General features: G+C 55.4%; 43 protein-coding genes, 2 tRNA genes and 2 pseudogenes. 20 read left to right on the top strand and 27 right to left on the bottom strand.

The genetic code is table 11. The annotated features are described in order from the left end of the window. Nucleotides 1-291 precede the first annotated feature (291 nt). Nucleotides 292-1,293 (top strand): annotated as a pseudogene (gene hemB / locus A7P97_RS01770) (porphobilinogen synthase). A 408-nt stretch (nt 1,294-1,701) separates the two neighbouring features. Here the strand turns inward: hemB and prfB are convergent. From prfB to A7P97_RS01750, 4 genes are all read right to left on the bottom strand, one after another. After that, nucleotides 1,702-2,805: a peptide chain release factor 2 gene (gene prfB, locus A7P97_RS01765; RefSeq protein ID WP_067530069.1), complete on the bottom strand. Its 1,104-nt coding sequence runs from the start codon at nt 2,803-2,805 to the stop codon at nt 1,702-1,704. A gap of 215 nt (nt 2,806-3,020) precedes the next feature. Then, nucleotides 3,021-4,337 (bottom strand): putrescine-ornithine antiporter, encoded by a 1,317-nt coding sequence (gene potE, locus A7P97_RS01760; RefSeq protein ID WP_067448633.1) that lies wholly within the window; start codon nt 4,335-4,337, stop codon nt 3,021-3,023. 127 nt (nt 4,338-4,464) lie between these two features. Further along, the gene (locus A7P97_RS01755; protein ID WP_067530068.1) at nt 4,465-6,627 is read right to left on the bottom strand and encodes an ornithine decarboxylase; all 2,163 of its coding nucleotides are present in this window, start codon (nt 6,625-6,627) and stop codon (nt 4,465-4,467) included. 523 nt (nt 6,628-7,150) lie between these two features. Beyond that, a complete protein-coding gene (locus tag A7P97_RS01750; protein ID WP_067530067.1) occupies nt 7,151-8,947 on the bottom strand; it encodes an aminopeptidase P family protein in 1,797 nt (598 codons plus the stop codon). A gap of 30 nt (nt 8,948-8,977) precedes the next feature. On the opposite strand from A7P97_RS01750, the gene A7P97_RS09945 reads away from it, so the two are divergent. Further along, nucleotides 8,978-9,226 carry a hypothetical protein gene (locus tag A7P97_RS09945; protein ID WP_156497461.1) on the top strand — a complete coding sequence of 83 codons (249 nt, stop codon included), beginning with the start codon at nt 8,978-8,980 and terminating at the stop codon, nt 9,224-9,226. A 22-nt stretch (nt 9,227-9,248) separates the two neighbouring features. On the opposite strand, the gene A7P97_RS01745 is transcribed toward A7P97_RS09945, so the two are convergent. The 13 genes from A7P97_RS01745 to yjgA form a co-directional block, all read right to left on the bottom strand. After that, nucleotides 9,249-10,736: a peptide MFS transporter gene (locus A7P97_RS01745; RefSeq protein ID WP_067530066.1), complete on the bottom strand. Its 1,488-nt coding sequence runs from the start codon at nt 10,734-10,736 to the stop codon at nt 9,249-9,251. 629 nt (nt 10,737-11,365) lie between these two features. After that, complete coding sequence (locus A7P97_RS01740; protein ID WP_067448643.1) at nt 11,366-12,058, bottom strand: epoxyqueuosine reductase QueH; 693 nt, start codon at nt 12,056-12,058, stop codon at nt 11,366-11,368. 212 nt (nt 12,059-12,270) lie between these two features. Next, nucleotides 12,271-12,843 carry a 50S ribosomal protein L25/general stress protein Ctc gene (locus tag A7P97_RS01735; protein WP_003824618.1) on the bottom strand — a complete coding sequence of 191 codons (573 nt, stop codon included), beginning with the start codon at nt 12,841-12,843 and terminating at the stop codon, nt 12,271-12,273. Nucleotides 12,844-12,909: 66 nt separating this feature from the next. Continuing rightward, entirely contained in the window at nt 12,910-13,893 is a 984-nt protein-coding gene (locus A7P97_RS01730; RefSeq protein WP_156497463.1) for a ribose-phosphate pyrophosphokinase, read from the bottom strand. A 389-nt stretch (nt 13,894-14,282) separates the two neighbouring features. Continuing rightward, nucleotides 14,283-14,359: transfer RNA gene (locus A7P97_RS01725), tRNA-Gln, on the bottom strand. 19 nt (nt 14,360-14,378) lie between these two features. Next, nucleotides 14,379-14,455, bottom strand: a tRNA-Gln gene (locus A7P97_RS01720). A 186-nt stretch (nt 14,456-14,641) separates the two neighbouring features. Beyond that, complete coding sequence (ispE, locus tag A7P97_RS01715; RefSeq protein ID WP_067530064.1) at nt 14,642-15,499, bottom strand: 4-(cytidine 5'-diphospho)-2-C-methyl-D-erythritol kinase; 858 nt, start codon at nt 15,497-15,499, stop codon at nt 14,642-14,644. Then, nucleotides 15,496-16,089 (bottom strand): outer membrane lipoprotein LolB, encoded by a 594-nt coding sequence (locus A7P97_RS01710; RefSeq protein WP_067530063.1) that lies wholly within the window; start codon nt 16,087-16,089, stop codon nt 15,496-15,498. Before A7P97_RS01710 ends, ispE begins: the two co-directional genes overlap by 4 nt. A gap of 526 nt (nt 16,090-16,615) precedes the next feature. Beyond that, complete coding sequence (gene lpdA / locus A7P97_RS01705; RefSeq protein WP_067530062.1) at nt 16,616-18,046, bottom strand: dihydrolipoyl dehydrogenase; 1,431 nt, start codon at nt 18,044-18,046, stop codon at nt 16,616-16,618. 105 nt (nt 18,047-18,151) lie between these two features. Then, the gene (locus tag A7P97_RS01700) at nt 18,152-19,021 is read right to left on the bottom strand and encodes a hypothetical protein (RefSeq protein ID WP_067530061.1); all 870 of its coding nucleotides are present in this window, start codon (nt 19,019-19,021) and stop codon (nt 18,152-18,154) included. A 159-nt stretch (nt 19,022-19,180) separates the two neighbouring features. Beyond that, nucleotides 19,181-19,942, bottom strand: coding sequence for a hypothetical protein (locus tag A7P97_RS01695; protein WP_067530060.1), 762 nt, complete (start codon nt 19,940-19,942; stop codon nt 19,181-19,183). A 182-nt stretch (nt 19,943-20,124) separates the two neighbouring features. Beyond that, nucleotides 20,125-21,630, bottom strand: coding sequence for an MFS transporter (locus tag A7P97_RS01690; RefSeq protein ID WP_067530089.1), 1,506 nt, complete (start codon nt 21,628-21,630; stop codon nt 20,125-20,127). A 393-nt stretch (nt 21,631-22,023) separates the two neighbouring features. Further along, nucleotides 22,024-22,581, bottom strand: coding sequence for a ribosome biogenesis factor YjgA (gene yjgA, locus A7P97_RS01685; protein ID WP_067530059.1), 558 nt, complete (start codon nt 22,579-22,581; stop codon nt 22,024-22,026). 204 nt (nt 22,582-22,785) lie between these two features. Between yjgA and A7P97_RS10860 the strand changes: the two genes are divergently transcribed. The 7 genes from A7P97_RS10860 to A7P97_RS01655 all read left to right on the top strand — a co-directional run bounded on the left by A7P97_RS10860 (nt 22,786) and on the right by A7P97_RS01655 (nt 32,682). Next, a complete protein-coding gene (locus tag A7P97_RS10860) occupies nt 22,786-22,908 on the top strand; it encodes a DNA-binding protein (RefSeq protein ID WP_125080580.1) in 123 nt (40 codons plus the stop codon). A gap of 163 nt (nt 22,909-23,071) precedes the next feature. Further along, on the top strand, nt 23,072-25,915 hold the full coding sequence (locus A7P97_RS01680) for a DNA methyltransferase (protein ID WP_067530058.1): 2,844 nt from the start codon (nt 23,072-23,074) through the stop codon (nt 25,913-25,915). 96 nt (nt 25,916-26,011) lie between these two features. Further along, entirely contained in the window at nt 26,012-28,285 is a 2,274-nt protein-coding gene (locus A7P97_RS01675; protein ID WP_067530057.1) for a Tex family protein, read from the top strand. 224 nt (nt 28,286-28,509) lie between these two features. Next, nucleotides 28,510-29,304 carry a 3'-5' exonuclease gene (locus tag A7P97_RS01670; protein ID WP_067530056.1) on the top strand — a complete coding sequence of 265 codons (795 nt, stop codon included), beginning with the start codon at nt 28,510-28,512 and terminating at the stop codon, nt 29,302-29,304. Between the two features lie 181 nt (nt 29,305-29,485). Continuing rightward, nucleotides 29,486-30,370 (top strand): UTP--glucose-1-phosphate uridylyltransferase GalU, encoded by an 885-nt coding sequence (gene galU / locus A7P97_RS01665; RefSeq protein ID WP_067530055.1) that lies wholly within the window; start codon nt 29,486-29,488, stop codon nt 30,368-30,370. Between the two features lie 164 nt (nt 30,371-30,534). Then, nucleotides 30,535-32,115 carry an inorganic phosphate transporter gene (locus tag A7P97_RS01660; RefSeq protein ID WP_067530054.1) on the top strand — a complete coding sequence of 527 codons (1,581 nt, stop codon included), beginning with the start codon at nt 30,535-30,537 and terminating at the stop codon, nt 32,113-32,115. 195 nt (nt 32,116-32,310) lie between these two features. Beyond that, the gene (locus A7P97_RS01655; protein ID WP_067530053.1) at nt 32,311-32,682 is read left to right on the top strand and encodes a hypothetical protein; all 372 of its coding nucleotides are present in this window, start codon (nt 32,311-32,313) and stop codon (nt 32,680-32,682) included. A gap of 165 nt (nt 32,683-32,847) precedes the next feature. Here the strand turns inward: A7P97_RS01655 and secB are convergent, their stop codons facing one another. The 3 genes from secB to A7P97_RS01640 all read right to left on the bottom strand — a co-directional run bounded on the left by secB (nt 32,848) and on the right by A7P97_RS01640 (nt 35,759). Beyond that, on the bottom strand, nt 32,848-33,309 hold the full coding sequence (gene secB / locus A7P97_RS01650; RefSeq protein ID WP_003823659.1) for a protein-export chaperone SecB: 462 nt from the start codon (nt 33,307-33,309) through the stop codon (nt 32,848-32,850). Nucleotides 33,310-33,462: 153 nt separating this feature from the next. After that, a complete protein-coding gene (gene dacB, locus A7P97_RS01645; RefSeq protein WP_185737542.1) occupies nt 33,463-34,890 on the bottom strand; it encodes a D-alanyl-D-alanine carboxypeptidase/D-alanyl-D-alanine-endopeptidase in 1,428 nt (475 codons plus the stop codon). 179 nt (nt 34,891-35,069) lie between these two features. Then, nucleotides 35,070-35,759 carry an OmpA family protein gene (locus A7P97_RS01640; RefSeq protein ID WP_067530052.1) on the bottom strand — a complete coding sequence of 230 codons (690 nt, stop codon included), beginning with the start codon at nt 35,757-35,759 and terminating at the stop codon, nt 35,070-35,072. A 483-nt stretch (nt 35,760-36,242) separates the two neighbouring features. Between A7P97_RS01640 and A7P97_RS10980 the strand changes: the two are divergent. The 5 genes and pseudogenes from A7P97_RS10980 to A7P97_RS01625 all read left to right on the top strand — a co-directional run. After that, nucleotides 36,243-36,329, top strand: a pseudogene (locus tag A7P97_RS10980) (hypothetical protein); the annotation flags it as partial. Nucleotides 36,330-36,347: 18 nt separating this feature from the next. Beyond that, the gene (locus A7P97_RS10855) at nt 36,348-36,482 is read left to right on the top strand and encodes a hypothetical protein (RefSeq protein ID WP_255361163.1); all 135 of its coding nucleotides are present in this window, start codon (nt 36,348-36,350) and stop codon (nt 36,480-36,482) included. Nucleotides 36,483-37,442: 960 nt separating this feature from the next. After that, nucleotides 37,443-38,213 carry a monofunctional biosynthetic peptidoglycan transglycosylase gene (gene mtgA / locus A7P97_RS01635; RefSeq protein WP_197474156.1) on the top strand — a complete coding sequence of 257 codons (771 nt, stop codon included), beginning with the start codon at nt 37,443-37,445 and terminating at the stop codon, nt 38,211-38,213. A gap of 258 nt (nt 38,214-38,471) precedes the next feature. Continuing rightward, nucleotides 38,472-38,915 carry a universal stress protein gene (locus A7P97_RS01630; protein WP_067530051.1) on the top strand — a complete coding sequence of 148 codons (444 nt, stop codon included), beginning with the start codon at nt 38,472-38,474 and terminating at the stop codon, nt 38,913-38,915. Nucleotides 38,916-39,013: 98 nt separating this feature from the next. After that, nucleotides 39,014-40,183: a PilT/PilU family type 4a pilus ATPase gene (locus tag A7P97_RS01625; RefSeq protein WP_067530050.1), complete on the top strand. Its 1,170-nt coding sequence runs from the start codon at nt 39,014-39,016 to the stop codon at nt 40,181-40,183. Nucleotides 40,184-40,350: 167 nt separating this feature from the next. Here the strand turns inward: A7P97_RS01625 and A7P97_RS10975 are convergent, their stop codons facing one another. Both A7P97_RS10975 and A7P97_RS10970 read right to left on the bottom strand, forming a co-directional pair. Further along, the gene (locus A7P97_RS10975) at nt 40,351-40,521 is read right to left on the bottom strand and encodes a hypothetical protein (RefSeq protein ID WP_369799511.1); all 171 of its coding nucleotides are present in this window, start codon (nt 40,519-40,521) and stop codon (nt 40,351-40,353) included. A 7-nt stretch (nt 40,522-40,528) separates the two neighbouring features. Next, complete coding sequence (locus A7P97_RS10970; RefSeq protein WP_369799510.1) at nt 40,529-40,651, bottom strand: hypothetical protein; 123 nt, start codon at nt 40,649-40,651, stop codon at nt 40,529-40,531. Nucleotides 40,652-40,778: 127 nt separating this feature from the next. Between A7P97_RS10970 and pdxH the strand changes: the two genes are divergently transcribed. After that, a complete protein-coding gene (gene pdxH, locus A7P97_RS01615; protein ID WP_067440200.1) occupies nt 40,779-41,411 on the top strand; it encodes a pyridoxamine 5'-phosphate oxidase in 633 nt (210 codons plus the stop codon). Nucleotides 41,412-41,645: 234 nt separating this feature from the next. Here the strand turns inward: pdxH and A7P97_RS01610 are convergent, their stop codons facing one another. The 5 genes from A7P97_RS01610 to A7P97_RS01590 all read right to left on the bottom strand — a co-directional run bounded on the left by A7P97_RS01610 (nt 41,646) and on the right by A7P97_RS01590 (nt 49,626). Further along, on the bottom strand, nt 41,646-44,948 hold the full coding sequence (locus tag A7P97_RS01610) for a DUF3418 domain-containing protein (RefSeq protein ID WP_067530048.1): 3,303 nt from the start codon (nt 44,946-44,948) through the stop codon (nt 41,646-41,648). 121 nt (nt 44,949-45,069) lie between these two features. After that, nucleotides 45,070-46,329: a DNA (cytosine-5-)-methyltransferase gene (gene dcm, locus A7P97_RS01605; RefSeq protein WP_067530047.1), complete on the bottom strand. Its 1,260-nt coding sequence runs from the start codon at nt 46,327-46,329 to the stop codon at nt 45,070-45,072. A gap of 72 nt (nt 46,330-46,401) precedes the next feature. Then, the gene (locus A7P97_RS01600; RefSeq protein ID WP_067530046.1) at nt 46,402-47,130 is read right to left on the bottom strand and encodes a PmeII family type II restriction endonuclease; all 729 of its coding nucleotides are present in this window, start codon (nt 47,128-47,130) and stop codon (nt 46,402-46,404) included. Nucleotides 47,131-47,198: 68 nt separating this feature from the next. After that, nucleotides 47,199-48,596, bottom strand: a complete 1,398-nt coding sequence (gene hrpA, locus A7P97_RS01595) for an ATP-dependent RNA helicase HrpA (RefSeq protein ID WP_082887559.1) — start codon at nt 48,594-48,596, stop codon at nt 47,199-47,201. Between the two features lie 157 nt (nt 48,597-48,753). Then, nucleotides 48,754-49,626, bottom strand: a complete 873-nt coding sequence (locus tag A7P97_RS01590) for a lysophospholipid acyltransferase family protein (protein WP_067530045.1) — start codon at nt 49,624-49,626, stop codon at nt 48,754-48,756. A gap of 264 nt (nt 49,627-49,890) precedes the next feature. On the opposite strand from A7P97_RS01590, the gene A7P97_RS01585 reads away from it, so the two are divergent. From A7P97_RS01585 to A7P97_RS01565, 5 genes are all read left to right on the top strand, one after another. Then, nucleotides 49,891-51,339: an aminoacyl-histidine dipeptidase gene (locus A7P97_RS01585; RefSeq protein ID WP_067530044.1), complete on the top strand. Its 1,449-nt coding sequence runs from the start codon at nt 49,891-49,893 to the stop codon at nt 51,337-51,339. 278 nt (nt 51,340-51,617) lie between these two features. Next, complete coding sequence (locus tag A7P97_RS01580; RefSeq protein ID WP_067596296.1) at nt 51,618-53,027, top strand: amino acid permease; 1,410 nt, start codon at nt 51,618-51,620, stop codon at nt 53,025-53,027. A 216-nt stretch (nt 53,028-53,243) separates the two neighbouring features. Beyond that, complete coding sequence (locus A7P97_RS01575; protein WP_067530042.1) at nt 53,244-53,666, top strand: hypothetical protein; 423 nt, start codon at nt 53,244-53,246, stop codon at nt 53,664-53,666. Further along, nucleotides 53,659-54,885 (top strand): beta-ketoacyl-ACP synthase, encoded by a 1,227-nt coding sequence (locus A7P97_RS01570; RefSeq protein WP_067530041.1) that lies wholly within the window; start codon nt 53,659-53,661, stop codon nt 54,883-54,885. The genes A7P97_RS01575 and A7P97_RS01570 overlap by 8 nt, the downstream gene beginning before the upstream one ends. Continuing rightward, complete coding sequence (locus A7P97_RS01565; RefSeq protein ID WP_067530040.1) at nt 54,866-55,369, top strand: thioester dehydrase; 504 nt, start codon at nt 54,866-54,868, stop codon at nt 55,367-55,369. The genes A7P97_RS01570 and A7P97_RS01565 overlap by 20 nt, the downstream gene beginning before the upstream one ends. Nucleotides 55,370-55,512: the final 143 nt, after the last annotated feature.

Here is a 55,512-nt window from a genome sequence, read left to right as displayed (position 1 = left end):
AAAACACCCACACTTATCGGTAATCTGATTGTTAAAGAGCTGCTGAACCGTAAAACCGACAACAAAACCGTGCCGTAAGGAACAGCGAAGATGCGGACTATACGCCTACCAAAATATTTTGTCAAATACCGGAAAACAAAATATCCACAAACAAAAACTAAATCACTAAGACGGAAGAAGTTTCATTAGCGGAAAATTGCGTACCACATCTGCCACCATTCTCATCCATCCCCTTTTCTAGTTAAACGACATAGAATATACGCCGTTAAAAACATCCCATAGGTTTCCAGTATGAATTTCCCGCCCTGCCAAGTTCCCTTCATCCGCCCACGCCGGATGCGTAGAGATGATTTTTCTCGTTGCCCGATGCGTAAGCATCCCCTCACTTAATCTACCCTGCATTCGTGCTGGAGCAATGCTCTGGCAACGAGCCCATTCCTTCCATGCCCGACATTGAGCGGCAAACCTTGGATAACCTGCTGCACCAAGCTGAGCAAGCTTGCGAACTAGGCATTCCCATGCTGACCTTATTTCCTGCTTCAGTACCGCATAAAGACCTAACTGCCAGCGAAGCCTACAACCCAGAAGCATCGTACCGCACACCGTGCGCGCCTTGCGCGACCGCTCTCCCGAGTTGGGCATGATGACTGATGTAGCACTCGACCCCTACACCAGTCACGGCCAAGACAGCTTGATTGATGAAAATGGCTACGTATGTATTATAATGATGAAACCGTAGAAGTGCTGATTAAATAAACATATGCCACGCTGAAGCCGGCGTACAAGTGGTTGCCCCTCCGATATGATGGACGGTCGTATTGGCTCCATCCACGCGCCATCCACGAAGCCTTGGAAGATGCCGGCCACATCCATACCCGACTGATGGCCTATTCTGCTAAATTATGCTTCCGCCTTCTACGTCCGTTCCGCGATGCAGTGGGCAGTTCCGCCAACTTAGGCAAGGCTGACAAACGCACTTATCAAATGGGTCCCGCCAACAGCAACAAAGCCTTGCACGAAATCGCGCTCGACTTACAAGAAGGTACAGACATGGTGATGGTGAAGCCCAGCCTGCCCTATTTCGATGTCATCCGCTGCGTGAAAGACCAGTTCGGCGTGCCCACCTATACCTACCAAGTATCCAGCGAATACGCCATGCTCCAAGCCGCCATCAAAAACGGCTGGCTTGACGGCAATAAAGTTATCCTCGAAAGCCTGCTCGCCTTTAAACGCACCGGCGCAGACGGCATTCTCACCTATTACGCCATCGAAGCGGCCAAACAGCTAAGCTAACCGCCCAAGCCGGGCTCACCTGCATCCCCTGCGCCCCAAAGCCCGCACATTACAGGCCGCCCGGTACAGCCAGCACAAAAACACCAAACCCGAACACAGCAGCAAACCAACCAACACCCAAGTTCCAGACACTGCCACCCTGCCAAGTTGCCGGGTTCCCCTACCGACAATTCCAGCCAACCCAACGCCTTCAACAAAGCTGTTCCCACCAGCCAACTCAATAATTGGCTCAGGCACACCAATACCACTAAAAGTTGCACCCGCTGAGTAAGGCTGGCTTAGGCGAAATGTGTATTCACGCTGTCGTTTAGTCATCATATTGCCCCTTGAGTTAAACGTTTGAGGCTACCTGAAACCCTCATCACACTTTCAGGTAGCCTTTCTGCATTCAAATCACTTAGGCGGCAATCACATGCCCTGTTTCAAGCTGGTTTCGATGAAGTCGTCCAAATCGCCGTCGAGCACAGCTTTGGTGTTACCGGTTTCGTAGCTGGTGCGCAAGTCTTTGATGCGAGAGGAATCGAGCACATAAGAGCGGATTTGGCTGCCCCAGCCCACGTCTGATTTACCTTCTTCCAGCGCCTGTTTTTCTTCGTTGCGTTTGCGCATTTCCAGCTCAAACAGCTTGGCGCGTAGCATTTCTTCACACACGCGGCGGTTATCGTGCTGCGAGCGGCTGTTTTGCGACTGCACCACGATGCCGGTGGGGATATGCGTCATGCGCACGGCGGAATCGGTTTTGTTGATGTGCTGGCCACCGGCACCAGATGCGCGGAAGGTATCGGTGCGCACGTCTGCCGGGTTGATTTCCACTTCAAAGCTATCGTCCACTTCAGGGTAGACGAACACAGAGGCAAAGGAAGTATGGCGTTTGTTGTTGGAATCGAATGGGGAGTGGCGCACGAGACGATGCACGCCGGTTTCGGTGCGCAATAGGCCGTAGGCGTATTCGCCTTCCAAGCGGATGGTGGCGCGATTGATACCGGCAATTTCGCCGTCGTCCTGCTCCATGATTTCCACTTTGAAGCCTTTGCGCTCGCCATAGCGCACATACATGCGCAGCAGCATGCCGGCCCAGTCTTCGGCTTCAGTACCGCCGGCGCCGGCAGTGATATCGATAAAGCAGTTGTTCACGTCGGCAGGCTGGTTGAACATGCGCTTGAATTCAAGCTCGGCCATTTGTTTTTCCAGCTCGGCTACATCTTCCTCAATCGCGGCAAAGCTGTCTTCATCGCCCTCTTCCAGCGCCATATCGATAAGCAGGCGGTTGTCGTCGATGCCGCCAGCGATGTTGTCGAGCGTGAGCACGATGCCTTCGAGCACTTTGCGCTCTTTGCCGATTTCTTGGGCGCGTTTGGGATCGTTCCAAAGCTCAGGATCTTCGGATAGGCCGACCACTTCTTCCAGCCGGTCTTTTTTGCCGTCGTAATCGAGATACACGCGAATTTCGACACTGCGTTTTTCCAAGTCGGCGAGGGTGTTGTTGAGTAGGTTGATGCGTTCGGCTTCCATAATTATTGTCTTGGTGTTTAATGCGTTAAATTTAAGGGGCGTATTGTAACAGATTCGGGAAGGCCGCCCGAAAGCCGGAGCGTATTTTTCAGGTAGCCTTCAATCCATGAGGCTACCTGAAAAAGCGCAGCCCCCGAATTCTCCTCTATTAGAATTCGGGGGCTGCTTTTAGCAGGTTTGTCTAAACTGTATTCAGACCGGCTTGCTGCAACCGATTAGTACGGCTCTTTCAGGTCGAATTTTTTGCCTGCAACCTGGCCGTAGATCAGCCAGCCGAAGAAGGTTACCAAACCGCCGCCGAGCATGGCGTCTGCGCCTGAACCATACAGGGCGTAGAAGCTGTAGATATTACCAATCAGGGCAACGATGGTGGTTACTTTCAACTCGCCAGCCGGCACGTTGCTGACTTTCTGCATGACATACAGGGCAGACATAGACAGTACGTAGGGCACGAGGTTGGTTACTACAGCCAAGTTCACCAATACGTCGAACTGCTCACTCAAGCTCGGGCTTATGGTCATCAGGGAAAGCAGGGTTTGAACCACGCACAGGATGATCATACCTACCAACGGAGTGTTAGATTTGGTAACAGAGCTGAACGCTTTGGGGAAGTAACCTTGGTCAGCACTGGATTTGAACACTTGGGCCACAGTGAACTGCCAACCCAACAGGGAACCAGTACAAGCCAGCACCATCAAACCCATTACCACTTTGCCGATAGTCGGGTTAAAGATTTGGGCAAACACCAAACCAAACGGGCCATCGGAAGCAGCCAAAGCAGCATTATCGACAATACCGGCTACTACGTTGGTAGAAACGATATAAATTACCGCAGTCATCAGGGTACCGCCCAATACAGCGATCGGCACGTTTTTCTCAGGGTTTTCTACGGCATCAGAGTTTGCACAGGCAGATTCCAAGCCAAGGAATGACCACAAGGTGATTGAGATGGATTTCGGCAGTGCTTCAAACACACCGTAGTTATGCGGGTTCCAAGCGGCAGCATATTTAGCGCCATCAAACCAGAACCAGCCGATAATGGAAATACCAACCACCGGAATCACCACGCCCCACACGGTGAAGCTGCCGATGCGGCCGGTGATGGATGCGCCGCCGAAGTTGGCAACCGTGGTTACCCATACGAAGATAATGGTCCACATGGCTACTTGCTGCGGAGAAAGCTGCCATTCCATCAACTGGGCAAGGTAGCCTACTGCGGTAATAGCAATAGCGATGTTGGCAATTACAAGAGAAACGGCGTAGGTGTAGTTGGCAATAAAGTTACCGGATCTACCGAAGGCATACTCGGCATAACCACCCATACCACCAGCATTTTTACTGAAGCGGCCACACTTGGCGAACGCGTAAGCCAAGGCCAGAGAGCCACCAGCGGTAACCAGCCATGACAAAATAGAAATCGTACCAACCTGAGCCAATTTGGCTGGCAACAGGATGATGCCTGAGCCCATCATATTTACCATGGTGAGAATGGTCAGTTGCACCACGCCCATCTTGTTTTGAGAGGTTGACATATACTTAATCCTTCTTAATGCAGCAGGCGGGTTTAACCAATATTCCGGCGAAGCCTGCGCTGCCGCGCAATCAAATTTATCTAACAAAGGCTACCTGAAACCGTTTCAGGTAGCCTGATACGGCTTATTAGCCTTTAACCACTACATGACCGAAAGCACGGCGGCTGCCGTCTTCCACGGTCTGCAGATATACACCTTGCAGCTCAGGTTCGAAACCAGGCAAGCAGTTGATGCCTTCTTCGAGAGCCAGGAAGTATTTCTGCACTGCACCACCCCAAACTTCGCCCGGGATAGTACACAGTACGCCCGGAGGATAAGGCAGAGCACCTTCAGCAGCGATTTGACCAGCGATTTCGCTCAAGCGAACCAGTTTCACTTCGTTACGGATGAAGGCTTGCTGTGCGTCGTAGGGCAGCATAGCTTGTTTCGGCCAGCCATCGGCACGGAACATCTCGCTCTGCAACTGTTTCATGTTGTTGCGTTTGTAGAAGTCGTGCATTTCTTGGCACAGGCGACGGATGGTGTAGCCTTTGTAGTACTCAGCATTGCGGCCGTATACAGTGGGCACCACTTCGCTCATCGGGCTGTCAGCTTCGATGTGTTTTTCGAAGCGAGAGATCAGAGCAACCAAGTGTTCCATCTTAGCCAGATCTTCGGCTGGAGTCATCAGGAACAGAATGGAGTTCAAGTCGCATTTTTCCGGAACGATACCGTTGTCGCGCAGGAAGTTAGCCAAAATGGTAGCTGGTACACCGAAGTCTTCGTATTCACCGGTTTCCACGTTGATACCAGGAGTGGTCAACAGGAATTTGCACGGGTCAACAAAGTATTGGCCTTTACCGTAGCCAGGGAAGGAGTGCCATTTAGCGCCCGGCTCAAATTCGAAGAAGCGCAGATCTTGAGCAATCTTCTCGGTCGGGTAAGATTCCCACGGTTTGCCGTCGATGGTTTCCGGAATAAACGGTTTGATCAGCTTGCAGCTTGCACGCAGCATCTTACGAGCTTCAATACCTACGGTTACGCAGTCGCGCCACAGGTTGCGGCCTACTTCACCATCCAAAACCCGAGCGTTCACGTCCAGAGAAGCGAACATCGGGTAGAACGGGCTGGTAGAAGCATGAATCATGAACGCATTGTTGAAGCGTTTGTGGCTGCAATAGCGTTTCTGGCCTTTAATGTGGCTGTCTTTTTTGTGAATCTGAGAAGCTTGAGAGAAGCCAGCCAGTTGTTTGTGTACGGATTGGGTAACGAAGATGCCAGGATCGTTTTCGTTCAGTTCCAGCAACATCGGTGAGCAATCGCGCATCATCGGGATGAATTGCTCGTAACCTACCCAAGCAGAGTCAAACAGGATGTAGTCGCACAAGTGACCAATGCGGTCTACTACTTGGCGAGCATTGTAGATGGTACCGTCGTAAGTACCCAACTGAATAATAGCCAAGCGGAACGGACGTTCTTCTTTAGCACGCTCCGGAGCAACTTTAGCCAGTTGTTCGCGGATGTAAGCTTCTTCGAAGCAGGTGTTGTCGATACCGCCGATGAAGCCGTAGGGGTTACGAGTGGTTTGTAGATAAACCGGAATAGCGCCGCCAGTAATCAGCGCGCCGATGGTGTTAGATTTGTGGTTATTGCGGTCGAACAATACCAGGTCTCCTTTAGCCAAGAGAGCATTGGCCACCACTTTATTGGAAGAAGAAGTACCGTTCAGAACGAAATAGGTCTTGTCGGCATTGAACACTTTGGCAGCGTGTTGCTGGGCTGCACAAGCAGGTCCTTCGTGGATCAGCAAATCACCCAAGCGAACGTCGGCATTGCACAAGTCGGCGCGGAATACGTTTTCACCGAAGAATTCGTAAAATTCGCGGCCGGCAGGGTGTTTGCGGTAGAACTGTCCACCTTGGTGTCCGGGGCAGTCGAACTGGGCGTTACCGATATTTACATACTGCTTCAGCGTACCGAAAAAAGGAGGGGCAAGTTTGGAACCATATTGATTTACGGCAGTATCCACTTGGCGGCCATAGTATTCTTCATTGCCGCGACCTAATTGAATCACGCCGTTCACACGGGTCAACAGGCTTTCGGGCACGCTCTCGCCGGGCTGCAGAGCAACAAATACCGGAATACCGAAGCCGGTGGCTTCAACCTGCTCTACAGCCTTGGCTGCATCAGCAGTAGAAGCAACAACGGCACCAATACCTGCGAGGTCGGCACCTTGCACGTCCACCACATCTAACTCAGTGGTGAAGCCCTGTTGAACAGACGGGCTGGCTGCTACTTTCAAAAACGTCATATCAAACTCCTATGTGTTTAAAAACACCGCCGCCAAACCACAGCGGCAGCAATGGGAAAACTCTTTATTGGAGTGATGAGTGTATGTTATGTTTTGTGTTTTTGTGTAGTTTTGTGAATCAGTCATCTTGCTCCGCATTCCACCTAAACAAAATTTAGCATTTTGCTTTATTATTAACCAAACAATAAGTGCTAAATTCTCCGTGCGCTTAAATGAAAACGGTTCACATCTCTATTTCTTTAATATGCCAACACAGCGCAATTCTTAAAATTTTTCCCTTGCTGCGCAGTGAAATATTAGCATAACTGCCAAACAACTGCCAAATATTTTTCACTTGAAAAGCAACAAAAAACAACCCTACTGACCGTAAGTCTATTATTTGTAAAAACAAGTTATGTAAAAATTTCTTTACACGAAACGGAAATTGCCCCTTTCCAGGCAGAAAATATGGCCTGAAAGGCAAAAAACTACCTGAAATCCAGGTAGTCTTTTGTCAGCACGTTATTGAACCACATCATCAAAATCAAATGGGCTGGGTATTCTTTTCCAGCCATGCTTTAGCTGCACCTTCGGTATGCGGGGCCAGTTTTTCGCGCACGAGAGAGTGGTAGTCGTTTAGCCAAGCGGCTTCGTCGTCGCTCAACATACTGCGTTCGATAAGCTGCGTATCAATTGGGCACAGGGTAAGCTGCTCGAAGCACAGGTATTGACCAAATTCGGTTTCCTTCGGCTGTTTCACGCGACGGTGCACTACCAGGTTTTCAATGCGGATACCCCATTTGCCCGAACGGTATAAACCAGGCTCATTGGAGGTAATCATGTTTTCTTTCATATTGTTGCACTTGAGACCAGAAGTGTTGTAGGCAATTTTCTGCGGACCTTGGTGCACGTTGAGGAAATAACCTACACCGTGACCGGTACCGTGACCGTAGTCGCACTGCTCTTTCCACAGCGGTGCACGGCAGATGGCATCCAGTACTTGACCGGAGAGATTTTCCGGGAACACTGCTTCGGCTAGGGCAATGTGTGCTTTTAGCACGCGGGTGTAGTCACGTTTCTGCTCGGCAGTAGGCGAACCAATAGGGATAACGCGGGTGATATCAGTGGTACCGTCCAGATAGTGTGCCCCGGAGTCGATCAGCAGGATGCCCTGCCCTGTGATGGTGCTATAGTGCTCGGGTGTAGCGGCATAGTGCGGCAAAGCGGCATTCTCGTTGAAGCCGGCAATAGTATCAAAGCTGAGCGAAATGTAATCGGCCTGACGGCTGCGGTGGTCGATTAACATGGTATCGATATCCAGCTCAGTAACGATTTCGCCGGCAGCCAGTTTCTGCTCTAGCTCGGCAAAGAAGCCGCACAAAGCCACGCCGTCACGCACCATGGCATGTTTGGCGTGTTCGATTTCGGCTTCAGACTTGCAGGCTTTAAATAGGGTGCTGGGGTTGATGTCTTTAATTACACGCACGCTGTCGGGCAACTTGCCCAAGGTGTAAACGGCGGTGCGGTCGGGATCGACTAGGAGGCTGCCACTGAGTTTGCCCACGGCATCCACCACGCTGCGGTATTCAGCTACGTCGATTTTGGCTTCGTTCAGCACTTTGCGGCAGGCATCAGTGAGCTTGGTGGGATTCACAAACAGGGTAGCCCGTTCGGCATCAATCAGCAGATAGGAGATAAACAGGGGGTTGAACGGCACGTCATTGCAGCGCAGATTGGTAATCCAAGCGATGTCGTCGAGCGAGGAAACCAAATGACGGTCGGCACCAAACTCTTTCATTGCGGCACGCACACGGGCAAGTTTTTCCGGCACGCTTTCTGGCGAGAATCGGGCTTCGTGTACGAAAATAGGACTTTCCGGCAAGCCGGGGCGGTCGTGCCAGAAGTTATTGAGCAGGTCGGTATCAAGCCGCAGGTAGATGTTTTTCGCAGCAAAATCAGCCTGCATTTCGTGCTTGAGTGAGAGCGACAAACCATCTGCCGGAATGCCGACTACGGAGTTTTCAGGTAGCCTCTCAGCCAACGATTCAACCATGGTGGGGTAGCTCTGGCCGAGTTTCTGCAATACGAAACCGCTGCCTTCGAGCTGGCGTTTGGCCTGTTCCCAATAACGGCTGTCCACCCACAATTCGGCGAAATCAGCGCTCACGGCCAGCGTGCCGACCGAGCCATCAAAGCCGGACAACCAAGCACGGCCGCACCAATGTTCGGGCAAGTATTCGGAAATATGTGGGTCGGCGGAGGGCACAATCCAAACGTCAATTTTCTGTTCTTGCATGGTTTGCCGCAGGGCGGCGAGACGTTGTGCGTGAATATTACTCATAGCTGACTCCTTTGGCAGTTACTGGTAAAGATGCTGCTGATGCAAGGTGTTGCTGCTTTAACTTGTCTGATTGTAAAGTACGCATTTATTGCCGCTTATCGTTGCTATATTAAATATCGCCGGCAGCTGCAAGCCTACCTGAAAACAATCCGCTTACAAAGCGGCAAATATGATTTTTCAAATGCAAAGTTAACGCAATCATATTGCCTAGTTAGAGAAGTATGGAAAACCACCACGACAGCATTTCCCGGCAGGGGTTTTAGTGAGTGGGTAACTTGAGGCTACCTGAAAATCATGCAATTTAGTCTATATCGCTCAACAGACGGTTCAACATAGGCAGCATCACCAGCAACACCACGCCTGCACTGATGCCGAGGATGCCCAACAGTTGGTAGAATTCAATTACCTTGGTAGCATTATACAACTGGTCGAACAGTACCCCACCCAGTGTGAACCCCAACGAAATGGTAAGGAAATTGAACGATACCATCTGTGTTTTGAATACTTCGGGCGCAATTTTGGTGGCAAACGACAAAGAAATCGGCGAGAGCAGCAGCTCAGCAATGGTAATCGTGAGAATCAGTAGCGCCATTACCACCAGCGGCATAACCTGACCGGAGGAAAGGAAAGGGATGAAGCACAGGTAGGATGCACCCATAATCACCATCGACAAAGTAAATTTCATGGGTGTTTTCGGCTGGCGGGTGCCCATTTTGGTCCACAGCGCAGCCATCAGGCCGGCAAATACGATAACCCACAGACTCTGTAAAGCGGCCAGCCACGCCACGGGGATTTCAAAGCCCCACAACACGCGGTTAGACGTTTCGTCAAAGTAAATGGTTACCACAGTGTAAATCTGAAACCACACCGCCCAAAACAGGCACATTACCGCAAACATCGGTACATAGGCCAGAATATGGCGTTTTTCCGCATAAGAAACCTGCTCACTGGTAAACATGCGCACGAAATAAGTAAGGCTGGTAATAATTACCACGATCAAGAGTACACGTGAAAAATTTTCCAGATGCAACAGCTTACCCGCAATACTGCCACCTAGCACCATCGAAGCGATTACCGCAATGGATACAGCCAGTTTGCGCCGCTCGGGCGGCAACGGATTGGCAGGCGGAGAGGGCGGCAATTGGCTACGGCCGCGCCAGTATTGCCACAGGCCGAAAGCCATGCCTATGGCTGCCGCGCCGAAACCGTAGTGGAAGCCGTATTTCAACTGCAGCCAACCGGTGAGCAACGGGCCGATAAAGCCGCCGATGTTGATGGCAGTGTAAAAAATTGAGAATCCCGCATCGCGCAGGTGCCGCCGCGACGGATCTTCATATAGCGATCCCACCATGGCGCCGGCAGAAGACTTCACCCCACCGCTTCCCAAGGCAATCAGCACCAGGCCAACAATCAGCCCACCCAAACCCGGCAGCACAGCCAGGGCAATATGGCCGAGCATTACCACCACGCCCGACCAAAACAGGGTTTTTTCCGCTCCCAATACGCGGTCGGCCAACCAGCCGCTCAGAATGGTGGCCAAATAGATACTGCCGCTGTATGCGCCTACCACACCGCCGGCCAGATTTTTATCGATGCCCAGGCCGCCGTCTTTAGTGGCGTAGTAGAGGTAAATCAGCAGGATGGCCTGCATGCCGTAAAAAGAGAAACGTTCCCACAGCTCAATATGGAACATGGTACCCAATTGACGTGGATGGCCGAAAAAATCACCTTTGGATGAGCCGCCTTCGGTGACGGGAGTGGTAAAGCGTTCATTGGTTGGCGTAGTCATAAAGGATTCCTTGCTAATGGTCTGTTTTTCTATGCCTGCGTACAGACTACCTGAAAAATGCTGCGTTGCGCCTCATCCAACCATGGCAAGCCTGCTTCCGGCCAAGCGGCGCTGTTGTAACAAAAAATAATTCCTCCTTTGGCAGAAGAATACGGACGGTATCCAAATGAAAGCCGCATCCGCTTTTCCTGCACAAAGGGGGACTTGGTGTGGCACATATTAGTATGCACTGCGCCTGCGTGCAAGCATAAATTTGCATTTCCCAACATTTATTTTCCTAATCAGCAAACCAAAGTGCTTTACAAACGCCGAATACAGTGCCTTTCAGCGATTTTCTCTTTCTTAATAGAAGTGGAAGCTACCTGAAAAATGTGCGCCGGGATTTTCAGATAGCCTCATGTAGCGGTATAACGATCCGCCCTACTCTGTTGGAAAACTGTAGCGCAGTGTTGCTACGCAAACATCGATTTGGGCAGCCCCTCCCAATTTTCAGGTAGTCTACGCCTATATCGGTTTTGCTCGCTGCAAGCTATGTAGCAGCTTGTTTCGTACCCGCTCGCTGCAATTAAAGTTGCAATAAAAAGGCTACCTGAAAATTCCAGGTAGCTTTTCCATGTAATCAGCAGCATTCAACCTGCATCCTCTTCATCACCATAATACTTCACCCCGATTCTAATCGGCGGCCGCCCTTGCGATTTACGGTGGGCGTTAGAATCACGCAGTGAGTAGGCACAGCCGCAATATTCCTGCTGGTAGAAGTGCTCGCGCTTACTAATTTCTATCATGCGCGAGCTGCCACCACCTTTGCGCCAATTATAGTCCCAATACACCAAACCAGGGTGTTTTCTGGCGGCGCTGTGGCCGCAATCATTGATTTGGCTCATATTTTTCCAACGGGAAATGCCGAGACTGCTGGTGAACACAGGAAAGTCGTTTTCATAGGCATATTGGGCGGCTTTTTCAAAGCGCATATCGAAACACATGGTACAACGGACTCCGCGCTCGGGCTCGAATTCCATGCCCCTGGCTTTCTCAAACCATTCTTTACGGTCGTTTTCGTAGTCGTCGTCTTTGTCGATGAAAGGAATGCCGAATTTGTCGGCAAAATGCATGTTTTCTTCTTTGCGCAACAGGTATTCTTTGAGCGGATGAATATTGGGGTTGTAGAAATAGATGGTGTAGTCGATGCCGGAAGCAAGCAGGGCTTCCATCACTTCGCCGCTGCACGGGGCGCAGCAGGAGTGGAGCAAGACTTTGTTTTGCCCTCCCGGCGGAACAAGCACGGGGCGGCTGATGGGGCTGACTTCAAGAGTGTGGTTCATGGTTTTTCCGTAATTTGGTTTGGGCAGGATTTTAACACCAACCGCAGCAGGGCTGTGGGCTGAAGAAGACGGTGAAGCTTTTTCAGGTAGCCTTTCAAATACGAAGAGGCTGCCCGAAACTGCCAGCTATAACTTTTCAGGTAGCCTTTACACCGCAACACCGGCCAAACAAAACCCCGCTTTGCAGCGGGGTTTGTTATCAAAGCTATGGCTTATTTGCCTGCGGCGGTTACGGTGGCTACGGCCAAGTTGGCGCCACGGCGCAGGGAGGTGCTTTCCACGCCTTCCGGATATTGGATGTCGGACAGGTGCAATACGTCGCCGGCCACAACTTTTTCGCAATCCAAAACCAGTTCGGACGGGATGTGTTTTGGATCCAGCAGCACTTCCACGCTGGTGCTCAGCAGAGCCACGCGGCTGTTTTGCAGTTTAACAGCCTGAGATTTCTCGGCATTAACCACGTGCAGCGGCAGGCGGATTTTGATCGGTTTGCCGGCTTCTACGATTTGGAAGTCGATGTGGCGCACTTCGCGGCGAACGGGGTGCATCTGGAAGTCGCGCACAATCACGTCATGCTCTTTGCCGTTCAGCGCCAGTTTGATGATGGCGGTGTGAAACTCTTCTTTCTGCAGGGCAAAGAATACGGTTTTGTGGTCAACGGAAACAGCAGTGGCGTCAGAGCCGGCGCCGTAAACTACGGCAGGCACACGGCCTTCGCGGCGCAGGCGGCGGCTCGCACCAGTACCTTGCTCTTCGCGCACTTGGGCTTCAATTTTGAAAGACATAGTAAAACTCCATTTAAGTTAAATAAAGCCGTCTGCCGGGCTGCGACCAACCCTGACGGCAAGGGATTACGGGAGGAATAATGCTCCCGGGGATGCCACATCCTCGTTGAAGAGGTATGAGACAGATTCTTCGTTGCTGATGCGGCGCATGGTTTCGGCCAGCAACCCGGCAATCGTAACCTGGCGGATACGGTCGCAGTTGCGGGCGGCATCAGACAGGGCGATGGTGTCGGTGATCACCACTTGGTCGATATCAGATGATGCAATGCGGTTCACGGCTTCGCCGGAGAACACGGGGTGGGTGGCATAAGCCAACACGCGTTCCGCACCGCGCTCTTTTAGAGCAGAAGCAGCTTTGCACAGAGTGTTGGCGGTATCGATCATGTCGTCCACAATCAGACAAGTACGGCCTTGAACATCGCCGATGATATTCATCACTTCGGCCACGTTGGCTTTGGGGCGGCGTTTGTCGATAATCGCCAAATCGGTGTTCAGCACCTTAGCCACGGCACGAGCACGCACCACGCCGCCGATGTCGGGGCTGACTACGGTGAGGTTTTCGATGCGCTGTTGCAGGATGTCGTGAACCAAAATCGGGGTGGCATAGATGTTGTCCACCGGGATATCGAAAAAGCCTTGGATTTGGTCGGCATGCAAATCCACAGTCAGTACACGATCGATGCCGGCGGTGGCGAGCATATTGGCCACCAGTTTGGCGGAAATCGGCACGCGCACGGAACGCGGGCGGCGGTCTTGGCGGGCATAGCCGAAATAGGGTATGGCGGCGGTAATACGGCCAGCGGAAGCGCGCTTGAGCGCGTCGGCCATGGTGAGCAGCTCCATCAGATTATCGTTGGTGGGTGCGCAGGTGGACTGCAAGATAAACACATCGCGGCCACGCACGTTTTCCAAGAGTTCCACGGCGACTTCGCCGTCGGAAAACTTGCCAACGGAAGCACTCCCCAATGAAATACCGAGGTGTTTCACCACATTTTCAGCCAAGCCGGCGCTAGCGTTGCCGGCGAATACCATTAAACTTTCGTATGCCATTTCTTCATTACCTGTGTTGTTTGCGGTCTCGCCGCCGACTGTGGGAAACATTGCCGCTCCCTCGCGCTTGGGTTTGACTGGCTTGCAAATGGTAGATTATACGCCGAGCGCAGGCAAAACCAAAGTGCTGTTTGTGCGGAATATCCACCATTTGTACCTGCTTGATATCGGGGGCGGGCAACGAATGCCTGAGCATGGTTTGCTTTCGCCCTTAATTGAGCAATCAAAACCGAATAAACGGGTTTCCACGGCAAGAAAATTCTTACCACTCCGGTTTTCGAACCGATTTTGTTTTGGCGAAACTCGCTACGCTCGTTTTCAGGTAGCCTTTTAGTGTATGGTGCATACAATAAAAATAAAAGCATGTACGCGTACATGCTTTTGTAAGGTGGCTGGGGATGTAGGATTCGAACCTACGCATGCCGGAATCAAAATCCGGTGCCTTAACCAGCTTGGCGAATCCCCAAATGTATTGTTGACGAATCTGGCTGGGGATGTAGGATTCGAACCTACGTATGTCGGATTCAGAATCCGATGCCTTAACCAACTTGGCGAATCCCCAGTACAATCCTGCTATTGCGGCAGGCGATTCAAGAAAGAGATGAATTATGCGTTTTTTTCGGTATATTGTCAAGCGTGCCTGATGTTTTTGTCATAGTGGGTAAAATTGAGACAAGGCGGCGAGCCGCAGACAGCACAAGTAGTATGGCAAGGCGGGCCAACGCCGTAGCTTTCTTTTTTTAATCCACTATATTTTCAGGATGCCTTGCAAGGGATGCCTATCCAAACCGCGCACGCACCAGGCAGCCAGATTTTCAGGTAGCCTACTATAGATATACTCGGCTTCGCCTTGCGTGGCGCAGGCGATAAACAGGCAGGCGCCGGAGCCGGTCAGCTGCGGCGTGCCGTGGTCTTGCAGTAGGCGGAAGGCGGCGGCTACGGGCGGGTATTCGGCCAGCACCACGGTCTGCATATCGTTGCGGAAAGGTTGCAGTTGCGCGAAACCGGGTTGCGTGCAGGGCGGGCTGTTGCGGGTGAGCTCGGGGTGGGCGAAGATTTTCGGGGTAGCCACATGCACATCGGGGCGCACCACTACATACCACTGTTCCGGCACGGCCAGCGGGCTCAGGATTTCGCCGATGCCTTGCACAAAAGCGCTTTGTCCGAACAGGAAAAACGGCACGTCCGCACCCAGCTTCAGGCCGAGCGCCCGCAGCGTTTCGGGCGGCACGGCGGTGTGCCACAAATGATTGAGGGCAAGCAGCACGGTAGCGGCATCCGAGCTGCCGCCGCCCAGCCCGCCGCCGCTGGGAATATGTTTATCCAGCCAGATTTCCACGCCGTTGGGGCTACCGGAAAACTGTTGCAGCAGGCGGGCGGCGCGGTGGCTCAAATCTTGTTCGGGCGGGATGCTGCCGGCGGGGTTGTGCAGGATGATTTTCCCGTCTTCGCGCGGCAGCAGCCACACCGTATCGCATAGATCGATCAGGCAGAAGATGCTTTCGAGCAGGTGGTAGCCGTCAGCCCGGCGGCCGATGATGCGCAGGTCGAGATTGAGCTTGGCCGGGGCGGGAAAAGCTCGGGCGGCGGGGTGCGGCTGCATCATACGGCCTGCCCGGCATTATCTGCGCAGCTGCCGGGGCGCTGCTCCGGTTGGCCGAAGCGGTCGAACACCAGGCGCAGGCTCAGACCGGTGCGTTCCAGCAGCAGCATGCGCACTTGGCCGTCTTCGCCCAAATTGCGTTGGATCTTCCAGCCCATTTGCTGCAGGCGGCCGTCGGGCAGCACGCTGTAGGGCTCGCCGGGCACGCGTAGGCCGTTGGCCCAGCGGTCGATATAGGCCACGGGCAGGTCGTAGCCGAGCAGCTGTCGGCTGAGTTCGGCGGTGGTGGCGGCGCGGAAAACCCGGCCGTCGGACGCTACCGCCTGCACCCCGCCGCTGTCTTGGCACAAACGCCCCACGCTGTTGCCAAGCGGGGTTTTCACTTCAAACAGCTGCACGGCGGCAGTACGCAGCCAATCGAAATTGGCATAACTGCCGCGTTCGTTTTCCTTTACGCCCATGCGGCCGGAGGCTTCAAACTCGGGCGTGACGGCATCGTCGCGCCAGCTTTCGGCAGACATTTGCGTGCCAAGACCGGTACAGGCAGCGAGCAGGAGGGCGGCGGAGATTGGGAGGAGGCGGTGTCGGATCATGGGCTTTCGTATTCTGAATGGATAGTAAGAGCGGCCGGATAGATATGAAAATTTTCAGGTAGCCTCAAGCCGAGGAGAGGCTACCTGAAAATCAATCGGCCAACGGAATGGCCGTTATCCATATCTGGCAACGGGCGGATTTTAGCACGGCATCAGCAGCTTGGGCGGGCGTATTATCAACCCCGCCCCACGAAATCGGCTACCGTCGGCAACGTTGCAGGCTACCTGAAAGCAAAGCATCAACGAAGCCGGAAATACGTTCGCCCTATTTTCAGGTAGCCTTAGCTGTGGCAGCAGGGCGGATATATAACGGATGGGAAAAAAGCAGACCGAGCGGCACAACACCGTTGATTCCCACATCATCAAACCCGCCTCCCCGGCATTTCAAATAGCCCCAACCAAGCCCGCTCCATAATCGGCAGGCACACAAAAGGCTACCTGAAATCTGCAAACCATTTCAGGTAGCCTTCATCACGCCATGCCTGCCCTGCGCGCAATTTCGCACAAGGCAGGTAGGGGAGCAGGATTAGCTGTGCAGGGCGCGCTTGTCGGCGGCCAGGGCGGCTTCGTGCACCACTTCCGACAGGGTCGGGTGGGCGTGGACGATTCGGGCGATGTCTTCGCTGCTGGCGCAGAATTCCATGCCCACCACGCCTTCGCTAATCAGCTCGCTCACCATCGGGCCGATCATGTGCACGCCCAAGATGCGGTCGGTTTTGGCATCGGCCAGGATTTTCACTGTGCCTTTGGCCTTGCCCAAACCCAGGGCGCGGCCGTTGGCTGCAAAGCCGGACGTGCCTTTTTTGTAGTCCACGCCTTCAGCTTTGAGCTGCTCTTCGGTTTTGCCCACCCAGGCGATTTCCGGGTCGGTGTAGATGACCCACGGGATGGTGTTGAAATCGAGGTGCGGCTTCTGCCCGGCGATGCGTTCGGCCACGGCCACGCCTTCGTCGCTGGCTTTGTGCGCCAGCATCGGGCCGCGCACCACGTCGCCGATGGCCCATACGTTGGGCAGGTTGGTGCGGCATTCGCCGTCTACCACGATGAAGCCGCGCTCGTCTTTCTGCAGGCCGACCGCTTCGGCATTCAGGCCGTGGGTGTTGGGCACACGGCCGATGGCCACGATGAGCTTGTCGAACTCGGCAGTTTGCGCCTCGCCTTTGGCGTTGCTGTATTCCACCACCACTTTGCTGCCGCTGGTGATTTTGTTCAGTTTCACGCCCAGCTGGATATCAAGCCCCTGCTCGCGGGTGAAGTATTTGAACGCTTCTTTGGCAATTTGCTGGTCGGCAGCGCCGAGGAACACGGATGAGGCTTCCAAAATGGTGACTTCCGCGCCCACGCGTTTCCACACCGAGCCCATTTCCAAACCGATGACGCCGGCGCCGATAACGCCGAGCTTGGCCGGCACTTGGGTCAGATTCAACGCGCCTTCGTTATCCAGCACGTTCACGTTGTCGATGTCCACCAAGGGCAGCGCGCGCGGGGTAGAGCCGGTGGCCACGATGATGTGCTTGCCTTCAACCGTGGTTTTTGTGCCTTTGTCGTCCACTTCCAGCTGCCAGAAGTCGCCGTTTTTGCCCACGAAGGAGGCCGTGCCGAACAGGCTGGTTACTTTGTTTTTCTGAAACAGGAATTTAATCCCGCCGGTGAGCTTGGTGACGATAGCATCTTTGCGCTCGATCATCTTGGCGGCGTCAAACTGCACATTGCCCACGGTGATGCCATGTTCGGCAAAATCGTGCTGCGTGGCATGGAAATGCTCGGATGATTGCAACAGGGCTTTGGAAGGAATACAGCCCACGTTCAGGCAGGTGCCGCCCAAAGCGGGGGCATCACCAGCCTTATTCACGCCGGCATCGATACAGGCAGTTTTGAACCCCAGCTGTGCGGCGCGGATGGCGGCAACATAACCGCCGGGGCCGGCGCCGATTACCACTACGTCGAATTGAGACATATTGAAGCTCCTTTTGTGTGAAAAGCGGGGTGGAGAAAGAATCAGCCGCTTAGCATAGGAAAGTGTTGGCATCACTCTGCGTTAAGCGGCTGTAAGGTCATTGCGTTACTTAGGCTCGGAAGCAGACTGTCCGTCGCCTATCACAGTTTTGAGCTGCTCCATATATTCTTGCAGCTCAACCAAGGAAGATCGAATGGGTTCCAAATCTTCTTTGATGGCATCCACGGAGGTGGGTTTGCCTTGTTTGTCCCAAGCGGAGAGAACGGGTTGCTCTGTCCCGTTGATGTTGACAATGGAGTGAAGCATGATGCCGCCGCCTGGATAATAGTGGTTTAAGATGAGACGTTGCTTGTCTGCAACGGAACGACCCCACACCATCGGTTTGCCATCGTTATAGAAGAACACCACTTCGTCATCCGACTCAGACCCACTATCACGAACTTGGAGAACCTGGCGGCCGTTGCGGTACATACCGTACCAGCCGTCAAGTTTTCCTTGGATAAATTTGCCGGCGGCAAATACCGTGCCGTCCTCCTCTTTCCACACCACCAGGCTATCGTTCACATCGGTGGAGAAATTTTTCGGATCGCCGTCTTTGGAGATGATGGCGGGCAGAATCTGCGGTTTACCGCTGTCTTGGTAGAAATCCTGCACCACTAGGCGGCCGTCGGGCATGGTGCCCAACACTTCGCGGTAATAGCCGCCGACGCTGGGTTTATCGGTGGGTTTGGAATCTTTGTCGAAATAAATCACCTGCTTCTCAGCAGCAGGCTGATAACCTTCCACGGCTTTGGCAGCCGCCGCTTCAAGTTCTGTTGCATCGGCAGGCAAGGCCATAGCAGGCGCCTGCTGGCCTTCGGCAGTGTTGGAAGCAGCCGGCGATGCAAATGCTGCGTTGTTTTGGCTATTGTCTTGATTGGGATTACAGGCGGCCAGCAACAGGGCCGCAGCCACAGTGGCGAAGAGTTTATTCATAGATTTCCCTATTGGAATTGGTGAGTATCTGCGCGATTGGCAGATTGATGCAATTCTATAGCCAAACTCATTATTTTTCCATACAGGATGCTACCCACACCGCCATAGCAAAAGGCTACCTGAAGGTTTTCAGGTAGCCTTTGATGGTTTATACCAGCTTTAGCGCAGGTGTTTGCTCATCAGATAATTCACGCGCTGGAGGCTCTCGCGCAGCTGAGTCTGCACCTCGTCTGCCGTGGCGCTGCTGCCGTCTTCTTTCCAGAATTCGGTTTTAGCGGCATCTTCTTTGCCTACGCTCTGCATCAGCTTGTTGCCGTTGGCGTAATAGTAGGTGCGCACCAGGCCGTTTTCGGTGTGGTTGTCGATAAGCTCGAACATCGGTTTGCCGTTTTCATAGTAGCCTTTCATTTCGAAAGGCGTGTTTTTCACATCCGGCTCGCCCGCAATGCTCAGCACCAGCTGGCCATTCTCGGCATACATGCCGGCACGTTGCGATTTGCCGTCATGGATTTCGGCAAAATTAGTGAGGCGGCCTTCGGGGGTGTACCACACCACCAAGCCTTCAATCACGTCGGAACTGAAGTTTTTCAGCTCGCTGTCTTTACCGATAACCACGGGGTTGATTTGCTTGGTGCGGCTGTCTTGGTAGAAATCTTGCACCACGGCGCGGCCTTCGGCGGTGCGGCCGAGCAGCACGCGGTAGTAGCCGCCTTTCATCGGGCGTTCGGCGGCATCGCCGTCAGCATCGTAGTAGGCGATGATGTTTTCCTTGGCTTCGCGCTGACGCACGGCGGCTGCGGCCTGCTCGGTGCGGGCGGACAGCTGGTCGGCACGGGCGGGGAAGGCTTCGCCGCTGCCGGTGGCGGCACAGGCGCCGAGCAGGGCGGACAATACGGCGGCGGTAAGAATATTTTTCAGCATAATGGTTTGACTCCTAAAAATAACGCTGGGTGGCGTGCAGTCTACACCAAAAGGCGGGCGGCGTGTCTACGCGGGAAGATTACAGCTTGTTTTGTATCAATATTTTTAGTCAATCAAGATTGGGGCGTTGGGATTTCGATTTTCAGGTAGCCTTTTTGCCCTGCTTGAGGCTACCTGAAAACCTACCCCTGCAGCGGCAGCTTGCGCCCCACCAGCCACACCAGGCCGAACACCGGCAGGCCCAAGAGTGCGGTGAAGAGGAAGAAGCCGTCGTAGCCGATTTGGTTCACGATGCTGCCGGAGTAGCCGCCCAGCGTTTTGGGCAGGAGCGTCATCAGCGAGCTGAACAGGGCGTATTGCACGGCGGTAAACCGGATGCTGGTGAGCGAGGAGAGGAAGGCCACAAACACGGCGCTGGCCAGCCCGCCGGCGAGGTTGTCGAAGGCCACGGCCAAATAGAGGAAGGGCAGGTTGTGCCCCTGCCAAAACAGCAGGATAAACAGTAAATTGGTGGCCGAAGCCAGCACGGCGCCGAGCATCATCATGCGCATTACGGCAAACCGCTGCGCCAAAAGGCCGCCGAAGAAGCCGCCGGCAATCGACATCAGCACGCCGAAGGTTTTCACCGCGCCGGCAATCTCGTCTTTGCTGAAGCCCATATCGGCATAAAACACATTGGCGATCACCCCGGCCACAATATCCGAAATGCGGTATAGCCCGATTAAGGCCAACAGCAGCGCGGCATGGCGGCCGTAGCGTTGGAAAAAGTCGGCCAGTGGCAACACCCAGGTTTGCCGCACCACTTCGCCGCGCACCAGCCCCAGCAACACCAGCAGCCGCCCCGTCAGCACCGCCGCCATCAGCGCCGCCGAAAGCCGCGCGCCCTCCCACAACAGGGAAAGCAGCGGCTCTTGGTTTTCAGGTAGCCACCCGCCAGCCCAGCGGAACACCAGCACAAAGGCCGCCACCGCGCACAAAAACAAGCCCACCAGCCGCGCATTGTCGCCCAGCGCCAAGCCGGCCGGCTGTTCGCGTTTTACCGCAGGCTCGGCCACCCACAGCGTGGTGAGCACACCGGCGCCCATGGTGGCCGCCATCAGCCAATAAGTGTTGCGCCAGGCGGCATACAGATAATGCCCCTTTTCCGAGCCGAAGCCGCTGGCCAGCCACAATGCGCCCGCCCCGGCCACAATCATGCCCACGCGGTAGCCCGCCGTATAGGTGGCCGACATCACCGACTGCATCGCCGCATCGCCCGGCGCACTTTCGATGCGGTAGGCATCAATCACCACGTCCTGCGTGGCCGAAGAAAAGCCGAGCAACACCGCCGCCGCCGCCATCCACGGCAACACCGCCGCATTGGCCGGATTGAGCGCGGCCATCGCCAAAATCGCGGCGATAATCAGCCCCTGCGCCAGCAGCAGCCAGCCGCGCCGCTGCCCGAAACGGCACGTGAGCCACGGCAGCGGCAGCGCATCGATTAAGGGCGCCCAGATGAATTTGAAGGAATAGCCCAATGCCGCCCAGCTGAACATGGTCACCGTGGCGCGGTCGACGCCGGCTTCGGTGAGCCACAGCGAGAGGCTGGAGAAAATCAGCAAAATCGGAATCCCCGCCGCAAAACCGAGCAACAGCATGGCGATGGCGCGGCGGTCGGTATAGCCTGCCCACGCGCGCCGCCTCGGCATTTGGCCGTCGGCATGGGAAGAATCGGCTGGGCGTTGACTGGATGAAGTCATGGTGCTGCTCCGCTGCGGGGTAAAACTGGAAAACGCGGCATTATAGCGCGTTTGCCGAAACGGCAAGGTTAAGCCACATTCGGGACGAATGCCCTCTCCCTGTTCAGCATATCCCAAACAGCGAAATCAAAAGGATGGAACCGCAATGCCCAACCAAACCCGGCTGGCCGCGGCATAGCGGATTCAATACGGCGTTGGCTCGCCCTGCCCTATTTTGATTTTCATCCGCTATCCGCACCAAGCCCCGACACCACGGCAAACAAAATAAAGGCTACCTGAAAACTGGAAAACCGTTTTCCAGGTAGCCTTTTCTGGCTTTCTTGCCAGCTAGGGCCAAACCGCTTATTCCTGCTCCCCGCCCTGCCCGCCTTCCTCCTCCGGCGCGTCTGCGGCGGGATTATCCGCCTCCATCGCTTCTTTCAGGTAGCGGTAGAGAGCGCGGAAGTGTTTGGGCGGCTTGGCCTGCTCGCGTTCCTTGCGCGTGTTGCGGATCAGGGTGCGCAACTGGCCGGCTTCGGCGGCGGGGTAGTCGCGCAGGAAGGCGGTGAGCGCATCGTCGTTTTCCAACAGGGTTTCGCGCATCTGCTCTACACGCTGCAAGAAGGCGTTGTAGGCAGCGTGGCTGCCCTGCAGTTTGTCGAGAAACTCGCGGATCGGCTCGGGATCGAGATCGCGCATCAGGCGGCCGATGTATTGCGTTTGCCGCTTGAGCGCGCCGTTGCTATTGATTTTCTTATACATGGCAATGGCTTCGCGCAATTCCTCAGGCAATTCGATTTTCTTCAAGGTATCGCCGGACAGGCGGGCAAGCTGCATGCCTAAATCCTGCAAATCGTGCATTTCTTTTTTGCGGCGGGTTTTGCTCACCCATTCCTGCTGGTCGTCTGGCTGCTGTTGCATAACGGTTTCCATAGAAAAAGTTGGCGGCATTTTAGCAAAGTTTGCGCACGGCGGCTTTCAGGTAGCCTGAGTTTAGGTAGGAAGGCTACCTGAAAACTAAAGTTACCATAAGGAGACTGACTTTCTGCAAGGCTAAAACTGATTGGTGGATATGGCATAATCCGATTCTCAGGTAGCCTGCCGCCCTGTAAACAAGGAAAACCCATGTCCGACATCCTGATTTACCAAACCGAAGACGGCCGCACCCGCGTAAACCTGCTGGTGCAGGAACACACCGTTTGGCTCAACCAAAGCCAACTGGCCGAACTTTTTGACACCTCCGTGTAAAATATCGGCCTACACATAAAAAATATATTCGAAGACAATGAATTATATAGAAATTCAGTTATAAAGAAATTCTTTATAACTGCCGCAGACGACACAATTACCGCGAACGCCCATCTGCCAAAATAAACAACCAACCGCACCCCCAACTCGAAAGCTCCTCCCCATGACCGCCCACACCTACGAACACAAATACCGCCTTGCCGCCCAATTTGCCCGCCGCTTCCAAAACGAAAAGCGCGAGCGTGCCGAAAAAGACACCTTTTGGAACGAATTTTTCGCCATTTTCGGGCTGGACCGCTTCCGCACCGCCACCACCGAATATGCCGTCAAACACCGCAGCGGGCACACCAAATTTGCCGACGTATTCTGGGCGGGCAGGCTGCTTTGCGAGCACAAATCCGCCGGCAAAGACCTCGATGCCGCGTTCGAACAGGCGATGGGCTATGTGGAAGAAATCCGCCGGCACAATCCCAACGACGTGCCCCGCCACATCATCGTGTCCGATTTCGCCACCATGAGACTCTACGATTTGAAAGACGATACCAACGTTTTCTTCCCGCTGTCCGAACTGCCCGAACACATCAAACTGCGCCATTTCGACTTTATGGACGGCATCACCCACGAACTGCGCCAAGCCCAAGAGCAGGCCAACATCGAAGCCGCCGCCGCAGTGGGCAGCCTTTATCAGGCCTTCCGCTCCGACGGCAGCTACAACGAACACAGCCTGAAACAATTCCTCATCCGCCTGCTGTTCTGCTTTTTTGCCGACGACACCCTGATTTTCGAGCCCGGCCAATTTGAAGGCTACCTGAAAAAATACACCCGCGAAGACGGCGAAGACATCGGCGGCACGCTCAACCGCCTGTTTGCCGTGCTCAACACCCCGCCCGAACGCCGCGCGCAAAACATGAACACCGAACTGCGCGCCTTCCCCTATGTGAACGGCAAACTGTTTGAAGAACAGCTCGGCGAATTTTATTTCAACGCCGAACTGCGCGAACTGCTGCTGCAATGCTCCGAACGCGACTGGGCAAAAATCAGCCCCGAAATCTTCGGCAACCTGTTCCAAAGCGTGATGGACAACGTGGAACGCCGCAAGCTCGGCGCACACTACACCGAAGAAGGCAACATCCTCAAAGTCATCGACGGCCTGTTTATGGACAACCTGCGCCAACGCTTTCAGGCAGCCTGCAAAGTATCGGGCAAAGCCAAACGCACCGCCGCCATCTACGCGCTGCACCAAGAAATCGGCCGCCTGCAGTTCCTCGACCCCGCCTGCGGCTGCGGCAACTTCCTCGTCGTCGCCTACCGCGAACTGCGGCGGCTGGAAGACGACATCATCGGCGAACTGTTTGCCGCAGGCCAGCTGCTCGACATCTCCACCATGCTGCAAACCCACATCGGCCAGTTCCACGGCATCGAAATCGACGAATACCCCGCCCAAATCGCCAAAGTCGCCATGTGGCTCACCGACCACCAATGCAACCTGCGCACCGCCGAACGCTTCGGCGAAACCCGCCCCTCCATCCCCCTCACCGACAGCGCGGAAATCATCAACGCCAACAGCCTGCACACCGACTGGCCGCAGGCCGACTATATTTTCGGCAACCCGCCGTTTGTCGGCTCCAATAAGCAAACCGCCGAACAAAAAGCCGACACCCAAGCCGTTTCAGGCAGCCTGAAAAACGCGGGCATCTTGGATTACGTGGCCAATTGGTACGTCAAAGCCGCCCGCATCATCGTCCAGAACCCCAACGTGCAGGCTGCCTTCGTGTCCACCAACTCCATCACCCAAGGGCAGCAGGTGGAAGCCCTGTGGGGCGGGCTGTTGCCGCAGGGCATAGAAATCCACTTCGCCCACCGTACCTTCCAATGGACCAGCCAGGCCAGCGGCAAAGCCGCCGTGCATTGCGTCATCGTCGGATTCAGGCAGCCTGCACGGCACACGGGCGCAAAATACCTGTTCGACTATCCCGACATCAAAGGGCTACCTGAAAAACACAGCGTGCAAAACATCAGCCCCTATCTGCTGGACGCGCCCGATATCATCATCGGCAACCGCAGCAAACCCATTTCGGGCGAAGCGGAAATGGTTAAAGGCAACCAGCCGACCGACGGCGGCAACCTGCTTTTGAGCACCGTCGAAAAACAAGCCCTGATTGCCGCTGAACCCTTGGCCGCGCAATACATCCGCCCGTTTTTGGGTTCGGAAGAATTTCTCAACAACAAAGAACGCTGGTGCTTATGGTTTCACGGCATCAGCGAAACGCGATTGCACCAAGATTTGAAACACATGCCGCAAACGGCGCAGCGTATCGCAAACGTAAAGGAATACTACAATGAAGACACAAAAGAATGGGAAGGGCGTTTACACAGCAAAAAAGCCGCCACCAAGAAAAAAGCCGCCACGCCCCACCTGTTTGACGAAATCAGGCAGCCTGCAAGCGGCAACTATCTGCTTATCCCAAGCACTTCATCGGAAACCCGCGAATTTATCCCCATCGGTTATGTAGATTGCAACACCATTAACAGCAATGCCAACTTTATGCTGCCCAACGCCACACTGTACCATTTCGGCATCTTGTGCAGCACCATGCACAACGCCTTTATGCGCGCCGTGGCCGGCCGTTTGGAAAGCCGATACCGATATTCCAACACCATCGTGTACAACAACTTCCCCTTCCCCTTCGCCCCGCAAAGCGAAGGCCGCCCCGCCCCCGCCGCCGAACAAAAACACCGCGCCGCCATCGAAGCCGCCGCCCAAGCCGTACTCGACGCCCGCGCGTTTTACCGCCAAGAAGCCGCGCAGGAAGGCCTGCCCCCGCCCAGCCTTGCCGACCTGTACCGCCCCGACGCCCCCTTCACCCGCCTGCACCAAGCCCACCGCACCTTGGACAAAGCCGTCGATGCGGCATACGGCTACAAAGGCGGCCATGACGACGGCAGCCGCACCGCCTTCCTCTTCGCCCTGTACCAAAAAGCCGCGGCGGAGGCAGGCAAACCGTAAAGCCGTCTGAAACCCGAACCCAAAAAGCAGCCTGCACTTTTCAACTTCATTAAAGCCGACGCTTTCAGGCAGCCTGCACCCATCCAAAGGACCCCCATGAACATCACCCAAATCCTCTCCCAAGAACTCTCCGCCACTGCCGCGCAAATCACCGCCGCCGTCGGGCTTTTGGATGACGGCGCGACCGTGCCGTTTATCGCCCGCTACCGCAAGGAAGCTACAGGCGGGCTGGACGATACGCAGTTGCGACAGCTTGCCGAGCGGCTGCAATACCTGCGCGAGTTGGAAGAGCGCAAAGCCGTTGTTTTAAAAAGCATTGAAGAGCAAGGCAAACTCACGCCCGAATTGCAGGCTGCCATCGAAGCCGCCGACAACAAAACCGCGTTGGAAGACCTGTATCTGCCCTACAAGCCCAAACGCCGCACCAAGGCGCAAATCGCGCGCGAACACGGTTTGCAGCCGCTGGCGGACGTGTTGCTTGCCGGGCAGCCGCAAGACGTGGAAGCCGCCGCGCAAGGCTACCTGAACGAAAACGTTCCCGATGCCAAAGCCGCACTGGACGGCGCGCGCGCGATTCTGATGGAGCAGTTTGCCGAAGACGCGGAACTCATCGGCACGCTGCGCGACAAACTGTGGAATGAAGCCGAAATCCACGCGCAAGTCGTTGAAGGCAAAGAAACCGAAGGCGAAAAATTCAGCGATTATTTCGACCACCGCGAACCCGTCCGCGCCATGCCCAGCCACCGCGCGCTGGCGGTCTTGCGCGGCCGCAACGAAGGCGTGTTGAACATCGCGCTCAAATACCAGCCCGACGACACGCCGATTACCCAGCAAAGCGAATACGAACAAATCATCGCCCGTCGTTTCAAGGTTTCAGACGGCTGCAAATGGCTGCGCGACACCGTGCGCCTGACTTGGCGCGCGAAAATCTTTTTGTCGCTGGAACTTGAAGCCTTAGGCCGTCTGAAAGAAGCCGCCGACACCGACGCGATTACCGTGTTTGCCCGCAATCTCAAAGACTTGCTGCTTGCCGCGCCCGCCGGACGGCTGACCACTTTGGGTCTCGACCCTGGCTACCGCAACGGCGTGAAATGCGCCGTGGTGGACGACACGGGCAAGCTGCTGGATACGGTAATCGTCTATTTGCATCAAGAAAACAATATGTTGGCAACGCTGTCGCGCCTGATTAAGCAGCACGGCGTGAAGCTCATCGCCATCGGCAACGGCACCGCCAGCCGCGAAACCGACAAAATCGCGGGCGAACTGGTACGCGGGCTACCTGAAAGCAGCCTGCACAAAATCGTCGTTTCCGAAGCCGGCGCGTCAATTTATTCCGCGTCCGAATTGGCGGCGCGCGAGTTCCCCGACTTGGACGTTTCCCTGCGCGGCGCGGTGTCCATCGCCCGCAGGCTGCAAGACCCGCTCGCCGAGCTGGTGAAAATCGACCCCAAATCCATCGGCGTGGGGCAGTATCAGCACGACGTGAACCAAAGCCAACTCGCCAAATCGCTGGACGCGGTGGTCGAAGACTGCGTGAACGCCGTCGGCGTGGATGTGAACACCGCCTCCGCCCCGCTCTTGGCGCGGATTTCCGGTTTAAATCAAACCCTTGCCCAAAACATCGTTGCCTACCGCGATGAAAACGGCGCGTTCGACAGCCGCAAAAAACTGCTGAAAGTACCGCGTTTGGGCGAAAAAACCTTCGAGCAGGCGGCGGGCTTTTTGCGGATTAACGGCGGCAAAGAGCCGCTGGACGCAAGCGCCGTCCACCCCGAAGCCTATCCCGTCGTCGCCAAAATGCTGGCGCAACAAGGCATTACCGCCGCCGAACTCATCGGCAACCGCGAGCACGTGAAGCAAATCAAAGCATCCGATTTCACCGACGAACGCTTCGGCCTGCCGACCATTCTGGACATCCTGTCCGAGCTGGAAAAACCCGGCCGCGACCCGCGCGGCGAGTTTCAGACGGCCTCATTCGCCGAAGGCATCCACGAAATCAGCGACTTGCAGGTCGGCATGATACTCGAGGGCGTGGTCTCCAACGTCGCCAACTTCGGCGCGTTCGTGGACATCGGCGTCCATCAGGACGGCTTGGTGCACATCTCCGCCCTGTCCAATAAATTCGTCCAAGACCCGCGCGAAGTGGTGAAAGCCGGCGACGTGGTGAAAGTGAAAGTGCTGGAAGTCGATGCCGCCAGAAAACGCATTGCGCTGACCATGCGTTTGGATGACGAAGCGGGCGGCGCAGCCAAAGGCAACAGGCCGTCTGAAAGCAAACACTCCGAACGCCGCGACCGCAAACCCCAACGCAACGACCGCGCCCCGACCAATTCGGCGATGGCGGATGCGTTTGCGAAGTTGAAGCGGTAAGGCGGATATCAAAAAGAGCTGCAGAGCAATTTGCGGCTCTTTTTTCACAGCTGATTCAGGATGTGCAAATAAAAGGTTCCATTAGGAATTGAGGCCGTGCCTGCAATTTTATTGCAGTGATTTGGCCAAGCAGCCGCAGGCTACCTGAAACCTATAAGCCAGCCTTGGCGAAACCCCAGCTTCGTGCCACAATCCATGCCGTCCCCACTCAAAGCCGCCCCATCATGACTCCGATCCTCGCCTTCGATATCGAAACCGTTCCCGATGCCAACGGTATCCGCCTGCTGCACGGCCTGCCCGCCGACACGCCCGCTGCCGACGTGGTCGCCTGGGCGCAGCAGCAGCGCCGCGCCACGCACAACGGCAGCGATTTCATGCCCTATCATTTGCAGCAGGTGGTGGCCATTTCCTGCTGCATGCGCTGGGGCGGCGACAAAATCCACGTCGGCACCATCGGCGAAATCGGCGACAGCGAAGAAACCATCATTGCCAAATTTTTCGAGCTGATCGAAAACCACACCCCGCAGCTGGTGAGCTGGAACGGTGGCGGCTTCGACCTGCCCGTGCTGCACTACCGCGCCCTGATTCACGGCCTCTCCGCCGCCCGCTATTGGGACACCGGCGAGGGCGATTTCGGCGACAGCCGCGACTTCAAGTGGAACAACTACATCAACCGCTACCACAACCGCCATTGCGACCTGATGGACCTGCTCGCCCTCTACCAGCCCCGCGCCAGCGTGCCCTTAGACGACATGGCCAAGCTGTGCGGCTTCCCCGGCAAGCTGGGCATGGACGGCAGCAAGGTATGGCAGGCCTTCCACGAAGGCCGCCTGCGCGAAATCCGCGACTACTGCGAAACCGACGCCGCCAACACCTACCTCATGTTCCAACGCTTCCGCCTGATGAGCGGCGCGGCCGATGCCGACGAATACGAAATGGAAATCCGGCGGCTTAAAGGCTACCTGAAAACTCAAGAAGACAAAGTGCATTGGCAGGAATTCCTAGCCGCATGGCGTTGAAATGCAGCCGAAAAGGCTACCTGAAAATTTCAGGTAGCCTTTAAACATCCATTGTAAGCCGTGGCTGTGGCTATAGCTAAAGTACTTATTTCTTCCTACCACGTTGGCTCGTCTTGTATGAAAAAATAATTGCTTTAGCTATATAATGCGCCATCTTTTGAACTGACACCGAAGCAAAACCATGCAAAACCCCGTTCCAATCAAAAAAGCTGTCTTCCCCGTAGCCGGGATGGGCACGCGCTTTCTGCCCGCCACCAAGGCCAGCCCCAAAGAAATGCTGCCGATTGTAGATAAGCCGCTGATTCAATACGCAGTGGAAGAGGCTGTGGCCGCCGGCTGCACCGAATTGGTGTTCGTTACTGGCCGCAACAAACGCAGCATTGAAGACCATTTCGACAAGGCCTACGAGCTGGAAACCGAACTGGAACAGCGCCACAAAACTTCGCTGCTCTCGCATGTGCGCGATATTTTGCCGCCTGATGTTACCTGCCTGTATATCCGCCAGGCCGAGGCCTTGGGCTTGGGGCATGCCGTGCTGTGTGCCCGCGCGGCGGTGGGCAACGAGCCCTTTGCCGTGATTCTGGCCGACGATTTAATCGACGCGCCGCAGGGCGCGATTGCGCAGATGTCCGAGGTGTACCGCCAAACCGGCAACAGCGTGCTGGGTGTGGAAACCGTAGCGCCTTCGCAAACCGGCTCCTACGGCATCGTGGAAGTGTCGCCGTGGCAGCAATATCAGCGCATTCAAAGCATTGTGGAAAAACCCAAGCCAGAAGAAGCACCATCCAACCTAGCCGTGGTGGGGCGCTACATTCTCACGCCACGCATTTTCTCTCTGCTGCAAACCGTAGGTCACGGCGCGGGCGGCGAAATCCAGCTCACCGACGGCATCGCCAAGCTGCTGGAATACGAACCGGTGCTGGCGCACGCCTTTGCGGGCAAACGCTACGACTGCGGCAGCAAGCTGGGCTACCTGGAAGCCACGCTGGCCTACGGGCTGAAACACCCGGAAACGGCGGAAGCGTTCCGCACGTTATTGCAGGAATACAGTCAGGCAAAAGTGTAACAATCCTCCCATTCTGCATCTCAGGCTACCTGAAGCGCTGCTTTCAGGTAGCCTGTTTTTGCATGCAGCACAAATTGGTTTGGTATAATTGCGCCGTTTGTTCGGCTGCAGCATGAATTGCTGCGGCTGCCGTATTCAACATTTTGTTTGTAAAGATTTTCATCATGGCCGGTTCTTCTGCCTCGCTGCGTTTGAAAAGCGTCAACTTCCTCGGTATGGCCTTGTTGTTCGGCGTGTCCTGCTATTTCATCTATTGGGGGCTGGGCTATATACAACATAACCATTCCGCGCTGTTTATTCTCGCGGCACTGTTCGGCATCTTTATGGCGTTCAATATCGGCGGCAACGATGTGGCCAACTCCTTTGGCACTTCGGTGGGCGCAGGCACGCTGAGCATCCCGCAGGCGCTGGCCGTGGCGGCGGTGTTTGAAGTGAGCGGCGCGATACTGGTTGGCGGCGGCGTTACCGATACCATCCGCAACGGCATCGTGGATTTGAGCAGCATGACACTGGAACCTGTGCAATTTGTCCATATTATGATGGCTGCACTGGCCGCCGCCTCGTTGTGGCTGCTGTTTGCCTCGCAAAAAGGCCTACCAGTGTCCACCACGCATTCCATCATCGGCGGCATCGTGGGAGCAGCGATGGTTTTGGGCTTTTACAACAACGGTTTGGCTGGTTTGAATATGGTGCGCTGGGAAAAAATCGGCGAAATCGCTATTTCCTGGGTGCTCTCGCCACTCTTAGGCGGGGTAACTTCCTATTTGGTGTTTAAAAACATTAAAACCTATATCCTGGGCTACAACGTGGCCTCCAGCCGCCATGTGCAGCGCCTGCGCAAGCAAAAATTGGCCTACAAAAAGGAACACAAAACACGCTTCGAGCAGATGAGCGAATTGCAGCAGATGGCCTACACCGCCACCATCGTGCGCGATGCCCAGCTTTACAACGAAGGCAACTACCAACCAGAAGAGCTGGTGTCCGACTACTATCGCGGCCTGCACGAAATCGACTGCCGCAAAGACGAAATCAACGCCTTCCGTGCCCTGCGCCTGTGGGTGCCGCTGGCGGGCGCGGTGGGCGGCATGGTGATGGCCGCGATGCTGCTGTTTAAAGGCCTGAAACACCTCAACTTGGGCCTGAGCACGCTGGATAACCTGTTAATCGTCGGCATGGTGGGCGCGGTATTGTGGATGGGCACGTTTGCCTACGCCCGCACCCTGAAAACCGGCGCCAACCTCGACCGCGCCACCTTCATCATGTTCAGCTGGCTGCAAGTATTCACCGCCTGCTGCTTCGCCTTCAGCCACGGCTCGAACGACATCGCCAACGCCATCGGCCCGTTTGCCGCCATCATGGACGTGCTGCGCAGCGGCACCATCGGCAGTAGCGGCGACATTCCGACAATCACCATGCTCACCTTCGGCGTATCGCTGGTGGTGGGGCTGTGGTTTATCGGGCGGGAAGTGATTGCCACCGTGGGCGAAAACCTGGCCAAAATGCACCCCTCTTCCGGCTTCGTGGCCGAGCTCTCCGCCGCCACCGTTGTGATGCTGGCCTCCGCGCTGGGGCTGCCCGTATCCAGCACCCACATCCTCGTTGGCGCCGTGCTCGGCATCGGGCTGGTAAACCGCAATGCCAACTGGCGGCTGATGAAGCCGATCGCCTTGGCTTGGGTAATCACCGTGCCGGCCGCCGGCCTGCTGGCATCGATTTGCTTTATTGTGCTAAATGCGGTTTTCTGATTAAAGGCTACCTGAAAAACAGCTTCTATAAGCTTCAGGTAACCTTTTAGTTGAGCTAGGCTACCTGAAAGCGTCAGCCTCAACGGAGTAGAAACATAGCGTAGCAGCGTTTCTGCGAAGCTAAAACTTAATTGGGAAACATCCGCAAGCCTGCCAGCTATCTTACCGACATCTCTCCGGGAAGAAGGGATAGCCATGCCTGCAGACGAATTTGCCAAAAATCTCTATCTGGGAAAGCTGAAATTTCTCAAATCTTGTTTTGAACAACAGCCGGCCTACCCCCTCAGCACTGTAAATACCAAAATAAAAACCCTGCTGCTTAACGATAGCCAAACCGAACAGCTTAAAGAAACAATCAACACCCTGCTGGATGATGTGTTCTACACCATATCATTAGGATTGGATGGCGAATGTGCGATAGGAAACATTCAACAAACTTATAAAATTTATGACACACAAGACTGCCTCATTTCCGATTGCGGCGAACTGGAAATAAGTACAGGCGATTATTTCAATGACCGTAAATACGAGAAAGAGATAAAACGAATCAGGGGAATAACAGAATAATCTTTAGGCATTCCCTTGGAGATTGGCTTTTGGGCTGCCGGAAGTTTTCAGGTAGCCTTCTAGATGATAAAGAGGCTACCTGAAAAATAAACAGCCTCTTTGTGCAAAACGCAAAACAGGCTATGGCATTTCCTACCATAGCCTGCTTGCCTTATTGACCTCAAATTAAGCGTTGCCAGCAGCCGGAGCATTGGCAGCGGCTTGTTGCTGTTCGTACATGGCTTCGAAGTTGATCGGCATCAATACCACGGGCGGGAAGCCGGCACGGGTGATGCAGGAAGACACAGCTTCGCGGGCATAGGGGTAGAGGATGTTCGGGCAGGCAATGCCGAGCAATACTTTCACATCTTGCTCAGGAATGTTTGCCAAACGGAAAATGCCGCTCTGCGCCACTTCGTTCAGGAACAATACTTTGCCATCAGGCAACTTGGCGGTGACGGTTACGGTAACGGTTACTTCGTGGTGTTCTTCTTCCAGTTTCTTAGAATCGGTGTGTACTTGGATTTCCACGTTCGGAGCATCCTGGCTGAGGAATACTTCCGGTGCGTGCGGCACTTCCAAAGACAAATCTTTTACATACAGTCTTTCTACATTGAAAATCGGTTGCTGTTGTTCTTGTTCGCTCATGGTTTACTCCTGAGAAAGGGGTGAAAAAATCAAAATGGAGATATGGCGGATTGATCCGCTATAAACTTTATTAGGCTACCTGAAAATGCTCTACTTTGCCAGCTTTTCCTTGTGGGATAAGGTATTCGGCAGCTTTCCCGTTGCATTTGCCGATTATTGGGTGGGGACGGTTTGAACGTTATCCAATCTATCGGCATCATGCACAATCCGGCGCACCATGGCGTCCATATCGGGCAGATAGCCGCCGGAACGGTGGCTGTTAATAATCACCACCACGGCCAGCCTGCGTCCATTGGGCGGCAACCAGTAGCCGGCCAGTGCACGCACGTCGCGCAGCGTACCTGTTTTCATGCGCAGCGAGCGGCCGAGCTGGCGAAAGCGGCCACGCAGGGTGCCATCGGTACCGGCAATCGGCAGGGTGTGGATGAAGGTATCGCGGAAAGAGGAGCGGTAGGCTTGAAACAACATGCTGCCGAGAAAACGGGCGGTAAGCCGCTCACGACGGGAAAGGCCGGAGCCGTTTTCCAACACCAGCGCTTCGTCATCCAATCCAGCAGAAACCAGCTGCCGCCGCACAGCGGCCTCGGCATTCTGTACGCTGTGCGGTCCGTTTGCCTGGTGGCCAAACGTGAGAAAAACGCTGCGTGCAATCAGATTGTTGGAATGTTTGTTCATATCGGTCAGCACTTCGCCTAACGGTTTGGAAAAGTGCGTGGCCAAGATGCGGCTGTTGCTAGGGGCAGCTCCCCGACCAAAACCATAGAGACCACCTAAGCCCTGGGCAAGCCAATAGCCGCGAAAACTTTCTTCGGCAAAGCGAGGGGCATCGAACAAATTGATGAACATTTTCTCGCCCATACATGCAGCAGGCAGGCGACCGCGGAATACCAACACGCCGTTTTCAAATTTGGCGGAAACATGATTGGAAAGTTTGCCGCAGCGGCCATCGGTTTCGGTAAGTTGGCTGAGGTCGGTTTGGATGCCGTAGAGTGGCGGATTGAGTAAAAAAGCAGGCTGCCCTGCTTCATTACGGGCGGCAGTAATCCAAAGGGCTTTGTAGGCAATCATATGGGGATCAGGCGGCACAACGAAGCTTTCATCTGCATCGTTTTCAAAACCTTCTGCACTAGTAAGGCCACCCCAAACGCGCCGATCCAACACCACTTTACCATTTAACGACACAATGCCCTGCCGCACCAGCTGCTGCTGCATATCCACTAGATCTGGCTGATCGAAAGCAGGGTCACCGCTGCCCACCCAATATAAATCGCCTTGCAGTGCGCCATTAGCTACTGTGCCGCTGCTGCGCCATTGGGTTTGCCAGCGGTAATCACCGCCCAATCCACGCAAGGCGGCGAAGGTGGTTACCAATTTCATGGTGGAGGCGGGATTCATAGAAACATCAGCTCGATGTGCAAACAACACTTCACCGCTGTCGAGGTCTTGCACATAAACGGCAGCCTCTTCCGGCTGGATACGTCCGAAATCGATGGCAAAGGCTACCTGAAAATAAAAGGATAAAGCAAATGCCAACAGCAGGCGGAAGTGGTGTGTGCAGAGGAGTAGAAGTTTTTCCAGCATAATATTATTTTTAATAAAATATTTTCCAGCAGACAAATTTTGCTCCATCCCACCTGCATTAGCAATGGGAAATTGTTGGCAAGCAGCTATTTCTGCATTCCCCTAGTTACGAGTAATGCATATAAAAAACCGGACTTTGTATGTCCGGTTTTCAGTATTAAATGCTAATTGGATAACGATTACTGAGCAGGTTGCTCAACCAAAGTACGGATGCGAACGTCTACACGACGATCCGGCTCGATACATGCAATCAGAGCACTGCGTTTGCGGGCAGCAGAAACACGACGACCCAAGTTGCGAACTTCTTGCTGACACTGCTCGGTCATCTTAGCTTGAGATTCACCCAAACCAACAGCAGAGATTTTCTCAGCCGGTACGCCACGGCCAACTAGGTACTCGCTAACAGTGTTAGCACGACGCTCAGACAGGCGTTGGTTGTAGGCATCGCTACCCATGAAGTCGGTGTTACCCTCAACACGTACAGATTGTACGTTGCTGCCGGTCAAGCGCTGAGCCAGCTCATCCAAAGTAGTGCGAGCCTCGGGACGCAAGTTGAATTTGTCAAAACCAAACAGGAAGTTGGATGACAAGGACACCAGCTCTTCACGTACTTGCGGTTCGGTAGGAGGAGCTTCTGGCTGACGGTCGCCACACTCTACCAGACCCAAGCGACCCACTTCAGCGTTCAAGAAGCTGTTTTCCCAGCATTCGTGAGCACCTTTGGGCTCATAGTTGGAGCGAACTACTTCGCGAGACTGCTCGCTGATAGTGTAGCCATATTTTTCATTATTGAAGCTGCTGCCCGCCATGGCGGCACCGGAAGCAACCAAGGCCAAGAACAAAGCGCCTAATTTAAGCTGTTTGGTCATGTTATTCCCTCATCAAAAAGTTTGTTATGCGTAGACCTGGGAAGCTTTACAGCATACCGGTCTTCACAAAAATCACCATATACGGACCGCCCAGATACTGCGGTAATCCAAATATATTCGGGGTATCACTATAAAAAACCGTGCCCGAACTGTCAATAAGGAATTGGCTACCCGCCGCACGGGCGCCTCCGTTTCCTACATACCCAATCATGCCCAAAATTACCCTTACTGTCAGCAGTATAATGGCAAAAGAAAGGGTTATTTCTCTGTAAGTTGTTAAAAAACAACAAATCCCATCGCAAATTACCAGCACACGGCAAAATAATGCTGGCAGGTCATGCTACCATCCAATCTTTATCGGTTTCAGGCGAAACCGGTGATTTCTGTGGCACTTCGTCGACCGGCTTGTCGCATAAATCCGACAAACACCACTTGGATGCATCATGAAACTGCGACAACCGCGCTATTTTCTAGAGATTACCGCTGCAATCTGAATATTCCGGAGGTGGTAGAAATTTTTTCACTTCCCTGCCGGTCATTTCCAAACAAATAAAGCTTTTAGAAGACGAGCTGGGCGAGCAGCTGTTTGTGCAGCACGGCAAGCGCATTGTGGCAGTTACGCTGCTGAGGCAGGCCGTACTAGGGATTGCCGAGCGCATCTTCCTCAAGGTGCAGAGCATCCGCAGCATCGGCACTGAACTTGCCGAGCAGGATAGTGGCTAAATGATTTCCTACGCCTTAGGCACGGCATGTGTTGCCACCGTTAGTGGCCGATAGCTTAGCCGATTTCACCATCAATTCGGAGGGGATGCGCGTCATTCCAAGTTGCGTCATATCAGTGCGGGCTTGGAACCGCTGCGTATTGGTACCGCAGGGGCACGCGCTAACGGGCAAAGCCGCATCAACCTAGTAAATTTGTCGTCCGCACCGCTCATCGGTTACACCGATGCCGAACAGGATGCGGCATTGTAGCAAGCCTTTACCGACAGCAGGTTGGCTTTGCCACAGGTGGCACTTTCCAGCATGAATGAGGGCATGATTAAAACTTATGTGCGCACCGGTTGGGAGCTTCTAGCCGACACCGCCTACGACCCGCAGCGCGATGCCGATTTGGTTTGCCTGCCGGCAGACCATCTATTGTTGTGATGTAACAGGATGGCTATCTGCGCAATTATGCCTGCGATTTCATGCAGCTCTACCTCCCCGGCCTCACCCACGGACGCATCAAGCAAGCACTATACAAGCCGATTTACTTTGATGGTTGGCTGTTTACGTTTTAGCTTCATAGAAACTACGGACGCTTTGACGCTTTCATGCAGCCTGTCAGGCATACTGAAAGGCTACCTGAAAAATCGTTGCTTAGTCTGAAAGAGAAACAGATGACCGAAACCGAAGCTCACTTCATCATCGGCCGGGAAACCTTGGCGGTGAACCAGTTCAGCAAACATAGTCCAAAACTGGGAGAATAGGAGAACCGGTGATTCAACATTCAGCCTTGGACAAACTAATTGAATAAAGCACGCCGGTAGCGCCCCTTAATTCTTAGATCCGATTTGAGGCTACCTGAAACGACGTCTTGGCAAAGCCAAGGCAAAGTTCCTGCGAAGCTAAAACATAAGCTTCACCAACCTTAAAACCGGATTCCTTGTATAATCGCCCCGTCTTGCCACGATTGATTTGCCGATGGATACCCAGCCCACCGAACTCGTTTCCAGCCCCATCCCCCAGCCCGCCCCCGCTGCCCCGCCCGCCAAAAAACGCCCCGGCCTGCTGCGCCGCTGGTTTAAACGCCTGGTATGGAGCATCGTCCTCTTCCTGTTGGGCTTCCACCTGCTGGTTTTCCTGCTCTTAGCCTATTGGAAAGGCCAGCCCGTGCACACCAGCGCCTTTATGCTGCGCCACAACCTCTCCACCTTCTCCCGCGTGCAGCAAACCTGGGTGGACGAGAGCCAAATCGCCCGCGTGGTAAAACAGGCCGCCATCGCCAGCGAAGACGCCCAATTCAGCAACCACGACGGTTTCGATTGGAACGGCATCGAACACGCCATGAGCCGCAACCAGCGCAGCGGCACCATCCGCGCCGGCGGCTCCACCATCAGCCAGCAGCTGGCCAAAAACCTGTTCCTGTTTGCCGAACGCTCCTATATTCGTAAAGCCGAAGAAGCCGTGATTACCGTGATGCTGGAAAACATGTGGAGCAAAGAGCGCATCCTCACCGTGTATCTGAACGTGGCCGAATTCGGCGAAGGTATCTACGGCATCGAAGCCGCCGCCCAACATTATTACCACAAGCCGGCATCCCGCCTGCGTGCCGGTGAAGCCGCCTCCCTCATCGCCATGCTGCCCAACCCCAAATACTTCCAACAACACCGCAACGACCGCCGCCTGCGCAATAAAACCCGCATCATCCTGCGCCGCATGGGCAGCGCCGATTTGCCGCCAGACGAAGAGTAGTTGGTATCCATTGTTAAAGGCTACCTGAAAAACGGAATTGGTTTTTCAGGTAGCCTTTAAGCTGTGTAGCACGGCTTGTTGGGATGTTGCCGTGCCAAGCTACCACAGTTTTCAGGTAGCCTGCCTTGTTAAATAGAGCAGTCGCTGTAAAGTGATGCAATTTGCTTTACAATCCTATCGCAGGTAAAGTGATTCGGTCTGCAAAGAATTGGCGGCGGCAATCCTGCCCGGCTGCCAGCAACTAAAAGGAGTGGCAAAATGTATCAACGGATTTTCGTTCCGATAGACGACAGCAAAACCTCTCTCTACGCCCTGGAACAGACCTGCCGGCTGGCCAAGGCAACCGATGCCGTATTGGTGGCCGTGCACGTAGTGGATTTAACCGACCTCAAACGCGAAGCCAGCCGCCTGCCCAATTCCGAAGAGCTGTATGCGGCCGAAATGCAGGTGGCCGACCATGCCGAAGCCGTGATGAAACAGGCCGGGGTGAGATACGAAGTCTCCACCCTGGAAAACGACGGCATGCGTATTTCCGACGTGCTGATTAAAGAGGCCGTGCGCCAAGAGTGCGACCTCATCGCCATGGGCACCCACGGCTTCTCCGGCCTGCTGCACCTATTGATGGGCTCCGTGGCCGAAGGCGTGCTGCGCCAAGCCCCCATGCCCGTGCTGCTGTTCCGCCGCCCGGACAGCGAAGCCTAATTTCAATATGTTTTCAGGTAGCCTCCTGCCCGCGCAGAAAGGCTACCTGAAAACGTCATCTAATACTCCACAACCTTAACCCAAATGGGAAACGTCCTATGGCAATCCCCGCTTACAACGAAGAAATGAAAAAATTCATCCACGGCCTGCTCAACCACCTGGTGCAGAGCAAAGGCTCCGACCTATTCATCACCGCCGGCTTCCCCCCGGCCATGAAGCTCGACGGCAAGCTCACCCCGATTACCGACAAACCGCTCACCGCCGACCACACCGCCCTCATCGCCCGCGCCCTGATGGACGACAAACAGGCCGAAGAATTCGACAACACCAAAGAATGCAACTTCGCCATCAGCCTGGCCGGCGTATCCCGCTTCCGCATCAACGCCATGGTGCAGCGCGGCGCCGCCGCCCTCGTGTGCCGCGTGATCACCAGCCAGATTCCCAAGTTCGACAACATGAACCTGCCGCCGATTTTGAAACAAGTGGTGATGGAAAAACGCGGCCTCGTGATTTTTGTGGGCGGCACCGGCTCCGGCAAATCCACCTCCCTGGCCGCTATGATCGACTACCGCAACGAAAACAGCCACGGCCACATCATCACCATCGAAGACCCGATCGAATTCGTGCACCCGCACAAAAACTGCATCATCACCCAGCGCGAAGTGGGCGTGGACACCGAAAACTGGTTTGCCGCCCTCAAAAACACCCTGCGCCAAGCCCCCGACGTGATCCTCATCGGCGAAATCCGCGACCGCGAAACCATGGACTACGCGCTAGCCTTCGCCGAAACCGGCCACCTCTGCATGGCCACCCTGCACGCCAACAACTCCAACCAAGCGCTCGACCGCATCATCAACTTCTTCCCCGAGGAGCGCCGCACCCAGCTTTTGAACGACCTCTCGCTCAACCTCAAAGGCTTCATTTCCCAGCGCCTCGTGCCCAAGCCCGACGGCAAAGGCCGCGTGGCCGCCGTGGAAGTGCTGCTCAACTCCCCGCTGATTGCCGAGCTGATTTTGAACGGCGACATCCACGGCGTGAAAGAAATTATGGCCCGCTCCCGCGATTTGGGCATGCAAACCTTCGACCAATCCCTGTTCGACCTCTACGAAGCCGGCCACATCGCCTACGAAGACGCCCTGAAAAACGCCGACTCGGTAAACGACCTGCGACTCAATATCCAGCTCAACAGCAAACGCGGCCGCGATAACGAAAAATCCGGCATCGACAGCCTCGCCATTGTCGGCATGGACGAAGCAGGCGAAGCCTAAGGCGGCAAAGGCTACTTGAAAACAGCAGTTCGAATGCTTGTACCCAACACGTAATCCACAACGAAGTTAAAGAAGTTAAATAAGCAGCCCGGCTGCATAGGAAAAGGCTACCTGAGATTTTCAGGTAGCCTTTTCCTGCTCAACAACCAAGCTCTCAAAAAAGTGCTTTATCTAGAATTTAGCCCATACACCTGTACCAAGGCTTCGGTTTGGTAGCGATAGAAGTAGGGCTCCAGCGTGCTCCGGGAATCTTGCGGTAGTCGGCCAGCCAGCGGACAATATCGTCCAGCTCGCCTACGCCAATAGAGCTCGGTGCGGTTGCAGGTGGATAAAATCACGGCTTCTTCAGCCGTGCGGCTGCCTACCAGCTCGCAATGCCTCAGACAGCGCGGCAGCAGCAAAAGCCAACCGCTCGCGTATGCTCAACGGAGCGGTTTGGTGGTTCAAGCCGATGGCGGTAAGCTGCATGGCGGATTATCCCAAAAACCGAAACTGCGCTATTATAGCCAAACCGCACTGGATGGTGAATAAAATTTTTTAATAACTTCAAGACAGTAGTGTTTGTCAGTTAGCAATTTTCAAAAAGGAGAAACAGATGGATTTGCACAATATCCGCGAAGACTACAGCAAACAGGAGCTTTCCAAGGCCGATTGCGCCAATACGCCGCTGCCGCAGTTTGAAAAATGGCTGAACGAGGCCATCCATTCTGCCGCTAAAGAGCCCACCGCCATGAGCGTGGCCACGGTGGACGAAGTCGGCCGGCCCAACAGCCGTATCCTGTTATTGAAAGAGGTAAACGACCGGGGCTTTGTGTTTTTCTCCAACTATCAAAGCCGCAAAGGCCGCGCGCTGGCGGCGCATCCGTTTGCCGCGCTCACCTTTTTCTGGCCGGAGCTGGAGCGGCAGGTGCGTGCCGAAGGGCGGGTGGAAAAACTGGACGCTAAATCTTCAGATGAATACTTCGCCAGCCGCCCCTACACCAGCCGCTTGGGCGCGTGGGCCAGCGAGCAGAGCAGCGTGATTGCCGGTAAAAGTATCATCGTGGCACGCGCAGCGGCTGAAGCTGTGAAACACCCCCTGCACGTACCGCGTCCGCCGCACTGGGGCGGCTACCTGCTGATTCCCGACCGGATGGAATTCTGGCAAGGTCGTCCCAGCCGCCTGCACGACCGCATTCAATATCGGCTGGAGGGTGATAAGTGGATTAAAGAGAGGCTTGCGCCTTAGTTTGGCTGTATAAATAAAGGCTACCTGAAAATGGGTTCACACTTTTCAGGTAACCTTATATTCTGAACTTCCGCCTAAAATTCCTGCGTACGCACTTAATGCAAAATATCAGCATAGCTGGCTTCGTTGATGAGAAAGACGGTGCGACAAGTACGTGCATTCGATTTCGTGCATAGTAACATTGTTATCAACAAAGAAGTTGATTTTTCAGATAGCCTGAAACAAAGCTAAAGCCTAGTTACCTAACCTCTCCCACTCCTTCAACAACCTTTTCACCGACACCGGATACGGTGTCTTCAATTCCTGCGCGAACAGCGACACTCTCAATTCTTCAATCATCCATTTAAACATGGCGAGGTCGTCTGAAACGGGTTGTCCTTGTTTTACCAAACCGTCGGTTTTTTCCTGCCACATTTGTTCCAATTCCTGTATGTCGGCTTCGCGGGCTGCGTCTCGGGCGGGGTTGCCGCTGTATTTTTCGAGGCGCAGGGTCATGGCTTTGAGGTAGATGGGGAGGCGCGGCCATTGTGCCCACGGGGTGCGGGTGGCGAAGCCGGCGGCGAGCAGGGTTTGCAGGCGTTGGCGCATGAGGTGGGTGAGCGGGTGTTTGCCGAGTTTGCTGTTGAGTTCGGCGTAGGCGGTGGCGGTTTCCTGCAAGTAGCGGCTGAGGGCTTCTTTGACGGCAGGCAGGCGGCTGCGGGCGCGTTTGATTTGTTCTTTGAAGTTTTTTTCGTTGCGTGGCAGCTCGTCTTCGCCGATAAAGGCGCGGTCGCAGACGGCTTGGGTGAGGTCGTCGCGCAGGGTGTCGGCGTTGATGTGTTTGAGCAGCATGGCGGCTTGGGTGAAGCCTTGGATGCCTTTGTTCAGGTCTTTAACTTGTTCTTTTAGTTGTAGTTTCATGAGTTCGATCACGCCTAATCTGTGGGCTTGTGCGGCGGCAGCAGATGTGTCGAACAGGCGCAGGGCGATGCGGCCGTCTTTTTCTTTTTGCAGGCCGAGGTAGCCGGTGAGCTGTTGTTTGCCGCGGGCGAATTTGATGGATTCGGGCAGGGTGCCGATGTCCCATACGGTGACGTTGTCGCGCTCGAATTCTTGGGTGTTGTCGCGGAAGGTGGTGGCGGCGGCTTTGCCAAGTTGTTGTTGGATTTGGATTAAATCGCGCCCCATGGCTAATTCTTGCCCGCCGTCGTCGATGATGCGGAGGTTGAAATAGCAATGTTCGGGCAGCCTGAACGCGGCCCATTCGTCTTGGTTGATTTGCTCCAGTATGCGGATGTCGCCTGCGGTTTTGGCGATGGCTTGGGCGAGCTGGGGCAGGATGGGGGCGTTGCGGTCGGGGTTTTGGCTTAAAAATTGGGTGATGAATTCGGGCACGGGCACGCAGATGCGGCGGATTTGTTTGGGCAGCGCTTTGATTTGTAGCTGGATTTTTTCGCGTATCATGCCGGGCACGAGCCATTCGAGGGCGGCGGGGCTGATGCGGTTGAGTACGGTGAGCGGCAGGGTGAGGGTAACGCCGTCAAGCGGGTGGTGCGGCTCGAAGCGGTAGCTGAGTTTGAATTTGCCGTCTGCGGTTTGCCAATGTTTGGGGAATTGTTCTTCGGTAATGTGCGCGGCGGCGTGCTGCATGAGGTCGTCGCGGCTGAGGAACAGCAGGCGCGGGTTGTCGCGCTCGGCAGTTTTGAGCCAGGCTTGGAAGGTACGGATGTCGGCGAGGGGGAGGGGTTTCAGACGGCCTTTTTGGGGTGCAGGTTGCTTTTTGGGTTTGGGGTCGTCTGAAACATTTTGTAGGGTGTGGGAACTCGGTTCACGCACGCGGTTGCCCGTATCTTTGGAATCCGCGTGCGTGGCTTGCGCCACACATTCTACGTTGTGCTTTTTAGATTTTAGGACATCTGCTGCATCCGCTCGTGCCAATAAGATGAGTTCGTCGGCAGTCTCAGCATCGGGATAGTGCACCAAGCCTGCTTCGTCAAATTGCGCCATTACGCCACTTTGTAATGTCGCCCATTCTTCGGCGGAACCGATGGACGGGTCGCATTGCTGCTCGGCAATCAAGGCAACGATTTTGCCGTGCCATTGTTTGCTGTCGATCGTTACACGGTCACCCAGCAGTATTGGTTGACCGTCGGCGTAGCATAGGGAGTTTTCAGGTAGCCTTTGAGCTTTGGGGTCGTCTGAAACCGTTGAAACTGCGGTACTCTGTCCCCTCTCCTGTGGGAGAGGGTTAGGGAGAGGGCTTGCTGTGACTGCGGAAAAGTTGGTTTGTGCGGCAACTGTTTTGCCCTCTCCCCGACCCTCCCCCACGGGGGAGGGGGTGGTTTGCTGCGGATTTGCAGGATGCAGGCTGCCTGAAACCGCATCCGCCGTATAAAAATCAGGCAGACGTTCGTGATAAAACGCGAACAGGGCTTCATCATCGACCAGTACATCCTGCCGACGCGACTTGTGTTCGAGTTCGGTAATTTCCTTAATCAGCTTTTTGTTGTGGACAAAAAAGTCCGCTTTCAAATCGCATTCCTGCGCCACTAACGCGCTGCGGATAAAGATTTCTCGCGCTTCTTCGGGGGCGATTCTACCGTAGGATACGGGGCGGCGCGGCAAGACGGTCAGGCCGTAGAGCGTTACCCGTTCGCTGGCGATGACTTCGCCGCGTTTTTGTTCCCAGTGCGGCTCGAAATAGTGGTAGCGGACGAGGTGCGGCGCTTCCTGCTCGATCCATTCGGGCTGGATGGCGGCCACGTCGCGGGCATAAAGTTTTGTCGTTTCAACGAGTTCTGCCGCCATGACCCATTTGGGTTTGGCCTTGAACAGGGCGGAGGCGGGGAAAAGGTGGAAGCGGCTGCCGCGCGCGCCGGTGTAGTCGTTGCCGTCGGGCGATTTCATGCCGACGTTGGCGATGAGGCCGGTGAGCAGGGCGCGGTGGATTTGTTCGTAGCCCGCTTCTTTGGCAGCGCGGATTTGGGCGCGGTGTTGCTTTTTATCCAGTTGTTTTTGTTTGAGTTTGGCGGATAGGTCTTGGTCGCCCGCATTTTCAGACGACGTAAGCTGCCTAACTTCGGGAGGCCGTCTGAAAGCGGCTTCCTTGGTGGTCAAACCCATTTCAATCGCGGTTTGGGCAAGCTGATGATGCAGCTCGCGCCACTCGCGCATCCGCAGGTGCGACAGGAAATATTGGCGGCACCACTGCACCAACTGCTTGTTGGACAAACCTTTGTCGCGCTCGCGCTGGAAGCTGTCCCAAATATTCAGGTAGGCAAGGAAATCGGACTGCTTGTCGGTAAAACGCTCGTGCGCCTTGGCTGCGGCATCGCGCGCTTCCAGCGGCCGCTCGCGCGGGTCTTGAATCGACAGCGCGGACGCGATCACCAATATTTCCGCCATGCAGTCGTGTTTCTTCGCCGCCAGCAAAATGCGCGCGATTTTCGGGTCGATGGGCAGGCGCGCCATTTGTTCGCCGAGTTTGGTCAGTCGGTAGCGGGGAGTGTTTGACGGGGCGGCTTTGGGGCTACCTGAAAGGGTGTGGGTGTTTTGCATTGTCTTGTTTTGAATGGGATTGCCTGCCCGCATGTTTGGCCGGTAATTGTTGAATAAAACGGAGGACTAATGCCCGCCTGCAAACCATCGGTTGTGTCGGAATCATAATCTGTGGGGCGGGTTATGCCGCTTTCTGGCTGACGGATTCTGCTTCCATATCGTTCAATAGCCGTACTAATGCACGCCCAACAGCATAGGCTAGATTAACGGGGACGGCGTTGCCGATTTGTCTGTATTGTGCGCCGAGCGAGCCTTCAAATTGCCAGTCGTCGGGGAAGGTTTGGATGCGGGCGTATTCGCGCACGGTTAGCGGGCGGGTTTCTTCGGGGTGGCAGCGTTCGGTCTGTTTTTGCGCAGGGGCGCAGGTCAGCGTCAGGCTGGGTTCGTCCCATGCCAGCCGCCGCGCCATGCCCGTTTTGCCGCCGCCGAGGAAATAGCTTTTCTGCATGTATTCGCGCTGCAATGCGTCGGGCAGGTCTTTCCAATAGCCGCCTGCGGGTACTTGCGCCATGATTTCCGCCTTACGCTGCGGGTATTTCTGCCCTGCTGAAGGCGGTACGTCATTGGCGTAGAGTTCTCCCGCTTTCAATGCGTCTTGCAGGGTCAGGATACGGTGGTAGGGCGAGGGCCAGTGAAATTCAACCTTATCTGCCAAATCTTTGCGGATGCCGATTAAAAACAGCCTTTCGCGCTTTTGCGGTACTTTGTAAAACACGGCTTTAAGTACGCGGGGCGGTACGAGCTCATAGCCGAGTTCGCCGATAATATCGGTAATCGCCGCCAGCGTGCGCCCTTCGTCGTGTGCCAGTAGACCGCGCACGTTTTCGGCTACAAATACTTTGGGATTGGTTTCTTTCACGGCACGGGCAAACTCGAAAAACAGTGTGCCGCGCGTGTCTTCAAAGCCTAATTTTTTACCCGCATAGGAAAACGCCTGACACGGGAAGCCACCCGACAGGATGTCGATTTGGTCGCGGTAGGGGGTAAAGTCCAGTTTGGCAATATCGCCCTCCACCACATTCCAGTTCGGGCGGTTTTTCCGCAGGGTTTTGCAGGCTGCCGCGTCAATTTCGTTGAGCAATACGGATTCAAACCCGGCCTGCTCCATACCGATTGCCAAGCCGCCCGCACCTGCGAACAGCTCCAAAAGTTTATACGGGCGTTTCGGGTGTATGGCGAGCTCTTCCTGCCAGCAGCTGTCGAATAAAAGACGGGCTTCTTCAAATGCTTCAAGCTGTTCACGGCTGTACAGGCGGTAGTTGTTGTCGGTTTGGCGTTGCGGGACAAGCGTGCCGTTTTTGTCCCAACGGCGCAGGGTCTCTTTTGAAATACCCAATATATCGGCAACTTGGGCGATGGTGTAGTGTTCGGGGCTTTGCATGATTTGGTAAACCTTAGTTATGGTTATTAGTGGCGCATACACTCTAAACGGAAACAATCAAGCCGTCAAACATTATTCATGGTTACTTAAATTTCGCACGGTTTCGCTGGCGGCAAGTGTTTTGACAATTCGATCTAACTCCTTGCTGAAATCGGCCTCCACCGCAACCGAACCGATGGCGTTGATGAGTTCGTGATAAAAACCCTCGTCGCCCGTCAGCCTGTGCCACAAGTCTCTGCCGACAATGACATCATAGTCGTATTGCTCTGTAATACGGCGGTAATGGCTGCTCAAATCTTCCGGTTCGCCGTACAGTACGCCGACTATCATGTCATCGTTGGGGATTTTCAAATGGTTGGTGCGCGACAGGTTGCGTACCGATTTGAAATGCCCGGCAATGGTTTCTACATCATCGGCATTGATGGTATTTGGCCCCGCTTTAAGTTGGCAGTATTTTTTGCGCCCGTCGGTTTGGTCGGTAAATTCGATGTCCATGCCGCTGGCGGTGCTGCCGACGGCATTTTGAATGGCGGAAATAAAGCCCTGCATATTCTGCCCGAACGATGTGTTGATGGACGTACCCAACACGCGCGGAAACAGCAGGGCTTTCGCGATGCTTCCGGGGCTAGAATTGCCCGTCAGAAAGTTGGCAAGGTAAACCGTCAGAAACGGATTGAGGTTGAACTGTTTGGGGTCGGTCAGTTTTTCGGTATTTTTGATGTGGTTTTGCGCGATTCGGTCGCGAAACCACTGTTTGGCGGCATCCAATATTTTTTGTTTTTGTTTTGCGTTTAAAGACATGGTATTTCCTTTATCAAGTTAAAAATGACAGTTTGCGCAGGCTGCTTTTTATTTCAGACGACCTTTTTTCAGGTAGCCTCCTCCACCGCCCCCAATTCCAGCAACACCTGAAACCCGTCATTGATATACCGCGAATCGGGCATTTCCAAAAATGGGAATGCCGCCACGTCGCCCAGTTTCAACGCTGCCATGCGCAGGATGACGGCGGCCAGGTTGCTGCGGACGATTTCAGGGTCGGTGAATTCGGGGCGGCTGTTGAAATCTTCTTCTGAAAACAGTCGGATACACACGCCTGCGGAGACGCGTCCGCAGCGGCCGGAGCGTTGGCGGGCGGCGGCTTGGGAGATTTTTTCGACATGAAGCTGCTCCACTTTCGCCCGTGCGGAATAGCGTTTGACGCGCGCGAGGCCGGTGTCGATGACGTATTTGATGCCCGGCACGGTGAGCGAGGTTTCGGCGACGTTGGTCGCCAGCACGATGCGGCGTTTCGCGCCTGAGGGGTGGAAGATTTTGTGCTGTTCGGCGTGCGACAGGCGTGCGAACAGGGGCAGGATTTCGTCGTTGCGGCGCAGCGTGGATTTGCGCAGGGCTTCGGCGGCTTCGCGGATTTCGCGTTCGCCCGGCAGGAACACCAAAATATCGCCTTCGCCGTGTCGCGCCAATTCGTCCGCCGCATCGACAATCGCGTCGGTCAGCTCTACTTCCGCGTCGTCTTCGTCTTTGCTGGTCAGCGGGCGGTAGAGGATTTCGACGGGATAGGTACGCCCGCTCACTTCCAGCACGGGCGCGCCGTTGAAGTGTTGGGAGAAGCGTTCTGCGTCTATGGTGGCCGATGTGATGATGACTTTTAAATCGGGGCGGCGCGGCAGCAGCTGTTTCAGGTAGCCCAAGAGGAAGTCGATGTTCAGGCTGCGCTCGTGCGCTTCGTCGATGATAATCGTGTCGTAGGCGGCGAGGTAACGGTCGGTCTGGGTTTCCGCCAGCAGGATGCCGTCGGTCATCAGCTTGACGCAGGCATCGCGCGAGGTGTGGTCGGTAAAGCGTACCTTATAGCCCACCGCGCCACCGATTTCCGATTTCAGCTCTTCGGCAATCCGCTCCGCCACCGAACGCGCGGCCAAACGGCGCGGCTGGGTATGTCCGATCAAGCCCGCCGCCCCGCGCCCGAGTTCCAAACAAATCTTAGGTAATTGCGTGGTTTTGCCCGAGCCGGTTTCACCGCAAATAATCGTTACCTGATTTTCGGCAATGGCTTTTTTGATTTCCTCGAGCTTTTCGTGAACGGGCAGGGTGTTGTCGAATTCGGGTTTGGACAGTTTGAACAGGCGTTGCAGATAGAGGTCGTGCGATTTTTGGTATTTTTCTTCGACTTTGGGCAATCCGCCGTATTTATTTGGATTTTTGAAGGCGGATTGCAGAAAGTGGCGGTCTTTGGAGAGGATCTGGGAGAAATCTTGCTGCGGCATTTGGCTGGAGAAAGTTGAAAGAAAACAAAAGAAGCAATTATAGCAAAAAGTGCTTGGCTATTTGGCGGAAGGCTATGGCAAGAAAGGCTACCTGAAATTTTCAGGTAGCCTCTAATCTATTTATTCTAATAGATATTTTCTCAACTAAAGGCGTGATTTACCCCTGAGGCGGCAGCGGGGCACCAGCAGGATGTTTGTAGCGGTTGTAGGCAAACAGATATTGCTCGGGGAAGCGGCGCACCCAGTTTTCCACGTTGCGGTTGATGATTTCGGCGTCGTGGGCTTTGTCGCTGTTGAAACTGCCGGTTACGGGCTCGATATGTAAGGCGAAGCCGCGGTTTTCAGGTAGCCTGATGCCGGCGAAAAACAGGGGGCGTACGTTTTTCACTTGTGCAAGGCGGCCGGCCAGGGTCATGGTGTAGGCGGGGCGGCCGAAGAAGGGTGCCCATACGCCGTCGCCGTGTTCGTCGGGCACGTGGTCGGGCAAAACGATGGTGGCTTCGCCTTGGCGCAGGGCTTGGATGATTTGCTTCACGCCGTGCAGGTTGGTGGGGGCGGTGCGGCCTTTGTCGCGCACGCGGCCGGCCTGCATGATGTCGTCGAGGATTTTGATTTTCGGCGGCTTATACATGGCGGTGAGCGGGAAGGGCAGGCGGTGGCTGATGTAGCGGCCGGCGAGGTCGTAGTTGCCGATGTGGGGGGTGATGAGCAGCAGGCCTTCGCCGGCATCGAGGGCGGCCTGGATGTGTTCCCAGCCGTGGGTTTCCACGAATAGGGCGGCCACCTGTTCGGGGCTGCGGAAAAAGGCCAGCGGCAGCTCGAGCGCGCCTTTGGCGGTTTCGCGGAATACGGCGCGGACGTGGGCGGCATCGTTGGGCAGGCCTGCGGTGTGCAGGTGGTTGCGGATGCGTTCGCGGTCGGCGCGGGCGAAACAATAAAGCAGGCCGCCTGCGCAGTGGGCGATGAAGTGCAGCACGGAAAGCGGCAGTGCGGCCAGGGTGTGGAAGAGGAGGAAGACGAGGGTGCGCATGCAGATGGCTTGAAGATGGGTTAAGTAGTATTGTAATGGAAAAGGGGACGGACAAGCTAATAGCGGGGAGGCTACCTGAAAAATAAAACAGTTTTTCATTTCGTGGAAACTCATGCTTTTAGGTAGTCTTTTTACTCCACTTGCCTGTCGTGCGATGCAGGTTTAAACTCAAGCCGTTTTTCGCGCCGATGCGTTTGCCAAACGGTATCGGCTCTTGCTCCGGCTACATTTTCAGGTAGCCCCATCATTCCCAAAGGAGACCCCATGAATCCGCTTCATTCTTTGCAGCCGCAGGCTGTTTGGCAGTGGTTTGCCGATATTTGCACCATTCCACACCCCACTTATCAAGAAGCCGCGCTGGCCGAAATGATTGTTACCCGCGCCAAGGAGAAAGGCCTGGCGGTGCGGCAAGACGAAAAGGGCAATATTTATATCCGCAAACCAGCGCACGGCGCGGGCATGGCCGATAAGCCCGGCGTAATTTTGCAGGGACATATCGATATGGTGGCACAAAAAACCCCCGATTCGCCGCATAATTTCGCCACCGACCCCATCCGGCCGCAAATCATCGACGGCTGGGTGCACGCCACGCAAACCACGCTGGGCGCAGATAACGGCCTCGGTTCGGCCATGGGCTTGGCCGTGGCTTTTGCCGACGATATCGAGCACCCGCCCTTGGAAGTGTTGCTCACGGTGGAAGAAGAAATCGGCATGGATGGTGCACGCCAAATGCGCGGCGACTTGCTGCAAGGCCGCTATTTGATCAACTTAGACACTGAAGAAACCGGTTGTGTGTATGTGGGCTGTGCCGGCGGGCGCGATGCCGATTTAAGCCTGCCTTTCGCCACCGAAGCCGCCGAAGGGCAGCATGTGCGCATTACCGTGTCCGGCTTGCCGGGCGGGCATTCCGGCATCGATATTCACCGCGGCCACGGCAACGCCATCAAGGTATTGGCCGATCTTTTAGCACGCCTGCCGGAAGAAAGCGGCTGGCGGCTGGCCGCCTTCCACAGCGGTACGTTGCGTAACGTGATTCCTTCCGAGGCAGAAGCCGAAATCGTGCTGCCTCAGGCATTTATCGGCGTGCTGACCGAACTGGCCGACACCGTGCGCGCCGAAACGCAAAACGAATTGGGCAAGTTTGCCGACAAACTGGCGATTCAGGTAGCCCCAATCGGCCAGGGCGCACAGGCCGCCAGTCATGCCGACAGCCGCCGCATGATTGATTTGCTCGCTGCCGTTCCCAGCGGCGTGCTCAAATGGAGCGAAGAGTTCGACGGCGTGGTGGACACTTCCAACTGCCTAAGCGTGGTGCACATGAAAGACGGCAAATTTACCGCCGCCATGCTGCTGCGTTCGCTGCGCGAAAGGCCGAAAGACGACTTCTGCCGCCTGCTCGGCTCAATCGCCCGCCTCGCCGGCGCCACGCTGCGCACCGATCAGGACTACACCGGCTGGGAGCCGCATATGTCGTCTGCCTTGCTGCAGAAAACCATTGAATCCTTCGTCGCCGTGCGCGGGCAGCAGCCGCAAATCGAAGTAGTGCATGCCGGACTGGAATGCGGCCTGATGCAGAAACACCTGCCGCACACCGAAATGATTTCCTTCGGCCCCACCATCAAAGGCGCTCACTCGCCCAAAGAGCGGGTGCAGATTGATACCGTGGAAGAGTGCTGGCGCATTTTGCTGGATTTGCTCAAACGGATTGCTTAACGAATTAAGCTAAGCATTGAAAATCCCTGCCGACCAGTGATTCTGGTCGGCATTTTTCATGCGAAATTATATTTTTCAGGGGAAGTACATGCCAAAAAACGGGCTGGAAAGGGTTTTTAAACAGCGATAATTTAATATTATCCATAAAAATCAGTTGTATATGTGCTATTGGCTGAGTTATATTCCGACTCTGGCTGCCACAATGCTGCGGCGGCCGATTAAGTTAGAGCGGATTAAGTTCAGACTTCATCCGTGATAGGAAGTACAAAGGAATACCCGTGAGCACCAACCAAGAAACCCCGCATAGCCTGCAACGCAACCTGAAAAACCGCCACCTGCAACTCATCGCCATCGGCGGCGCCATCGGCACCGGCCTGTTTATGGGCTCGGGCAAAACCATCCATTTGGCCGGCCCTTCCGTTATTCTCGCCTACATCATCATTGGCGCCTTCCTGTTTTTCATCATGCGCGCCATGGGCGAGCTGCTGCTTTCCACCCTCGAATACAAATCCTTCACCGACTTCACCCACGACTTGCTTGGCCCGGCCGCCGGCTTTTTTGTGGGCTGGACCTATTGGTTTTGCTGGGTGGTAATCGGCATGGCCGACATCATCGCCATTACGGGCTATACCCAATTCTGGTGGCCGGATGTGCCGCTGTGGCTGCCCGGGCTGTTGTGCATCATCCTCATGGCCAGTATGAATTTGCTCACGGTAAAACTCTTTGGCGAAATGGAATTTTGGTTTGCCTTGGTAAAAATCGTGGCCATTGTTACCCTGATTGCCGTGGGCTGCTTTTTGGTGGCCAGCGGCTTTGTTGATCCCACTTCCGGCGAAAAAGCCTCGCTCAGCCACTTCTGGAGCCACGGCGGGTTCTTCCCCAACGGCATCAGTGGCTTCTTCTCCGCCTTCCAGATTGCCGTGTTTGCCTTTGTGGGCATTGAATTGGTGGGTACGGCTGCCGCCGAAACCAAAGACCCGGAAATCAACCTACCCAAAGCCATCAACCGCATCCCCGTGCGCGTGATTATTTTCTACGTGCTGGCCTTGAGCGTGATTATGGTGGTAACGCCCTGGGACGAAATCGACCCCGCCAAGAGCCCGTTCGTGAATATGTTCACCCTTATCGGCATTCCGATTGCCGCAGGTTTGGTGAACCTGGTGGTGCTCACTTCCGCGCTCTCTTCCGCCAACGGCGGCATGTTTTCTACCGGCCGCATGCTCTACGGCCTCTCCGAAGCCGGCGTGGCTCCACGCATGTTCAGCCGCCTCAACCGCAACGGCGTGCCTGCCACCGGCCTGCTCTATTCCTGCCTCTACCTGATTGTGGCCGTATTTCTGCTGTATCAGGAGGGCGACATCATGGCCATGTTCACCGTGGTAACCACCCTCTCCAGCATCGGCTTCATTTTCGTGTGGGCGATTATCCTGCTGGCCTACCTCAAATACCGCAAAACCCGCCCGCATCTGCACGAAAAATCCATCTATAAGCTGCCCGGTGGTACCGCCATGGTGTGGGTATGTCTCGCCTTCCTTGCCTTCGTGCTGGTGCTCTTCTCGCGCGATGCCGACACCCGGCTGGGGCTGATGTGCATGCCCATCTGGTTTGCCGCCTGCGCCGTGCTGTATTGGGTACTGTATGCGCGCAAACACGGCAGTGCCCCAACCCCGCAGCAGTCGCAGCAATAGCAGCGGAGGAAATCAAGGCTACCTGAAAAGTGATTCATACCTTTCAGGTAGCCTTCCATATTTCAGGTAGCCCCATGTGCCTGCGCCTTATAGCTGGCCGATTTCATTTGAGGCTACCTGAAACCCTATAAACAAGACGCTCATCCCCGACAATCCACTCCCGCCCCGCTTCGTCTATAATCCCACCCCATTCCCATTCCGCAAAGGCTACCTGAAATGACCTTCCCCAAGCTCCTCGCCCCCATCGTTACCGCGCTGCTGCTTGCCGCCTGCGGTGCCACTTTCGCGCCGCAGGATTTGCCGCATCTGGCGGCGGGCGAGAGCCGCCGTTTCAAGCTGGAACGGCTGGATGAAACCGGCGCGGCGGAGCAGGTGTCGCTGCTGGTGGTGCAGGGCGAGGCGGGCGGGCAGTTGCGCTGGATTCAAACCGACGCGTTCGGTGCGCCGCTGGCGCGCTTGCTGGCCACACAACGCGGCTGGCGGCGCGACGGTTTTGTGCCGCCGAACCATGCCGCGCAGGCGGTGTTCGCGGCGATGTTCCCGCTGTTGGAAAACGGTTTTTCAGACGGCCGGCCGCGCGAGTTGGAGGGCGGCGGTGCGAAATGGCGGCTGACGCCTTTGGGAGAGAATGATGAATAAGGCACGGGTATACCTCGGCCGGCCAGGTTTGGTGTCGGCTTTGGGCAGCGGTTTGGCGGAGCATTTGGACGGCCTGTTGAGGCCGTCTGAAAACAGCCCGCTCACGTTTTCCAGCGAATGGGGGAAGGGCAAAAACCGTGCTTTCGGCGCGGTCAACCGGCCGTTGCGCCCGTTTCCCGACAATCTGCCCGCCGAACACCGCAGCCGCAACAATCAATTGCTGTGGGACGCTTTGGCGCAAATCGAGCCGCAGATTCAGGCAGCCCTCAGCCGCTACGGCGCGGACAGAATCGGCGTGGTAATCGGCACGTCGGTGGGCGGCGCGGATGAAAATATCCGGCTGTTCCAACACGTTGCAAATGGCGGCGGCTGGGCGGACATTCCGTTCAAACAGCAGGCGCAACTGCTTTCCTCGCCCGCCGATTTTGCCGCGACGGCGTATGGCCTGCGGGGCGCGTGCTACGGTGTGTCCACCGCCTGCACGTCCGGCGCGCGGGCGCTCATCAGCGCGGCGCGGCTGCTGCGGCTGGGCGTGTGCGACGCGGTGTTGTGCGGCGGCGTGGACACGCTCTCGCCGCTCACCATCAACGGGTTCGCCTCGCTGGAAGTGCTTTCAGACGGCATGGCCAATCCGTTTTCGCGCAACCGTAACGGCATCAACATCGGCGAAGCCGCCGCCGTATTCGTGATGACCCGAGAAGATAACGGCGACGCCCTGCCGCTCTTGGGCTACGGCGCGAGCAGCGACGCGCACCACATGTCTTCCCCGCGCCCCGACGGCCTCGGCGCGGCGCAGGCTTTTCAGGTAGCCCTAAACCACGCGGGTTTGCCGACCGAAAGCATCGGCTGGATCAACCTGCACGGCACCGGCACGCTGCTCAACGACGGCATGGAAAGCCGCGCCGTGGCCGAAGTGTTCGGCAGCCACACCGCCGCCACTTCCACCAAACCGCTCACCGGCCACACCCTCGGCGCAGCCGGCGCGCTCGAAGCCGCCTTCGTATGGGGCATTGCCAGCCGCCGCGACAACCCGGAAGGCAGCCTGCCGCCCCAACTGTGGGACGGCCAGGCCGACCCCGAACTGCCCTCAATCGCGCTCACCGTTTCAGGCAGCCGCTGGCCGCAAGGGCGGCGCATCGGCGCGAGTTCGTCGTTTGCCTTCGGCGGCAACAACAGCGTCCTCATCATCGGAGAAGAACATGCCCCAATGCCCGATTAAGCAACCCGCCGCCCTCCTGCCGCACAGCAGCCGCATGGTGCTGCTGGACGAAGTTTTATCCTACGACGACAACAGCCTGCACGCCGTCTGCACCATCCGGCCCGACTGCATCCTGCTCCCCGACGGCGCAAACGCCCTGCCCGGCTGGCTCGGCATGGAAATCATGGCGCAAGGCGTGGGCGCATGGGCGGGCGCGCACGCGCTGGACGCCGGCCGCCCCGTGCAGCTCGGCTTCCTGCTCGGCACCCGCAAGCTCAGCTTCGGGCTACCTGAAATCCCCGTCGGCATCGTGCTCGATGTGCAAATCAACCTGTCCTGGCAAGACAACGCCACCAACATGGGCGTGTTCGACTGCACCCTCGCCTGCCGCACCCCGCCCCCCGGCCGCGCCGATCCCGCCCCCGGCATACTACTCCTCTCCGGCGCGCTCAACGTATTCAGCCCCACCAGCCGCGAGGCTTTGGACGCGATTTTGGGCAGATAAGTTTCAGGTAGCCTTGAGGCCGTCTGAAAGGCTACCTGAAAACATGGTTTGCTACGAAGCTGCAACATGAATGAAGCAAAGCGGGTTGAAGCCCGACGCTGACACTGCCGCATCCCGTTTTCAGACGGCCTCAAACCTCTCCC

This window comes from Eikenella sp. NML070372 (assembly GCF_001648415.1).
GTDB lineage: Bacteria > Pseudomonadota > Gammaproteobacteria > Burkholderiales > Neisseriaceae > Eikenella > Eikenella exigua.
This window is presented reverse-complemented; position numbering and strand designations above follow the sequence as displayed.

What these genes read in the sequence shown, in the direction of transcription:
- A7P97_RS01585 (WP_067530044.1), top strand. Translation starts at nt 49,891, where the DNA reads ATGAATCCGCTTCATTCTTTGCAGCCGCAGGCTGTTTGGCAGTGGTTT.
- A7P97_RS01680 (WP_067530058.1), top strand. Translation starts at nt 23,072, where the DNA reads ATGACCGCCCACACCTACGAACACAAATACCGCCTTGCCGCCCAATTT.
- A7P97_RS01625 (WP_067530050.1), top strand. Translation starts at nt 39,014, where the DNA reads ATGGCAATCCCCGCTTACAACGAAGAAATGAAAAAATTCATCCACGGC.
- A7P97_RS10970 (WP_369799510.1), bottom strand. Translation starts at nt 40,651, where the DNA reads ATGCAGCTTACCGCCATCGGCTTGAACCACCAAACCGCTCCGTTGAGC.
- mtgA (WP_197474156.1), top strand. Translation starts at nt 37,443, where the DNA reads ATGGATACCCAGCCCACCGAACTCGTTTCCAGCCCCATCCCCCAGCCC.
- lpdA (WP_067530062.1), bottom strand. Translation starts at nt 18,046, where the DNA reads ATGTCTCAATTCGACGTAGTGGTAATCGGCGCCGGCCCCGGCGGTTAT.
- ispE (WP_067530064.1), bottom strand. Translation starts at nt 15,499, where the DNA reads ATGATGCAGCCGCACCCCGCCGCCCGAGCTTTTCCCGCCCCGGCCAAG.
- yjgA (WP_067530059.1), bottom strand. Translation starts at nt 22,581, where the DNA reads ATGCAACAGCAGCCAGACGACCAGCAGGAATGGGTGAGCAAAACCCGC.
- A7P97_RS01690 (WP_067530089.1), bottom strand. Translation starts at nt 21,630, where the DNA reads ATGCCGAGGCGGCGCGCGTGGGCAGGCTATACCGACCGCCGCGCCATC.
- A7P97_RS01660 (WP_067530054.1), top strand. Translation starts at nt 30,535, where the DNA reads ATGGCCGGTTCTTCTGCCTCGCTGCGTTTGAAAAGCGTCAACTTCCTC.
- A7P97_RS01735 (WP_003824618.1), bottom strand. Translation starts at nt 12,843, where the DNA reads ATGTCTTTCAAAATTGAAGCCCAAGTGCGCGAAGAGCAAGGTACTGGT.
- A7P97_RS01575 (WP_067530042.1), top strand. Translation starts at nt 53,244, where the DNA reads ATGACCTTCCCCAAGCTCCTCGCCCCCATCGTTACCGCGCTGCTGCTT.
- A7P97_RS01590 (WP_067530045.1), bottom strand. Translation starts at nt 49,626, where the DNA reads ATGCGCACCCTCGTCTTCCTCCTCTTCCACACCCTGGCCGCACTGCCG.
- A7P97_RS01710 (WP_067530063.1), bottom strand. Translation starts at nt 16,089, where the DNA reads ATGATCCGACACCGCCTCCTCCCAATCTCCGCCGCCCTCCTGCTCGCT.
- A7P97_RS01630 (WP_067530051.1), top strand. Translation starts at nt 38,472, where the DNA reads ATGTATCAACGGATTTTCGTTCCGATAGACGACAGCAAAACCTCTCTC.
- A7P97_RS01740 (WP_067448643.1), bottom strand. Translation starts at nt 12,058, where the DNA reads ATGAACCACACTCTTGAAGTCAGCCCCATCAGCCGCCCCGTGCTTGTT.
- A7P97_RS01670 (WP_067530056.1), top strand. Translation starts at nt 28,510, where the DNA reads ATGACTCCGATCCTCGCCTTCGATATCGAAACCGTTCCCGATGCCAAC.
- hrpA (WP_082887559.1), bottom strand. Translation starts at nt 48,596, where the DNA reads ATGCCGCAGCAAGATTTCTCCCAGATCCTCTCCAAAGACCGCCACTTT.
- A7P97_RS01640 (WP_067530052.1), bottom strand. Translation starts at nt 35,759, where the DNA reads ATGACCAAACAGCTTAAATTAGGCGCTTTGTTCTTGGCCTTGGTTGCT.
- A7P97_RS09945 (WP_156497461.1), top strand. Translation starts at nt 8,978, where the DNA reads ATGCTGCTGATGCAAGGTGTTGCTGCTTTAACTTGTCTGATTGTAAAG.
- A7P97_RS01565 (WP_067530040.1), top strand. Translation starts at nt 54,866, where the DNA reads ATGCCCCAATGCCCGATTAAGCAACCCGCCGCCCTCCTGCCGCACAGC.
- pdxH (WP_067440200.1), top strand. Translation starts at nt 40,779, where the DNA reads ATGGATTTGCACAATATCCGCGAAGACTACAGCAAACAGGAGCTTTCC.
- A7P97_RS10860 (WP_125080580.1), top strand. Translation starts at nt 22,786, where the DNA reads ATGTCCGACATCCTGATTTACCAAACCGAAGACGGCCGCACCCGCGTA.
- A7P97_RS01655 (WP_067530053.1), top strand. Translation starts at nt 32,311, where the DNA reads ATGCCTGCAGACGAATTTGCCAAAAATCTCTATCTGGGAAAGCTGAAA.
- galU (WP_067530055.1), top strand. Translation starts at nt 29,486, where the DNA reads ATGCAAAACCCCGTTCCAATCAAAAAAGCTGTCTTCCCCGTAGCCGGG.
- A7P97_RS01695 (WP_067530060.1), bottom strand. Translation starts at nt 19,942, where the DNA reads ATGCTGAAAAATATTCTTACCGCCGCCGTATTGTCCGCCCTGCTCGGC.
- A7P97_RS01750 (WP_067530067.1), bottom strand. Translation starts at nt 8,947, where the DNA reads ATGAGTAATATTCACGCACAACGTCTCGCCGCCCTGCGGCAAACCATG.
- secB (WP_003823659.1), bottom strand. Translation starts at nt 33,309, where the DNA reads ATGAGCGAACAAGAACAACAGCAACCGATTTTCAATGTAGAAAGACTG.
- A7P97_RS01755 (WP_067530068.1), bottom strand. Translation starts at nt 6,627, where the DNA reads ATGACGTTTTTGAAAGTAGCAGCCAGCCCGTCTGTTCAACAGGGCTTC.
- A7P97_RS01700 (WP_067530061.1), bottom strand. Translation starts at nt 19,021, where the DNA reads ATGAATAAACTCTTCGCCACTGTGGCTGCGGCCCTGTTGCTGGCCGCC.
- prfB (WP_067530069.1), bottom strand. Translation starts at nt 2,805, where the DNA reads ATGGAAGCCGAACGCATCAACCTACTCAACAACACCCTCGCCGACTTG.
- A7P97_RS01730 (WP_156497463.1), bottom strand. Translation starts at nt 13,893, where the DNA reads ATGGCATACGAAAGTTTAATGGTATTCGCCGGCAACGCTAGCGCCGGC.
- A7P97_RS01745 (WP_067530066.1), bottom strand. Translation starts at nt 10,736, where the DNA reads ATGACTACGCCAACCAATGAACGCTTTACCACTCCCGTCACCGAAGGC.
- A7P97_RS01570 (WP_067530041.1), top strand. Translation starts at nt 53,659, where the DNA reads ATGAATAAGGCACGGGTATACCTCGGCCGGCCAGGTTTGGTGTCGGCT.
- A7P97_RS01600 (WP_067530046.1), bottom strand. Translation starts at nt 47,130, where the DNA reads ATGTCTTTAAACGCAAAACAAAAACAAAAAATATTGGATGCCGCCAAA.
- A7P97_RS01675 (WP_067530057.1), top strand. Translation starts at nt 26,012, where the DNA reads ATGAACATCACCCAAATCCTCTCCCAAGAACTCTCCGCCACTGCCGCG.
- A7P97_RS01610 (WP_067530048.1), bottom strand. Translation starts at nt 44,948, where the DNA reads ATGCAAAACACCCACACCCTTTCAGGTAGCCCCAAAGCCGCCCCGTCA.
- dcm (WP_067530047.1), bottom strand. Translation starts at nt 46,329, where the DNA reads ATGCAAAGCCCCGAACACTACACCATCGCCCAAGTTGCCGATATATTG.
- dacB (WP_185737542.1), bottom strand. Translation starts at nt 34,890, where the DNA reads ATGCTGGAAAAACTTCTACTCCTCTGCACACACCACTTCCGCCTGCTG.
- potE (WP_067448633.1), bottom strand. Translation starts at nt 4,337, where the DNA reads ATGTCAACCTCTCAAAACAAGATGGGCGTGGTGCAACTGACCATTCTC.